Origin of the sequence: Ochrobactrum sp. MYb379 (genome assembly GCF_037479515.1) — a bacterium.
Classification (GTDB): domain Bacteria; phylum Pseudomonadota; class Alphaproteobacteria; order Rhizobiales; family Rhizobiaceae; genus Brucella.
This window is the reverse complement of the sequence record NZ_JBBGYW010000018.1, coordinates 1-56415: the sequence shown is the minus strand read 5'-3', so window position 1 is coordinate 56415 and position 56415 is coordinate 1. Positions and strand designations below refer to the sequence as shown.

Sequence of the window (56415 nt, the reverse complement as noted above, 5' to 3'; positions counted from 1 at the left end):
GCGTGCTCCCCAGATAACGCTGCATGCGAAGGCTTCTTTGGCAGGCTAAAAACAGAGTTCTTTTATCCCAGCGATTGGAAGAACACTCCACTCGAGCAGTTTATCAAGGAAGTTGATGGCTACATTCGGTGGCACAACGAGAAGCGAATCAAAATATCACTTGGCGCTCGAAGCCCAATCGAATATCGAAACAGTCTTAGCATTGTGACGTAGAGTCCAAGTTTTATCCGCTCATACCATTAATTATATAATTATTTTTTGTTTTTTAGCGTTTCTTTTTTCAATGTTGGAAAGTGACCAAGTGATGGATTTTGCTCCATTTCTTTAACAGCAGACTTATCTTTCTTCGGCTTGCGAATTTCACGATTACCGCGCATTTGGCCTTTAGCCATAATTTGAATCCATCTTGTAATCTGACGCTATTTTCAGATAAAAATTGGTGCTCTCGACACATAATAGGGTGCTGGTTCGAGTTACGCTATACCGTAAGCAGCTGCACTTTCCGGCGGGGGCGATTCATAGAGTTGTTTGGAATGCACGACACCCGTCATGAAGTGCTTTAATACTCTTTGTGACTGTTCCCAGAGAGGACCCGGCAATGGCCGCATCCGTAAGGTTTCATAGCCAGCATTTGAAAGCATTATTTTAAGTAAGCGGTTGTTTGCAGGACTAAAATTTACAGTATTAATGATGGAAAACATCTCGTCATCCTTTCAATTTAGGGGAAAGATATGTGTTTATAAAGCAAAAAATCTTATTTAATTATTCTCTACAATTTAATCATGCACTTTATTCGATACAATCACAATGAAGCAATTAAGGTCACTTGAAGGCAGGATCCTTGTTTAAAAGTAAGATTTCTATCCCATATCCTGTAGTTTTATTCGATAGGACGTCTGGTGAGACTGGTCATATAGCCTGCCTGCGACTGCAAAGATCATCTTACGCGATGCGTCGAATGTAGTCAGTAGCGACGCTTGGGTTGTCGCAATTGCGCCCATTCGTTCCGATGCGCTTTTCTCGATCAGAGATGGAACGGAGATCATACCATCATATCCAATGAAGCGCACGCAGGCCTCAAAATCATTAAAGCTCATGCTGGGGTTCGGAAAGTAAGAGTGTCATTGTAAGAATCCTTTTGCTGTAGCGCCACCTTCATCGTTCCAATTGTCGATGGCGCTGCTAGAGCACGTCCATTGAACGCGGAATCGCGTTGAGGATTCCCTTGGCTGCTGAATTCTGATTCTATCGCTTCGACTGGTGATTTGGTCGGAGGCAATATGACCCGAGCTTTCAGTGATGATTTGCGTAGCCGCGTTCTGGCTGCGTCACGCGTTGGCATGTCGGCGAGATCGGCGGCAGCCAGATTTGGAATTGGCATTTCAACGGCCATCGCCTGGATTGCCAGCGCACGGGCGGGCCAGTTTACGCCTGCTAAGCAGGGCCGACGCGGTGGTTCACGCCTTGGTGCTCACGAGGACTTCATCATCCGCATAATCGAAGAGGAAAAGGATATCACGCTCAACGAGATGGTTCTGCGATTGCGCGAGGACAGAGCCATATCGATCGGCCGTAGCGCGCTTGACGTCTGGCTACGAAAGCGCGGCTAAACTTTCAAAAAAAGGCCGCGCATGCACTGGAGCAGGAGCGTCCTGACCTGCTGAAACGTCGTCAGGATTGGTTCGACGACCAACTCGATCTCGATCCGGCGCGGCTCGTCTTCATCGATGAAACCGGCCTGAGCACGAAGATGTCCCGGCTTCGTGGACGTGCCCCTTGCGGAGATCGATGCCGTTCACCGGTCCCACACGGCCATTGGAAGACGACGACGTTTACCGGAGCCCTCAGGCTATCTGGAATCACGGCACCCATGGTTTTGGACGGCGCGATGAACGGGGTAGCATTCCAGGCCTATGTCCAGCAGGTTCTCATTCCAACCTTGGTGCCGGGCGACATCGTCATCATGGATAATCTGCCTGCACACAAAGCGGAAGGAGTACGTCACGCAATCGAAGACGCCGGATGCCGGTTGCTTTACCTTCCTCCATACAGTCCCGACTTCAACCCCATCGAGAAGGCATTTGCGAAGCTCAAGGCCGTCTTGCGCGCAAAAGCCGAGCGAACGGTCGACGGCTTATGGAATACCGTTGGCCAAATCCTTACGCTGTTCGAACCACAAGAATGCGCCAACTACTTCAAATCGTGCGGATATGACCCCGAGTAAAGCGGACACGCTCTAGTTGATTTTTCATAATAAACGTAACTTTTTAACGCAATACGCAAACGTCTTTCATCATATCTACCTTGCTCAAAACGGGGGAAGAGATAACGCGCAAACTGGCTTTTCAATTCACAAGTAGCACCAGGCTCGTGAACTTCTCTAAGAAGCCGTACAATCATGTTGATATTCGTGAAATCCAGAAAGGTGGAAGACATTATGCCATTCTCAGTTGGGGCCGACGCGTGGTGTTCATTCCCTGGTGCGCAAATACTTTTGGTGCAAATGCGGTGCCATTATCATATAGGATATTGATCCTTCTGCCGATCAATGACGAGGAAGGCGAGAGCGCGAAAATCCTCCGCAAGCGCGTCGCAGGATATTGGCCAGCGAGGTTCATTCTGTCGTTGTTGAGCGTTTTTGAGTTCATTTTGACTGGCAACATGCTCATCATCACGACTGGAGCAGAATTCGCGGCTTATGTTCTCTGCTCTGTCGATGGATTTGTTTTAAATGTTTATATCCTCACTCCCACTTGCCGCTTAGAGCGTCTTTACGAGTTCATCGCTACATGCGGTTGCAAGAGCGGGATCTGGCTGATCTGTTCCAAGCGGTGTCGCCCAGCCAGATTTTTCAATAAGCGACCTGCGCGAGTAAGTCGGCGCTGATTTAAATTCTGCGAGTATACTGGCCGCTGCCGGGTCCGCCTTCGATTTCTCGATGCAATAGGGGGTTAGAGCTAACGCCACCCCGTCTCTGAGAGAGGATGCTATTAGGTTTTGTGAGGTTCCCCCGGTGATCCATCCGCCAACAGTAAAACCGGTGATCATCGTCAAGGCAGCACCAGCTATTGCTCCGCCGACGGCGGGCTTAAGCCAATCCAACTTGTTCATTTGAGTATCCGATCTTTAATGATCGAGAGCGCTTAATTGCGCACTGAAAATCTACCTTATCACTCTTTAAGATAAAGCCTGCATCAATTCTCTCGATCTATATAAAAATTAAAATAAGTATTTAGATACACGTCTCGTGTAGAAAGTCATTTTCATAAATAAAAATCATTGATATTTATCGCTATTTTATTATTTAAAAGATATTTAACTGAATTAAGATGCAACAATAATCACTTTAATTGAAACTTAAAAAATAATAAATATAAATAATTTACGATATTTTCTTGCCGAGTTTTGCATATTACGCGTTTAGCACCGTGCCATGAACGAACCTTCCCGTTAAAAAATCGTCTTATCAATCCTCACTCTTCTGCGGGCGAGGGGTGACTGAAAGTCAGTCCCGATCATTTCGCGAGTGCTCTTTCAAACTCGGCCACAATCGCCTTGATCAGTTTTCCCGTGATCCTGCCCTTCTGCCAGAGCGCAGTCATCTCCACGCGTGACGGCTCCCAGTCCGGCAACACCCGCACGAGCCTGCCCGCAGTCATCTCTGCATCGATCATGAAGTTCGGCAGGTTGGCGATGCCGAGACCCGCAAGGACGGCATCAATCAGGAGCGACTGTCGGTTCGCTGCAAATCCAACCTTGGGATGTGCCGTCGCGGTCTGTCCCTCCGAGTTGCTCAACTCCCATTCCACCAGATCGCGGCGAATGGACACTGCGGGCACATTCGCGAGATCTTCAGGTCGTTTGATATTCGCATGGCCCGCTAGGAAGGCGGGACTCGCTACCAAGGTTCTCGGCAAACTAGCGATCTTTTTAGACATCAGACCGGAATCGGCGAGGGCGCCCATCCTGATAACTAGGTCATAGCTTTCCTCAATAAGCGATACACGGCGGTCTGCGAGGGTCATCTCGATGATAACTTCAGGAAACCTCGTCTTGAAGCTGATCAGGGCGGGAGCGAGGATCTCAGTCGCCAGGTCTGGTGGCAACGACATCTTCACAGTGCCAGACAGCGCAACCCTCTTGTCCTGAACGTCAGCCACGGCCTCTTCGGCGAGCATGAATACGTCGCGGCTTCGGTCGAAGAGTTGCTGACAGTGTTCGGCCAGAACGACACCCCTTCTTGGTCCTACGGATGAGGCGAACATTCAGTTTGTCTTCAAGTGCGGAGAGCCGTCGAGAGAGCGCCGCCTTGGAAATACCCGTAGAACGTTCCGCCGCCGCGAGTCCCCCCGCCTGAGCGACACGAACAAAAAGAGCAAGTCCGTCAAAGTCATCAAATGTTTTCATGTTTCATAAATGGAACATAAGGTTGACGTTTTTCAAGTCTGCCAGAGCCTGTGTTTCAGGAATATCTTCTGTTCAAGCGATCAAGCTTGATAACACATAGGAGATTATGCCATGTCCAAGCTGTTTACCGCCGAAAATTCAGCCCTCCTGCTCATCGACCATCAGGTCGGCACGATGCAGCTTATCAAGAACATCGATGTCGCACAGGCCAAGCGCATGTCGCTGGCACTGGCCAAGGCCGCAAGCATTCTCGGCATCCCTACCATCCTCACATCCAGCCAGGAAGATCGTCTGCAGGGACCTCTTCTGCCTGAACTCCAGGAAATCCTTCCAATCGAATTCGAGAACCGGGTTAAGCGCGAAGGCATCGTCAACGCCTGGACGGATACCAACTTCAAGGCCGCTGTCGAAGCCACTGGTCGCAAGAACCTGATCATGGCGGGTGTCACCACTGACGTGTGCCTCGTGTTCCCGGCGATTGATGCCCTCGGCGAAGGCTACAACGTGCAGGCCGTCATGGATGCTTCCGGTTCGCCCTATGAGCTGTCGGAAGACATATCCCGCCGCCGCATGCAGGACGCAGGTGTGATCCTGACCGCCACCAACACCATAATCGCGGAACTCTCGCGGAACCGGGGCTCCGAAAACGGTCAGAAGCTGATCCAGCTCCTGTCCACGGAAGTGCTCTCGCCAATTGGCGACTAACCAAAATGCGCCCGCTGCAGATAAGGAGAAACGAAATGAATATCAGGGTGCCTTCGATCACCGGAACAGGGGGCGTACCGCCTGAAACCCATCAGCAGCGGGCGCATGGTCCCTTCCAGCTCCGCCGCATCCGTCCAGGCATCACGCTCGGACAGCCGGGTGATCCCGGCTTTGGCGGACTCGGCACCATTGATCACGCCAAGTTGCAATCTGGCCTTGTGGTGCGGATGCACGAGCATCGCAACGACGAGATCATCAGCTACATGCGCGCCGGCCAGATGCGCCACACGGACTCCGGTGGGCACAGCGAAGGGCTGTGTCGCAAAATTTTGAGCCGATTAAATGCGGCCTTATCTCTCTGGACGCACTTATGCTGCGAGCTCCGCAAAGACCTCGAATGGCGAGCGATTGTCATTTGCAAATTGCTTCTTGCGGATCATATGCGCAACTTCGATGCCCGCGATTGTCGCTGATGCTGAATGCAACGCTGTGAAACCCATCATCGGCTTGGTGATCCGCTTGATGAACCGATGGTCTTGTTCAAGAATGTTGTTGAGATATCTGACCTGAAGAATTTTGATCAGTTCGCTTGCACCTGTGATCTTCAGGATGTTGTTGACAGCCTGCGCTCCCGCCAGATTGGCTCGACTTTTATCAATGACTATTTTGTTTGGAACACCATTGCTTGCTATGGTTTTCTTAAAGAAATGCCTTGCAGTACCGAGATTTCGCCGCTCGGAGAGCATGAAATCGAGCGTTTGCCCGTCACGAACAACGGCCCGATATAAATACGTCCATTTTCCTTTGACCTTGATATAGGTCTCGTCAACACGCCAGGATCCAAGCGTTGGGCGTTTACGTTTCTGGGCTTGCTCTGCAATCTGGGGGGCGTAACGTACTACCCAGCGGTTCAGGGTTGCATGGTCAACGTTGACACCCCGCTCAACCATGATCTCCTCGAGGTCACGATAGGAAACCGAATATCGGACGTCGAAGAAAACGGCATAGAGGATCACACTTTTGGGGAAATGAGCTCCTTGGAAATCAATCGCCACCCCCGTTCGCCTCACTAAACTATGTCGCTCAGAGTAACATAGCTCAGAAGAAATGAATTTTTTGCGACAAAGCCAGTCCTTCGGCTCATGCCGTCGTGATGAAAATAACGGGGCTGATCGGATGGGAGCGACGTCTCCCAGGATGACAGCCATGAGCCCGCTTCCCATTCCAAATTCTTGAGGGGAACGTATGGCGGTTGGCGCATCGGCAAGCTCAGCCATTCCTCGATGCTGTCCTCCAGTTTTCGGTTACTGGGGCCGCCAGGATCGCGGCCCGCTCGCCAATCGTGATCCGAATGTGCATCGCGACAAAGGGACTCAACGCATTTTGGCCAGTGACATGTCTGCCGGGTCGTGTTTCTTCAATAGCCACACAGAAGCATCTTGGGCTGATCGCAGAGATGCTGGAACTGTCGTATCCTTGGCGTCAGCAATCTCAAGGTGGGTGCCGATTCTGGCCAGATCCGTCGCCAGCCACGGATCTGCTTGTGCTATGTAGCGGTTTACGCGCAGGACATCAGGCATGCCACGCAAACCCTCTGCATCTGTCCACGCTGTCAATAGCACCTCTCTCAACGATTTAGGCTTATCGATCGCCGAGAACGTCAGCCAACGGATCGGCAACCCGGCGACTGTGACGCCATATAGTATAATAGGATCCAGCCCGCGTTGTTTTGCATCCGCCAGACTTATCGGATCGCGAACAGCCACAATGCCGTGTTGAGGATGGTGAAATAGTAATTTAGCGATCGAAACGTAGAAATGATGTTCCCGGTTTGGCTGTTGTCTCTCATTGCTCATGGCTGCTCTCATAATCATGAAATCAATGCCGGCATCCTACGATTTCGAGGCCCAACACAAAAGTATTTCCTAACTGCAAACGGGGATTGTTCGCGCCTCATAGGCTTATGTCGTCAAGGCGATTGACGATCGGGAGAGTGCTGGTCACCACTGAAAACGGCCGCCGTGGTTTGTGACCAGTAAATCGAGGGCTTTCAGTCATTTGAAGAATATAACAGATCACTCGACGGTTCGTATCCCATCAAGATATTTTATTTTTGTGGATCTATCTCCGTCCAATCAGGAAGGCCAGTGGGCTGTGATGTTAAGGGAGGAGATAGTCCAATGAATCATATTCTTTACGCAGGCAAATAGATTTCCCGTACGCGGCTATCACCAGCCAATCGTTCAGCCGGACCGGATACGTGAATTTGGCCATGCTCGAAAGCATAGACATAATCGGCAATCTCCAGTGAAAGGTCGACATTCTGTTCGACGAGAACAATCGATACACCTGCCTCAGCGAGTTTGATGATGATCTCAAAAATCTGATGAATGATTATAGGTGCCAAGCCCAGCGAAGGTTCATCCAAAAGCAACAGTTCTGGGCTGCCCATCAACGATCTTGCAATTGCTACCATTTGCTGTTGCCCGCCTGACAACCGCCCTGCTTGACTTTTCCTTCGCTCTGCCAGAACAGGGAACAGCGAGTACACATGGTCGAACAATTCAGCTTCTGTCTTACCACGCCCTTCTAAGTAACCAGCCATCAGATTTTCTTCGATGGTGAGGTGCTGGAAGACGGCGCGGCCTTCCGGACAGTGGCCAAGACCGCGCTTTGCGATCTGATAAGGCTTCATACGATCGATGCGTTCGCCCTTGAAGCTGATTTGTCCCGCTGAAATCGGGCAAACACCGCTTATGGAGCGCAAAAGTGTGCTTTTGCCCGCGCCGTTCGGGCCGATCAGAGAAACAATTTCGCCTGCATGCAGCTCAAGATTGATGCCATGCAAGACTTTCACCCGACCGTAACCGGACTCGATTTGCTCGATTGCGAGCAGCGGTTTCGATGTCACTGATTGCACCTGGCTGGCCAAGATAAGCCTCCTGAACTTGCTGATTATTGCGGATGTCGGAAGGCGTTCCATGCGCCAATACACTACCGCGGTTCATCACATAGATTTCGTCTGAGATGGACATAATGAGTTTCATGTCATGCTCAATGAGTACGACGGCGATATCGCCGGATTTTAGATCAACAATATGATGCTTGAGTTCTTCTGTTTCGCCGTGATTGAGACCAGCAGCGGGTTCGTCCAGAAGAATAGCATGGGGATCATTGACCATTGCGCGAGCAAGTTCGACCAACTTTTGCTGACCGTAGGCCAGCGATCCGGCGAGTCTTTGTGCATGATGCGCAATGCCCAACTTTTCCAGAATAGCGTGGCACTTATCCCGTCGATGGCGTTCTGCACTTCTGCCGGGCAGGGCGTCTGCGATAAGTGCTGAAATGGTTCGGGGAACCAGTGCTACTTCAAGATTTTGCATCACGGTCATGCCGTCGAACAGGCGAATATTCTGGTAAGTTCGGCCCAGACCAGCATGAGCCACAGCGTGCTTGGGAAGCCGTTGTAGTTCAACACCGTTAAGAACAATTCGTCCTGATGTCACCTGATAGGACCCAGCTGCCATATTAACGAGAGTGGATTTTCCCGCACCATTTGGACCGATAATTGAGGTGATTTTACCAGGCTTCATGGTGAGTGAAGCGTAATCGACTGCTTTATGTGCACCAAAGGCTTTGGTTACGTGTTCAAAGGTTAGCATCAGCGCCTCCCAAGTTTCGCAGCGAGCCATGAAGGGCCGTATTGGCGGCTGATAATACCCATTGGACGCATCAGAATGACGGAGACGAGCGCTATGCCAAAAACGAGTTGGCGATAGTCGGCGTAGTCACGCATTAATTCCGGGATAAGCACAAGAATGGCTGCACCAAGCATTGCCCCGAAGGGGTTTCCTAGCCCGCCGACAACCAACACCAGTACAATGGTGAGCGACTCCCAGAAGGTGAAGCTTTCCGGGCTGACGAAGCGTTGCATGGATGCAAACACAACACCACAGATACCTCCGATCACTGCACTAGTAGCAAAAGCTACGAGCTTGACCTTTGTTGTATTGATCCCGCAGCCACGAGCGGCATCCTGATCTTCACGTACTGCTGACAAAGCAATTCCAAGAGCGCTTTGTTGTAACTTCCAGACAAAGAGGAATGTGATGATCAGCAGGCCGGTCAGAAGGTAGAGGAAATCGAGGGGTGATGAGATTGTCCAGCCGAGGAGCCTCGGCTCGTCAATGCGCGCGATGCCCTGTGGTCCATTCGTCAACCAGTCCAGATTATTCATCAAAACACGGATGATTTCGCCGAAGCCAAGTGTAACAATTGCCAGATAGTCGCCGCGCAATCGCAGCACCGGAATGCCGAGCAGGATACCCGCAATGCCAGCCATTACAGCGCCAATCACAAGAATAACTGGAAAGGGCAGGTGCAACCCCAACTGGTCGGACGCCAACAGTGCATATGTATAGGCGCCGATTGCGTAAAAGGCGACATAGCCCAGATCGAGCAGTCCGGCATAACCAACGACGATATTCAGCCCCATTGCCAGAACTGCATAAAGCAGGATCGTATCGAGCACGCGCAATGGATAGGTCGGCAGAAATTGGCCGAGAATGATGAGCGCAAGCGGGAATATTGCAAGCAGCAACATGGTTCGCCCCAGGGCGCTGCGCGTTGGTGCTGGAGCGCTATCTGCGCTCGGGGGAGGAGCTTTAGAAGTCACTTTTGTACACCATCGTTTCTTCACTGACCTTGTCGCCCAGTAGGCCGGACGGACGGAACAGAAGGATGAGAACAAGAACGGAGAAAGCGAAGATATCGCGATATTCCGTGCCGATGACGCCACCGGTCAGACCCGGCAGGAGAGCAGTTGCAAAGGTTTCGATGAAGCCGAGCAAGATACCGCCCAGCATCGCACCGGGGATAGAGCCTATGCCGCCGAGAATAGCTGCGGTGAAGGCCTTCATGCCGATCACAAAACCCATCGTAAAAGTCGCAACACCATAATATGAGGCATAAAGCAGACCTGCGACTGCGCCGAGACCGGGTCCAATAAAGAAGATAACAGAGATTGGAATATTCGGATTAATGCCGATCAGCGATGCTGTATTGGCATTTTCTGCGACGGCACGAATACGGATACCCATGCGGCTGCGATTGACGAACAGTTCCAGCGCAACCATCAAAATAAGCGCGATTGCGAGGATCGTAATCTGCTTCCAAGTAATGATGATGCCGCCGATTTCGATTACGCCGCTTGGCAGCATTGATGGATAAATGATCGGACGGCGTCCGGCGATAAGCATGACGACATTCTGGATAATGATAGCCATTCCAAGTGCCGAAAGCATCGGGGCGAGGCGGGATTTATTGCGCAAAGGTCTGTATGCGGCGACTTCAATCGACATACCCAGAACGCCGATGATGACAAACGTGAGAATGCCGACAATGACGGCTGCACCCGGAAAACCGGCAATTCCCAGCGAACCACTGAGAAATACTGCCACGAATGCGCCTGACATGAACATTTCGCTATGCGCGAAATTGATCAAGCGTAAAACGCCGTAAACCATCGTATAGCCTAGCGCGATAAGGGCGTAGATTGAGCCGACTGTCAGTGCATTGACCGTCTGCTGGAGGAGGAAGGAAGACATCTGCGAAGCCTCGATTGCCGAGGCGCGCCTAGGAAAAAAGCAAAGCACAGCTATGCCCCGGGGATCCAAGCGCACCATTTTCAGGATTGGACAGAAAGCCTCCAGCTGTCACCAGAGGCTTGTCTGCGCCAGATCAGCGTTACTTCACGAGGGCGAACTTACCGCCATCAACCTTATAGAGGAAGATGAAAGGGTTGGTGAGTTCACCATCTGGCTTGAAGGATACTGTTCCAACCATGGATTTGAGGTTTGTCTTCGCAATTTCTTCCGCAATTGCCTTGCGTGTAAGTGGTGCTGGCAGCTTCTTCATAGCTTCCAGGATGACAGACGCTTCAACAAAGCCATATGCTGAATATGGTCCAGCATCTTCACCGAATGCATCCTTATACGACTTGGCAAAGGCTTCCAGTTCTGGCGAGGAGTCGTAAGGCGGAGCCTGAAACGAAACGATGGCACCTTCAGCATTTTCAGGGCCTGCACCATTGATGAAGTCAGATGAGAATGCGGAATCTGCACCGAAAATCGTCGACTTGATGCCAAATTCGCGTGCTTGTTTCACGAACAGGCCAACGGCAGGCATAACGCCGCCAAAATAGATGACATCTGGATTTTCAGATCGGATGCTGGTGAGTAGCGCCGAGAAATCGACGTCAGTCTGTGTAACACCTGAGAACGAGGTTACATTGCCACCGTCTTTTGTGAATGTATCGCGGAATACTTCAGCAACGCCCTGACCAAATGCCTGCTTATCATGAATGATCGCGGCCGATTTGGCCTTCAGTGTATTGATTGCATAGTCTGCAGGGGCCGAGCCTTGCGAAAGATCGTTGGCAATTGGGCGGAAAAGATTCTTGTAACCCGACTGCGTGACTTTCGGATTTGAGGCGTTTGTTACCTGTGGCAGGTCGCAGCGATTGTAGACATCTGAGGATGGGATGGTTACGCCGCTGTTGAAATTGGCAACCACGCCAAGCATCGCAGCATTGTCGCAATGTTTTTGCGCAATCAGTGTGCCTTGCTTTGGATCGCCATTGTCGTCGTCGCGCTGAAGCACGACTTTCTCGCCATTGATGCCGCCCGCATCATTGACCTGACGGATGGCGATTTCCATGCCATTCATCCATGTCACGCCGAAGATTGACTCAGCATTGGTCAGTGGGCCGGCTGCGCCGATGATGATATCTGCATGGGCAGCACTCGACAGGCCTGCAACAGCAATCGTCGCTGCAAGAAACTTTTTATAAGCTTTCATTGTAACCCTCTTTTGGTTTTTTCTAGCCTTCATGGGCCGGTATTATTTTTATTTTGCGGATTGACCGTCACCCGCCGACGCCTTTTTGCTTTCAGGCTGTTGCCTTAAGCTATTTCCTGTTCCCGCTGATCTGATCTGCTTTCGATCAAGGATTTCATGAGATTGTTTGCGACGCGCTGGATGTGCTTGCGCAGAGTTTCGACAGCGCGCTCAGTGTCTTTCAGCTTCGCATAAGCCAGAATGGCGCGGTGATCGGAGAGTTCGAGTTCTACATCCTGAGCGACCGCTATCTGCAGGTTAATGTAACGGTTGGCGTTATCATGCACGCTTTTGAGCAACTTCAGCGCGACTGTACGTCCGCTTGGTGCATAAAGCGTTTCGTGAAATTGCCAGTTCAAGTCACCCCAGTTTTCGACACTTCCTTCGACGAGGGTTTCGTCAGTCAACTGCTCAGCACGGTGCAAATCGGCATCGGAAAGGCGCGGTATCGCCATCTCAAAAAGCCATGTTTCGAGATGAATGCGAATATCAAAAAGCTCCTGAATTTCAGCCAACGAAAGCGCCCGGACCACAGTGCCCTTGTGCAATTCAGATTGGACAAATCCTTCAGCTTCGAGCTGACGAATGGCTTCTCGAATAGGAATACGCGAAACGCCCAGCTCGGTTGCCAACGCTTCCTGCCGTAGCGGGGTGCCTTCTGCCAGTTCGCCAGCAATAATTCTGCGGCGCAGTTCCACCACGATCTGGTCAGTAAGGGATTGTCTCCCGATCTTTTTTGTCATCAGGTGCTCCATTTTTAGATTGGATACAATATGCAAAATTCAGAGTCAACTATGAAATATAATGTCCTATAAAGCCAAATATAGAAAAATAATTTCGTTAATGGCGTTGACGACGGCATTATTTCCGTTACAGTTGGATATTGTATCCAATATTGACGGGCAAAGCTCGCATCGGGGAATTGAAATGACCAATAAAGACACGCGGGCCATCGCTGGAGAGGGCGCTTGCGGAGATGTACTTATCGTTCAGCCAGGTTCAAGTGAAAGCTACTGGCAACCCGTTCCAGCAAATGGTTCCATCGATGTCATTTTTGCACCGCATCGGGTTCCGATGGAGCACCCGATTGGCTTTGGAACGCAGACAGTTCCGCCGGGCGGTTATGTGCGTGAACATGCCCACGATCAAAATGAAGAAGTCATCTTTGTCGTGTCTGGTAAAGGGCGTGCGGTGATTGATGGCGAGAGCCATGAAATGAACCCGGGTTCCGCTTTTTTCATCGGTAAAAACCGTCGTCACATGTTTATCAATGAAGGCGAGACCGATATTCTCTGGACATGGCTGATTGTGCCAAATGGCTTGGAAGATTTCTTCCGCTTGATCGGGCGTGATCGCGTTGATGGAGAGCCTGCACCAGAGCCATTCCCACGACCTGAGAATGTGTTGCAGATAGAGCGTGACACCGTTTTTTCGGCTCCGCCATCTGATCCGTACAAAGTTTAAATACGAAATTCCCCCGCCAGCAACTGTTGCTGGCTTCTCCCAGAAGCTTGGAACGACCCGCAACCTTGTGGGACGGCTGGCTAGTTATGTTCGAGGAAAAAATGCGTCTGAAAGACAAAGTCGCCATCATCACCGGGGCCGGTGCGGGTATTGGCAAGGCTGCCGCTCATATTTTCGTTCGCGAAGGGGCTAAAGTGATTGTCGCTGATCGTGATGGAGAAAAGGCTGCTGCGGTCGCGGCTGAACTTGGTGACGCGGCATTTGCTTTTACCGTTGATGTTTCGCGCTCGGATGAAGTGAAGCAGATGATAGATACTGCTGTCAGCAAATTCGGACGTCTCGACATTCTGGCCAACAATGCAGGATACGGTATCCCCGGAACTGTCGTGAATACAGAGGAAGACGATTGGGATGCCCTGATGGCTGTCAATCTCAAGGGTGTTTATCTTTGCTGTAAACACGCGATTCCGGTTATGGCGGCACAAGGCGGCGGCACAATCGTCAACACTGCATCCAATGTCGCAACTGTCGGCATCTTTGATCGTGCAGCCTATGTTGCCTCTAAGGGTGGCGTTGCTGCCCTCACCAAGGCTATGGCTTTGGATCATGCGAAGGAGAAAATCCGCGTAAATTGTGTGGCTCCGGGCGTCACTTGGTCAAGCTATTTCGAGAAAATGGTGGAAACAACACCTGATCCCGATGGCTTCAAAAATGCGTTGAAAGCGCGTTCTCCGATCAATCGCTGGGCAGAACCGCAAGAAATCGCAAACTGCATTCTGTGGCTAGCTTCGGATGAAGCATCCTTTGCGACGGGGGCTATGTTCACCGTCGATGGCGGCATGTCAGCCTGGTAAGCGTGATGACAATCGAGACCGCTCCCGTTCCACATATAGCACTTCTTGGCTTCGGCGCCATCGGAAGAGATCTGTGCAGCAAGCTTCTGGCCTGCCGCTGTCAGATCACTGTGTTGTTGCGCGAAGGCGCATCAACACCGGACCAGCCACCCCGCGGGGTCCGGTTTGTCAACGACGTGAATGCGTTGTTGGCCTCAAAACTTTCTGTTGTCGTCGAGGCCGCCGGACAGGATGCCTTAAAAGCATTCTGTCCGGTTTTTTTAGAGGCCGGAATTGATGTGATCGCGGCCTCTGTTGGTGTCATTGGCGATGCAGGTTTTAAAGTTAGGGCGGCAGAAGCAAGTCGAAGAAGCGGTGCGAGGCTGATCTTTCCGACGGGTGCGGTAGGTGGTCTGGATTACCTTTATGTTGTGGTTCAGGCTGTCGATCTCAGCGTGACGTATACGTCTCGAAAGCCGGTCTCCGCTTGGGTGGCCGAACTAAAAGACCTAGGGTTGGACCCTGAGAACGTGCGCGAAGCGGTCGTGCTTTATGAAGGCGATGCCATTCGTGCAGCAGAGCTTTATCCGCGCAATTTGAATGCTGGTCTGACGATTGCACTGGCTGCCGGTGTTGAGCGCACGGCCGTCAGGGTCGTGGCCGATCCGACGGTTTCGCTCAATACCCATGAGATCGAAGCACGAAGTTCATTTGGCGAAGCTTTCATGCGGTTCGCCAACCTGCCTTCACCAGACAATCCCAAGACCTCAGCCATTACCGCCGCCAGCCTCTTAACCGAAGTCACACGTTATCTTGCCGGGCGATTAGTTTCGGCGCAGTGAATGGATGGAATGCCGAATGAGCAATGTTCTCATTGCAGGTGCAGGAATAATAGGACTAAGCGTAGCGCGTGCCTTGCTCGCTGAGGGACACAGCGTCACGATTGTTGATCGTGATCCAGCGGGCGACAAGGCGTCGTTTGGCAATGCGGGCGGGCTTGGTGTTACCGAGATCGTGCCTGCAAGTGTACCGGGCCTTGTTTGGAAAGTGCCCGGCTGGTTGTGCGATCCGCTCGGTCCTCTGTCCGTGCGTCCTGCACATTTCCCTAAACTTGTCCCATGGCTTGCGCGCTTTATGCGCAGCGGCTCACAGTCGGAAATGTTGCGTATTACCAAAGCCCTCGCGGCGCTGACAGCACCGGTTTATGATGATTACATGCCGTTGCTGGAGGAGTTGAAACTCACGCATGAGCTGCATCAGGTTGGTGCCTTATGGGTCTATGAAACTAAAGCGGCATTCAAAGCGGATTCAGCAGATCGTGACCTTCGTCGCAGTTACGGCATTATCTTTGATGAAATGGACGGTGATGAAGCGCGCAAGCTTGAACCAGCTCTTGGGAAGGCTGTCGTTCGAGCCGCAATGACACCGCAATGGTCGCACTTTGATGATCCAAAACGTGTCGTGGATCGTCTGCATGATCTTGTTGTTGAGCGCGGTGCAAAAACTGTAACCGGCGAGGCGGTTGCCATCGAGGGCGCGCAATTGCGTTTGGCGGGTGGCGAGGCAGTCGATTTTGATCAGTTGATCATTGCAACCGGCGCATGGTCAGCACGACTTGCAAAGACGATTGGTGATCGCGTGCTGCTCGAAAGCGAACGCGGCTATAATATCACAATCCCCAATTCTGGCGTTTCGCTAACGCGTGAAGTAATTTTTGCTGAACGTAAATTCGTGGCCACACCAATGGATATGGGATTGCGTATTGGTGGTGCTGCCGAGTTCGCTGGGCTTGAAACTGCGCCCAACTATGCGCGCAGCGATGCTCTTGCAAAACTTGCACGTATTTATCTGCCTGACCTTAAAACCGATGAAGGAACGCGTTGGATGGGGCATCGTCCCACAACGCCGGATAGCCTGCCGGTGATTGGGCGCTCGCCAAGCCGCGATGACGTTATTCATGCCTATGGTCATAGCCATGGGGGGCTAACACTCGGACCAACCACAGGTCGTCTTGTTGCTGATCTTGTTGCCCGACGACAGCCCCCCATTGATCTTTCACCTTTTTCCGTCAGCCGGTTTTCCTGATCTGGAGCATAATATGAACCCTCATACCTTTATCTGCGTCGATGCCCATACATGCGGCAACCCGGTCCGTGTTGTCTCTGGCGGTGCGCCTATTTTGCCAAACGTTAGCATGGCAGAAAAACGCCAGATTTTCCTGCGTGATCATGATTGGGTGCGTCAGGCGTTGATGTTCGAACCACGCGGTCATGATGTCATGTCTGGATCGGTTTTATATCCACCATCACGCGATGATTGCGATCTAGGGATATTGTTTATCGAAGTGTCAGGCTGTTTGCCGATGTGTGGGCACGGCACGATTGGCACTGTCACGGTTGCTCTGGAACAGGGATTTGTTGTTCCAAAGACGGAGGGCAAACTGGCGCTTGAAGTTCCCGCCGGTCGTGTTGAAGTTGAATACAAACGCAATGGTCGGTTCGTTGACGAAGTCCGCATTTACAATGTGCCTGCCTATCTTCATGCCAGTGAGGCGAAGATAGATGTTCCGGGTATGGGGGAACTCGTGGTCGATGTGGCATATGGCGGTAACTTTTATGCCATCATCGAACCACAGAAGAACTGGGCCGGTCTCGACACGATGAGCGCCGACGATATTCTCAAAATTAGTCCACTAGTACGCAGGCTGGTACAGGAAGCCGTTGCCCCCGTTCATCCCGAAGATGATCGTATTGCTGGTGTCAGCCATGTTATGTGGGCTGATAAGGGAAAACATCCTGAAGCCGATGCACGCAATGCGGTGTTTTATGGCGACAAGGCAATTGATCGCTCGCCTTGCGGAACTGGCACATCGGCACGAATGGCGCAGCGTGTTGCTAAAGGATTGCTGAAGGTCGGCGAAACCTTTGTTCATGAATCGATTATCGGCACATTGTTTCATGGTCGCGTGGAGAGTGCTGCCGAAGTTGCCGGTCGCCCGGCCATTCGTCCCAGCATTGGTGGTTGGGCGCGGGTCACGGGTTACAACACGATACTGGTCGATGAGCGTGATCCGCTTGCCTTTGGTTTTCAGGTAAAGTGAGCCGATTATGATCCTTGAAGAACGTGATTATCATATCGTTCCGGGCCGGATGGCAGAGTTCATTGCGACCTATGAAAAGCTGGGCCTTGCAATCCAGACAGAAATTCTCGGCGGCTTCGTTGGGCATTTTATCTGCGATATTGGCGAGTTGAACCACGTTGTTGCGCTCTGGCGATATGAAAATATCTCGGATCGTGAGGAACGACGTGCACGCATGCTCGCCCATCCGGGATGGCAAGCCTATCTCGAAGCGATCAAAGGCATGATCGAGCGCCAAACTATCCGCATCCTTAAGCCAACCGCAATTTCTCCGATGGTGTAGTCATGAAAGCTGTTCTGCCTGCTCTTGATGATCTCGTCCCTGAACGTATGAAGCCGGGAGCTGATCTTATCGCTGAAGGCAGAAAGCTTTCCCGCGACTGGCAGGTTGGCAGAAATGCCTTTCTCGACGAAAATAGCGTAACTTGCGAGGCGGAATATAAACGCCGCAAGGCCGCTGAAGGCCGCATGATGCAACATGCACATATCGGTTTTCGCAGCGTTGAACGCACGGTTGAAGCGATTGGTGAGGTGCATGGCACTTGTGCCAGTCGCGGTGTGACTGTCGATCGTTTCGGTATCACGCTGGATTGGTCGATGGGTTATCCGGTCGCTTTGCGCAAAGACAGACCGAAAGGCACCGGCATTGTTTTGAACGGGCCCGAGGACTTTGCGCGAATTACCAATGCCGCACCAGCGGCTGCGCATTTTGGCGACTTTATGCTTGGCTTGCCAGGTGCTATTGAAAATACCAAGGGTGCGCTTGCTGCCGGGGCGACTGCCATCGGCAATCTCGGGCAATATTTCACTTTCCGCTTGCCTTATTGGGATGATGATGTTGCGACGACGGAAGCTGCGGTTACAGCGCTTGGTTTAATTGCGGCTCAGGATGAAGAAGTTCTCGTCCACTCCAATCTGGATGACGGGTTTGCAGGGCTGTTCGCTGACATGAGTTCGGCGCTTGGTATGGTGCTTATTGAACGTCATATCGTCGAGAACCTGATCGGCGGGCGTATGTCGCACTGCTTTGGCCACCATTATACAGCGCCTCTCGTACGCATGGCTTTCCACAAGGCTTTAGCAACATTCAGTGATGCGCCGGGCACCATGCTTTTCGGGAATACTGTGAGCTATAAGTCAAGCCCTGCGGGCAATTTCGCAAGTCTTGCGAGCTATTTGCAGGCCGATATCTGGGCCTTGGCGCGCATCCATACAGGACATGCCATCAATCCAGTTCCTGTGACTGAAAATCAGCGCATACCGGATATTGATGAAATCATCGATGCACAGAATTTTGCGACACGCATGGCTGAACATGCAATCCCAACAGCCAGCCTCATTGACTTGGCACAGGTGGATAAAGCTGCTGATGGTCTGATCGAAGCCGGCCAGCGCTTCAGTCAGAATGTCCTCTCGGGTCTTGAAGAAGCGGGCGTCAACATTAATGATGCTGCAGCGCTTATGCTCGCCTTGCGGCGTATTGGGCCGAAGCGGTTGGAAAGCCTTTATGGTGCGGGTAACGAAGATGCGACAGCCTGGGGCGGTCGTCGTTCGGTGATGTTAGCCGAATGGGTCGAAGAGCTTGAAGAAAGTGCGCATGAATGGGTCGAACGTGTCCCCGAAGCGGCGCGCGTCACCATTGCTGAAAGTGGTTTACGTGGATGCGTTGCGTCATCTGATGTGCACGAGCATGGAAAAAACCTGATCGAGCGCATTCTCGGCATGAGTTCGGTCGGTATTATCGATGGAGGCACCTCTGCCGACCCGGAAGCAGTTGTCGCGACTGCTCTCGCTGAGAAGGCCGATTTCATCGCCATTTCGACTTATAACGGTATCGCATTGCGCTATGCGCGTGATGTGCTGGCAGCAATCAAAGAGGCCGGTTCCGATATGCCGGTTCTGATTGGCGGAAAGCTCAACGAGATACCAGAGGACTCCAATTCGGGCCTCCCGGTGGATGTCAAAGCCGACATCGAAGCGCTGGGTGCTTTGCCTTGCGAAACACCCGAAGCGATGACCACATTTATCGAAAATTTCATAAGAACCACAAAGAAGGGAACGAGAGCATGACACGTTGGACAGGTGTATTTCCGGCCGTTACCACGAAGCTCAAGCAGGATGGCGCGCTTGATCTTGATGCGACTGCCGCTTCCATTGATCGGTTGATTACCAATGGGGTTTCTGGCGTTATTGTTTTGCCGATGTTGGGTGAAAACGCATCATTGAAGGCAGAGGAACGTGATCAGGTTATTCTGGCGGCCAAAGAAGTGGTCGCTGATCGTGTGCCGCTGTTATCTGGACTTGCACAGATTTCAACAGCCGATGCGGGAGTCGCTGCGCGACATTATGAAAAGCTTGGCGCTCAGGGCCTGATGGCGTTCCCGTCACTTGCCTATAAAACGGACCCGCGCGAGACAGTGGCCTGGTACAAATCGCTTGCCGCAAGCAGTGGCCTGCCGATCATGATCTATAACAATCCGATTGCTTATGGTGTGGATGTCACGCCAGAAATTCTTAAACAGTTGGAAGATACGCCGTCGATTGTCTGCATCAAGGAAGAGTGCGGCGATATCCGTCGTGTCACCGATCTTTACAATGCATGCGGCGACCGCTTTTCAGTGTTCTGCGGCGTAGACGATCTTATTGTCGAAAGCCTTGCACTGGGCGTCACAGGCTGGGTTTCGGGTATGACGAATGTCTGGCCTGCCGAATGCGTGAAACTGTTCAACCTCGCTTCTTCGGGCAATTTCGATGAAGCGCGCAAACTCTATCGTTTGCTGACGCCAGCGTTCCATCTCGATACGCATGTGAAATTGGTTCAGTACATTAAACTCGCAGAAAAGCTTGTCTATGGCGCACCGGAATGGGTGCGTGAACCGCGATTGCCTTTAGTCGGTGACGACCGCACGCATGTTGAAACTGTCGTAAATGACGCCATTGCTAAACTCGCTTCCTTGAAGGATTGAGCTATGCGCTTTTCAAAGATGATCAATGTTGTCGGCGTTCATGCTGCAGGCGAATTGAATGAAGTGATCACAGGCGGTGTCCTCGACGTGCCGGGCGCTTCTATGTTTGAAAAAATGCAGTATCTTCAAAACAAGTCTGACGATTTACGAAATTTTCTACTGAACGAACCGCGTGGTCGCGTAACGCAATGTGTCAATCTTGTTTTGCCAGCGACAAAGCCAGAAGCAGATGCTGGCTTCGTTATTATGGAGTCGGATTTTTACGTGCCAATGTCCGGCACCAATACAATCTGCACCGTGACGGCCCTGCTAGAAACCGGCATGATCCCGATGAAGGAGCCAGAGACAAAGCTTGTGCTGGAAGCTCCAGCTGGACTTGTTCCAGTGACAGCACAGTGTGAAAACGGCAAATGCGTGAACGTTACATTTGAGAATGTTCCATCCTTTGTTTTCGCGCTGGATGCAAAGGTCGATGTGCCAGGGCTTGGGACTATCACGGTTGATGTCGCCTATGGTGGGATGATCTATGTTCTTGTCAATGCAGCATCTATCGGTTTTAACGTCGACAAAACGGAGGCCGCAAAACTCGTTGAAGTTGGAGAGCAGATTAAGAAAGCCGCCGCTGAGCAACTTCCGGCTATCCATCCAGAGAACCCAGAAATTCACACGATTAATCAGACGCTTTTCGCGGGTCCGCTGGAAGAACGCGATGGTGTCAAGCGTTCACGCAATGCCGTGATTGTATCGCCGGGGCGTATTGATCGCTCGCCTTGCGGCACTGGCACCAGTGCGCGACTGGCTGTGATGCATGCGCGCGGTCAGATCGCGGTTGGCGAAACATTCATTCATGAATCGATCATTGGTACCGAGTTTATTGGGCGCGTGCTTGAGGAAACCTTATGTGGCGGTCAGTCCTCCATTCGCCCGGCGATAACCGGGCAGGCATGGATCACTGCTTTCCATAATTATGTGCTCGACCCGACAGACCCGTTCCCGACGGGGTTCCGCCTCGGCGACACTTGGCCGGGCAACTGATTGAGAAAGAACGCGAGATGTCGATAGCTTTGGCCGATGACGGTTGCCGTCTCTATTATGAAGTAAAGGGCGAGGGTGAGCCGCTTGTCCTCATCCCCGGTCTGGGCGGGGATGGCCGTTTCTGGGGAGGTGTCGAGAAAGCCCTTAAAGGGTTTAAAATTATCACGGTTGATCATCGCGGCGCGGGGCGAAGCGACCGTCCCGAAAAAGGCTATTCAATTAACCGGATAGCACATGATGTGCTGACTATTCTGGATGTAGAAAAGATTGATGCCGCACATTTGGTCGGTCATTCTACCGGCGGCACGGTCGTGCAAACCATTGCGCTTGATGGGCCTGCGCGGGCCAAGTCGCTCGTCATAAGCGGAAGCTGGGCACGTCCGGATGCACGCTTTAGAGCGGTGTTCTCGTCACGTCTGGAAATGATGCAGAAGGGGGAGGTGAGGGCATATCAGAACCTTACGCATGTCTTTGGATATACGCCCGAATGGATAGCCGCGCACGAGGCAGAACTTCTTGCAGCAGTTGCCAGCGCGGTTGATAATCTTGCGCCATACAATGTAACTGCGCAACGTATTGCAATGTTGTTGGACTTTGGTCGGTCACAAGAACTGGCCACAGTCAATCATCCGACACTTTTGCTCGGCGCACGCGACGATATCATGATCCCATTTCATCATATTGAAGAACTGCATCAGCTCATAGCGCATTCTCAAATGCAGGAAATGCAAGGTGGTCACTTCTTTCCGCGTGTCGCTCCGCAAAGGTTTGCTGATGTCATTGCTATCTTCTTCAAGTCGACCTGAGCGTAGCTTGGCTGTTCTGCAATTATCATATTCATGGTATCCACATGGTTATGTCGAGGCTTCTGGCGCAGATTTTTTGCTCAAGCATTTGGTACGGGGTTCGACGGTTTTGAATCCGAACCATCACGCTTGACTGGCAATCATAATTAATTGGCTTGCATACAATGCAAAGGAAGATTGGAGAATAAATTGACAAACTTTGCCAATCAGTGAATATGGCTTGCAGCGAAGGAGAATTTTATGGCAACGATGAATGTATCGCTCCCTCATCCTATGAAAGAATGGGTAGAGGCTCAGGCCAAAACAGGACGCTATTCGAACGTGAGCGACTATGTGCGCGACTTGATCCGTAAGGATCAGATGCGTGGGGATAAGATCGCAGCAATGCAGCGATTTGTTGACGATGGTCTTCAAAGTGGCAAGGGAACTCGTTCGCGGGATGATCTCTTTGCTATGGCAATTGCAAATGCCGAAAAATCTCTGAAACGCAACTAATGGCATTTATTCTCTCTGTTCAGGCGGAAGAAGACATCATCGCTATTGCGGAGCACGGCATAGCAATCTTCGGACCTATACAGGCCAAACGATATCATTCGGACCTGTTTAACACGTTGGACCTGATTGCCAAAAATCCACAAATGGCACGCGAACGAGGAGAAATCTCTCCACCTGTGCGTATTCACCCGTTTAAAGCTCATCTGATTATTTATCAAATTGAACAAAGTGGAACTGTATTTGTAATTCGGATACAGAATGCATTTGAAGACTGGATTAGCGACCCCTTCTAACGTTTATTCTAAACTCAGGAAACTTGGGAATAGCAGAAGCTATCGCTAACTAATCTTCCCGAAGATGCGGGCGTGTTCTTGCCTCTACGTCAAAATCTTCCGGAAAGCACACATGACGGATCGGTTCGTGCCACCAGTTCGGCCCCGGCTTCAAAACCGCCAGTTCATGCTCGCTTTAAAGGAACCAATATTTCTGACTAGCACTCTGGAAATATCGAACGCCCATGCGCGGGACTGGTACAGCGTCTTCTTATCTCGGTATCAGATGATAATTGCAATACTAAAACTACCTGACTGGTATTTGAATAGTGTGCATCCCTCGCGACCATGTAAACATGTGCTTTGAATTGAGCCTAAACTCTGGTATGAATTGTTCACACCGAAACAGATGCGATTACAAAGAAAAGAAGAATGGCCAACATCGAAAAACGCACGATAAGTTTGCCGAGGGAGCAGGCAGCCTTTATCGAGTCGAAAGTCAGGAATGGAGACTACGCCTCGGTCAGTGAGGTTGTACGTGCTGGCATCCGAGCATTGAGAGAACGAGATGACGTGATTGAACGCTGGCTAAACAATGAAGTTGTGGCATCCTACGATGCAATGAAATCGGACCCTTCCCGGGCAATAACTATTGATTCCGCCTTTGCTTCGGTTCGTCAACGACATGCTGAACGTATGAAAGATCGCAAGTGATCTGCAGATCAGTAGTCTTATCACCTGAAGCCGAGGCAGATCTTTTGGCTCTTTATGACTGGATCGCGGAAAGAGCTTCGCCGAATGTTGCCCTTGACTACCTGGATCGGCTTGAAAGTTATGTACTCGGTTTCGACCGCGCTTCCGAGCGCGGCACTTTACGTAACGATATCCGTGAAGGCCTACGGACGATTGGTTTTGAACGCAGAGTAACAATCGCATTCAATGTCACTGAGCAACAGGTTATTGTGTTAGGCTTCTTTTATGGTGGCCAAAATTGGCAAGAAGCTCTATCTGAACACTGAAACCCATCGATTTTCTTGACTCTGCGTCAAAATCCTCCGGAAAACGCGTACAACGCATCAGTTCATGCTCGCTTTTAGTGAACGAAGGTTTCGGACTTCGAATCAAAAATATAAGATCCGTCGGCAAATACACTCCGTTCACTCCAAAATCGAACGCCCCCGCTGTTGGCAAGAGCTTTTCTTCCCGGGCAGGCAGGCGTGTGCGCTGTCAGCAATACCATACGGGTAGGGCGATTAGTTTACGAGGATTAACAGCACTCACGCAATCTCGCTCGCTCGCGATAAGGCGGGTTTATTTGCGGCTGCCGTATATAATCTATGCCGCGTTAGGTCTCCTAACTTGCGCGCGCTCTAGAAACGCTAATGTACTTTCGAAGTCTACAATACCGGCTTGACTACCCAGACCAGATGCATTGAGAGCAGACGAAGCTTGGCCCAACTGGGTCATTTCTTCTGGATTAAGTCCCTTGATAATGCCGGCTGCGAACCCGGCATTGAAAGCATCACCGCAGCCACAGGTGCAAACAACGTCGACGTTGAATGCTGGCATGTGGAATCGAGTGCCGTCGACATGGTGATAATAGGCGCCGTGCTCGCCCATCGTCATCACAGTGCATTGAACACCAAGATCATTAAAATAGCGTCCAATATCTTCTTTCGTCGTGAGGCCTGAAAGCGCTTGTGCTTCCTCGATTGAAGGGATGAAATCTCGCACCTGTCGGTACAGGGGCTTCAGGTGACACCTGTTCACTACGTTTTCAAGCCGGATGAAGAAGCCACATTTGCACATTTCAAAGCACTCACTGAAGCGACTGACGTTCCCGTCATCATCTATAATGTCGTTCCATGGAACTATCTAAGCCCGGCACTGCTCATTCGTCTCATGAAAGAACTGCCCGGCGTTCAGGGCGTAAAGCAGAGTGCAGGCGATTTGAAGCTAATGGCTGATCTGATGCTTGGCATTCCTGCAGGCTGTAAAATTTATACAGCTGTTGATGCCTTGCTCTATCCTTCGTTTGCGCTTGGCTGCCATGGAACTATCGCAGCTAATCCAGCAGCTGTGCCAGGGGTTTGCATAGCATTGTGGAATGCAGTGCAGCGCGGTGATCATAAGCGCGCAAAGGAAATTCATGAAGCGCTGCTTCGCTTCTGGAACACGGTTTACGCGGACAACCTGCCGGCCAACATCAAGACAGTTATTGCACTGCAAGGCACTGAAGCTGGTCTTCCACGCATGCCGATGCCGCAAACATCGGCCGTGCAGTTGGAAAACATCAAACGCGAACTCAAGAATGTACTGAAATACGAAGAAGCTTAATGTCATACATGGGCGTTCATTCCGAACGCCCATTCACGCCTTGTTACGGTTGTGTGGGGGCAATGACGTGCGACCTGCCTACTGTTCTAATCTCGTTTACAAATTTCGTGATGGCTGACGTATCTGTCATTACAACCTGAATTCCGTGGGAGGAAAATTATGTTTAAACTGATTTCGTCAAAAGTATTGGCATCAGGTTTTGTAGCAACCGCTATATTGTCCAACCCAGTTTATTCACAAGAATGGCCAACCCGGCCAGTTCAACTCGTGGTAGTGGCAGGTGCCGGCGGCGGATCAGATTACACATTTCGCTTAATGGCTGCTGAGCTTGAGCGCACCCTGGGACAGCCCTTCACCGTTGTCAATCAAGCTCAAGCATCGGGTATCGTCGGCTATACAGCTTATAAAAATTCAGCGCCAGACGGTTATACACTAGGCCAACTTTCGCCAATCGCTCAATTTTCTATGCTAGGGCAAGCCGATTTCAAAGCAGATGACTTCACACCCATTGCTCAATTCAATGCGGACCGTTCAGCGATCCACGTTGCTGGCGACTCTCAATACCAGGATCTGCGCTCGCTCGTCGCTGCCATTAAAGAAAATCCTTCCTCCTTCAACATCTCGTGTGGTGGAACATGCAATGCAAGTTGGGATATTCCATTTGTCTCGATGCTGCTTGGAGAGGGTGTCGATGTTAGCCAGATTAAATTGATCCCTTCTCAGAGTTCAGGCGCAGCACTTCAGGAACTCGCTTCGGGTGGCATTGATATTGTCCTGTGTTCAGTGCCAGAAGTGACCTCGATGGCCGATGCCGGAATTGTAAAAACACTTGCCGTGATGAGTGCAGAGCGCTTGCCAATTAACGATAAAATTCCCACGGCCAAAGAGGCTATTGGTACGAGCTATGTGGGAGGAACTTGGCGCGGGATTGCTGGACCAGCTGGTCTTGATCCTTATGTCGTTGCCAAACTCGAGCAAGCGGTCGCTAAAGCTGTCGAATCCGAAACCTTCCTTAAAGGAATGCAAAACCGTGGATTTGGCGTCACTTATCTCAATAGCGCTGATTTTACGACATTTCTCGGTGATCATTACAAAGAAACTGAGGTCGTGCTGAAAGCCGTTGCTGGGAAGTAACAATCGGCTCCCTAACCAGATACAGCTGCCGGCGCGATGCCCGGCAATGGCGTGTGGTGTATAAGGATTCAAATATGACACAGAGATTGGTGGGTGCAGGGTTTGCGCTACTTGGGATATTAGTTGTTATCTTAGCAATGCAATTACCCCAGCCATTAGCGGCCACACGAATAGCCTATGGGCCAGGTTTTTTTCCGCTCTTGCTGGGCATGGTTATAGCGGCTGCAGGAACATGGCTTGCTCTGATTGGACCCGGGCAGGCGATTGATAAGTTAGAGGGTGAACGATACTCTTTAAGTAATTTTGCAAAACCGGCTGTGGTCTTTGGAGCTGCGCTAATTTACGTTTTTTACTCTCAGCAATTCGGTTTCCTGATCTTGGCTCCGCTCATTCTATTGACGCTTTTGCTCTTAGGGCGGGTGAGTTTTATTCCGGCACTGCTAATAGCTGTAACGACATCCATTATAGTTTATGTCGTCTTTGCTAAAATTCTTCTCGTTCCGCTCCCGCTCGGACTTCTTAGCCCGTGGGGGAGGTACCTGTAATGGAAAATGTTATTGCAGGCCTTGGTCTTCTGTTCAGTGTCGAAGTTTTGCTTGTTAAGCTCGCCGCCGGTATTTTTGGGCTTTTCATGGGCGCGCTGCCCGGACTCACTGCTACGATGGCGGTTGCGCTACTCGTACCCGTCACGTTTTATATGGACCCGGTGCCAGCGATCGCAGCTATGGTGACGGCCGCCGCTATGGCAATGTTTGCTGGAGACATTCCGGCGGTTCTCTTGCGAATGCCCGGAACTCCTGCATCCGCCGCATATACTGACGACGCTCATTCATTGACAAAAAAGGGGCAAACCCATGTCGCTATGGGTCTTTGCCTTCTGGCCTCAGCGATAGGTGGCCTTTTCGGTGCACTCATTCTGGCCACATTGGCACCGCCATTGGCAATGATCGCGTTGCGCTTTTCGTCTTACGAGTATTTCTGGCTTTGTCTTTTAGGCCTTACGACAACTGCCTTCATGATTTCGTCATCGCGGGTTAAAGGCGTCCTATCCCTGTCTCTTGGCCTTTTTACCGCTACCATTGGCATTGACCCAATTAGCGGCGTACCACGTTTTACATTTGGAAATCATAACCTCATCGGCGGTTTATCTCTTGTTCCAATCATGATTGGACTTTTTGCTATTGCCGAAGTCTTTCGATACTACGCTCGTAAAGAGCCTACGGTCCGTCTTGAACAGAAGGCGATTAAAGGTGTGTTCGAAGGTCAGGCCAGACTACTCTGGAAAGAGCGTCGGGCTGTTGCTCAGGGAAATATTCTAGGAACAATACTCGGAATATTGCCCGGCGCTGGCGCAGACATTGCGGCATGGATTTCATATTCTCTGGCTAAGCGTTTTGCACGTGAACCAGAAAAGTTCGGTAAAGGATCAACGGAGGGGTTAGCTGCCGCGGGTGCTGCCAACAACGCTGCTGTAAGCGGTGGTTTTATTCCGTCGCTTGTTTTCGGCATCCCCGGTGATGCCATCGCAGCCATCATCATCGGTGTCTTGTTTATGAAGGGTGTCAATCCTGGACCGACGATCTTTTTGAACAACCCCGCCATCGTATATGCAATCTTTGGCGCATTCTTTCTCGCTAATTTGTTACTTATTCCCCTTGGTTGGGTGGCGATACGGCTGAGCCGCGTGATGCTGATGGTACGTCTTAGCATATTGATGCCGATAATATTTATCTTCTGTCTGGTTGGTGCATTTGCAATGGAAAACACAGTGAGCGCCGTCGGTGTGGCATTGGCGTTTGGTGTTATCGGGTTTGCATTTGAGGCCTTTCGGATTCCGCTTGCGCCGTTTGTTCTCGGAGTTGTTTTAGGCCCCCTCCTGGAGCAAAATTTTTTGAGTTCAATGATGAAATCTGGTGGCAATTGGCTAACGTTTGTCGATCGTCCGATAGCAGGGGGACTTGCGCTATTAACGTTGCTCATATGGTGCTCGCCGCTAATCAAAGCTGGTCTTAGCCGTACAAGGTAATGTTCTACTACCATAATTTCGGCGTTGTGAAGGGAAGCACGCAGTAGAGTAGCCAGTCAGCAATATAGTAGCATACTTGACTGGCTCTTCCTGAACTCGGGTAATTTATATTGGATATAAGCGGTTGTTGTTACTGGACCAACGTCTGAAAATTACGCTGGCGTTGACCCCACCAAACCCGAAACCGTTGGATATTGCGTATTCAGTGTCAATCTGGCGCGATTGGTTTGATACAAAGGTGAAGCCACTGGCTTCTGGATCCGGGTTATCTAAGTTGAGTGTTGGTGGTGCGACCTGATCCTTTAGCGCCAGAATTGTGAAAATTGCCTCAAGCCCCCCAGCAGCGCCCAACAGATGACCTGTCGCGGATTTTGTTCCACTGATAGCAAGTGCGTTGTTAGGGCCAAAAACGCTCCTGATAGCTCTGATTTCTCCTAGGTCGCCAACCAACGTCGAGGTGGCATGCGCGTTCAGATGCCCGATGTCGCCTGGTTTTATTCCAGCTTGAGCAATAGCGATCTCCATAGCTCTACGTGCACCATTGCCATCCTCTGGGCCAGAGGTGATATGGTGTGCGTCGGCTGTTGTTCCATATCCGACGAGTTCGGCAATCGGTGTCGCACCGCGCGCCAACGCATGACTGAGCGCCTCAATAACCAGCAATCCCGCGCCTTCGCCCATAACAAAACCATCTCGAGAGGCATCAAAGGGCCTTGATGCTTTGTTCGGCGTGTCGTTGAAGCCGGTTGAAAGTGATCGTGCTGCGGCAAAGCCGCCAAGACTAACATTGCTTATGCAGGCTTCCGTCCCGCCGCAAAGTGCAATATCTGCTTCATTCGCCCCGATCATCCTGGCAGCATCGCCGATAGCCTGAACGCCTGCAGCGCATGCCGTGACAGGGGCACCGAGAGGACCTTTGAATCCATAACGGATTGAGACTTGCCCCGCTGCGAGGTTGACGAGAAACGATGGGATCGTGAAGGGCGAAAGACGGCGGACACCGCGTTGATCGACGGTGCGGACTGCCTCGGTTATTGCGGGAAACCCGCCTATGCCAGACGCGATAATTGTTGCAGTCCGCAGTTTGTCTTCATTTGAAGCTGGCTTCCACTTTGCTTGAGCAAGCGCTTCTTCAGCTGCGGCGAGTGCGAAGATGATAAATCGGTCGACTTTTCGTTGGTCTTTGGGAGAAAGGACTGTATCCGGGTCAAAGCCGCCTTCAGCATCATCCATGATTGAAGGGACCACTCCGCCGATCTTAGATGGAATATCAGCGGCGACATCATCTCCCAGTCGCCGTACACCACTCTGTCCTGTAAGTAGGCGCGACCAGGAAATACCAGCAGTCGCTCCAAGGGGGCTGACAGCTCCCATTCCTGTTACAACGATCCTACGCATAGGTTTCCACCTTTGTTTTTTGAAATTAGTATGTTCCGCATGGCCGGGCGAGAACCGGGCCGGGAGCAGTTCTTAGAACATGTAGTTTTTGTTCGGGCTTAAATAGCGCTACTGGTACCGTATCCGGCCTGCAGAGCCGCTTTGGCCCATCACTTGGACCAATTAATAAAACCTGCTCGCATCTATGGGCGCAATCTTCATATTATCCGTCATCTCCTTCACCATACGCAATGCGCCTCACTTCGTTAGCGGCCGTGTCGAGGACATTCTGCGACAAGTTTTCATCTTCGATGAGGCGTGAGATTGTGACGGCACCTACCATAAGGGACAAAATCGCAATTGCCTTGCCGCTTGGGTTTGACCTTTCGGTCTCGAGCATCAATTCGTCCAAAACCTCGAAATGAGCTCTGATTCCGTCCTCGAATGGTTGTCGGACATCTTTGCTTTGACGCGCAGCGTCCGCTCCCAGGGCAACCAAAGGACAACCGTCAGCTTTTTCGCCACGATGACCGGACGAAAGATAGAACTCAATAATAGCCTCCAGAGGGTCTGAATTTTCTGCCGCAGCTGCAGACCACCTGCGGGTTGCATCTTCCATAGCGCGCCGAGAGGCTAATGCGGCAAGGTTATCTTTAGACGTAAACTGCTTATAGAAGGCGCCTTGCGTTAAGCCCGCACCTTTCATGAGGTCCTTCAGGCCAATCCCGTCAAAACCCTTTTCTCGAAACAGCCGGCTGGCGACGTTGATCACTGTTTTACGATTTTCTTCGGCCTGTACGCGGCTCACTCTCATATTAGCCTCCTTTTAGATTTCGTTTGACATCTATAATATAAATAGAGTTAGATCGCAATCTAAATTGTTGGATTTCGGGTTATGAAGAGAAAACAGAAATGAAACGCAAACAAGTCTGGGCTACCACAGGTTTTACAGTGGCCGCCGCAACTGCTGCGGCTTTTTTTGTCGTTTTGGAAGCACCAAAGCGCGAAGCTGAGGCCGCTGATCCCAGGACGGCTTTTCCGATGGTTCTGGTTACTGAGGCAAAGGCCACTGGAATGGCCGAGCGCTCTTTCACAGGTACTGTTGCCCCCCGTGTCCAGAGCAATTTAGGTTTCCGCGTTCCTGGCAAGATCATTGAGCGGATGGTGGACGTGGGACAGCAAGTCCGACAGGGTCAGGCGCTGATGCGCATTGACGAAACCGATCTCCAGCTAGCACTAACCGCCAAACGCAACACGGTGTCTGCAGCGCACGCCGTTTTGATACAGGCGCAAGCTGACGAACAACGCTATGCCGCGCTGGTAAGAAATCGCTTGGCGGCAACCCCGCAGCGTTATGAGCAGGCGAAGATGGCTTTGGATACGGCAACTGCGCAGCTCGCAGCGGCTGAAGCTGACGCAAAGGTCGCGGAAAACGTAGCAGCTTACGCGGTCCTGTTCGCAGATTCTGATGGAACCATAATTCAGACATTAGGGGACCAGGGACAAGTTGTGGCAGCCGGACAGAGCGTCATTCAACTGGCGCAGTCTGGGCCACGCGAGGCTGTCGTCTGGCTTCCTGAGACCCAGCGACCCGTTCCGGGCTCGCAAGCTCAGGCGAGCATCTATGGCGGCGAAAGTCCCAGTGACAAATCCACGCTAAGGCAGATTTCCGATTCCGCTGATCCGCAAACCCGGACCTACGAGGCGCGCTATATTCTTGAGGGCGATGCGGCCTCAGCCCCACTTGGCTCGACCGTCACGATAAAAATTCTGGATGCTGGCCGCGAGCAGGAAGTCGCGGTACCTGTCGGCGCAATCCTGGATAACGGAAATCGAACAGGCGTGTGGGTAGTCAACGGCTCCACATCCACGGTAAAGTTCACACCGGTTGCGGTGCGCCAAGTTGGTGAGGAGGCGGCATTTGTCACTGGTATCGGCATCGGGCAAAAGATTGTCGCTCTGGGCGCCCAGCTGCTGGATGATGGCGCGAGCGTTAGAATTGCCTCGCAGTCCGAGGTGACAAAATAATGAGCTTTAATCTCTCCGCCATCGCGGTTCGTGAACGCGCCATAACCCTATTTTTCATTGTTCTTCTCGCTGCCGCAGGCGCCTACGCCTTCGTAAAGCTTGGCCGCGCCGAAGATCCGTCGTTCACCATCAAGACATTGACGGTTACGTCCGTTTGGCCAGGTGCCACTGCGCGTGAGTTGCAGGATCTTGTCGCTGAACCGCTCGAAAAGCGTCTTCAGGAACTCACATGGTATGACCGTGTCGAAACGACGACGAGATCCGGCTACGCGTTTCTGACAGTCACACTCAAGGATAATACGCCTGCAAGTGCCGTCGCAGAAGAGTTTTATCAGGCGCGCAAGAAGCTCGGTGACGAAGCGCGCAATCTGCCCCCAGGTGTCATGGGCCCATTCGTCAACGACGAGTATTCAGACGTGAGTTTTGGCCTTTACGCCCTGAAGGCAAAGGGCATGCCGATGCGCGATCTTGTCCGACACGCGGAAACCATACGCCAGGATCTTCTGCGCGTACCTGGCGTGAAGAAAATCAACATCGTCGGCGAGCGCCCCGAGCAGATTTTTGTAGAGCTTTCCTATTCGAAACTCGCAACTCTCGGCATATCTGCGCAGGATATTGCTTCTGCCTTGCAACGACAAAACACAGTCACGCCTGCTGGGTCCGTCGACACACGAGGCCCACAGATCTTTATACGTTTCGATGGAGCTTACAACAGCGTCCAGGCGATTGCCGATACGCCCATTGTTGCTGCTGGACGAACACTGAACCTTGCTGACATCGCAGAGATACGGCGCGGCTATCAGGACCCTGCAACCTACATTATTCGCCATGAGGGCGAACCAACAATCATGCTAAGCGCGGTGATGCAAGCAGGATGGAACGGTCTTGATCTGGGTAAAGCGCTGGAAGAGCGCTCTGCGGCAATCGCGCAGGAGTTGCCACTTGGCATGACGCTTACCAAGGTAAGTGATCAGGCCGTCAATATTGATGAAGCAGTCAGCGAGTTCATGCTCAAGTTCGCAATGGCGCTGGGCGTGGTTCTGTTCGTGAGCCTTGTTGCGCTGGGCTGGCGTGTCGGCATCGTGGTGGCGCTTGCTGTGCCGCTAACCCTCGCGGTTGTTTTCCTGATCATGTTGGAAACCGGACGTTTCTTCGACCGCATCACGCTCGGGGCACTGATCCTCGCGCTTGGCCTTCTAGTTGACGATGCCATCATTGCCATCGAAGTCATGGTGGTGAAAATGGAAGAGGGCATGGACCGCATCAGGGCAGCCGCTTATGCCTGGAGCCATACGGCAGCCCCCATGTTGTCGGGCACCCTTGTTACAATTATCGGATTGATGCCCGTCGGTTTCGCTAAATCAACGGCCGGTGAATACGCTGGAAACATATTCTGGGTCGTCGGTTTTGCGCTGATTGTATCCTGGATCGTTGCTGTTACCTTCACGCCGTATCTTGGCGTTAAAATGCTGCCGGACATCAAGCCTGTCGAGGGCGGTCATCACGCCATCTACGACACGCCGAATTTCCGGCGTCTGCGTTCCGTTATTGAACTCGCAGTCCGCCACAAGTTTGTGGTTTGTGCGATTGTAGGTATTTCCATGGCCGTTTCGATTGTGGGGATGGGTGGTGTAAAGCAGCAGTTCTTCCCGACATCGGATCGCCCGGAGGTGCTGGTTGAAGTGCGCATGCCAGAGGGCACGAGCATCGAAGCGACGACATCCGCGGTGAAGAAGGTCGAAGCATGGCTACAGACCCAGCCAGAAACAGATATCGTTACGAGTTATGTAGGGCAGGGTGCCCCTCGGTTCTTTTTCGCCATGGCTCCAGAATTGCCCGATCCTGCCTTCGCCAAGATCGTTGTACTTACACCTGACGCCAACGCCAGGGAAGCACTCAAGCACCGCTTGAGAGGTGCCATATCCGAGGGTCTTGTTCCTGAAGCATCCGTGCGTGTGACGCAGCTTGTGTTCGGCCCCTATACGCCGTTCCCGGTCGAGTTCCGCATCATGGGGCCTGATCAGGATGAACTTTACAAGATTTCCGAGCAAGCTCTGGCGATTATGAAGACTGTTCCAGATGTGCGCCAAGCCAATAGGGATTGGGGTAACCGCACGCCTGTGCTGCGCTTTCTACCCGATCAGGAAAGACTCAATCTGATCGGCCTTTCACCATCGGAGGCGGCGCAACAAATGCAGATGCTGCTGAGCGGCATTCCTGTCACGCAGGTGCGCGACAACATCCGCAACGTGCCTGTCGTTGCACGCAGTGCTGGCGAGAACCGCCTTGATCCTTCACGACTTGCCGACTTTTCGTTGATGAGCAGAGATGGTCGACAAGTGCCGCTTGATCAGATCGGGCATTCCGAGATCCGTTTCGAGGAGCCGATCTTAAAGCGTCGCGATCGTACCCCGGTGATAACCATCAGGTCCGATATCAACGAGGCAACGCAGCCACCAGAAGTTTCGCAACAGGTGATGAAGGCACTGCAGCCATTAATCGCATCGCTTCCCGTTGGATACCGTATCGAGATGGGTGGCAACATCGAGGAATCATTGAAAGCCAATGTGGCTCTCGCTCAGGTCTTCCCGCTGATGATTGCTGCAATGTTGATCGTCATCATCCTGCAGGTTCGCAGTCTGTCGACCATGACAATGGTTATGCTGACCGCACCGCTTGGTCTTGCCGGGGTGGTTCCGACATTGCTTCTGTTCAATCAACCCTTCGGCTTCAACGCCATTCTCGGATTGATCGGATTGGCTGGCATTCTGATGCGTAACACGTTGATCCTGACGGAGCAGATAAAGGAGAACCAGGCGGCAGGGCTCGATGACTACCACGCTGTCGTTGAGGCGACGGTTCAACGGACACGACCTGTAATACTTACTGCTCTTGCTGCAATTCTGGCGTTTATTCCGTTAACTCATTCGATTTTTTGGGGATCGATGGCCTACACGCTTATCGGGGGAACGGCAGCGGGCACAGTTATGATTCTCCTGTTCCTCCCCGCGTTGTATGCCGTCTGGTTCAGGATTAAGTCGCCGACGCTGGATAATCATAGGGAGGCAAGCGGGCAACACGGAAGGAATGCCGATTGTTTTGCTTCATGGCGGTTTGGGGAGCCGAAACGACTTCGTTCTCCTGGCAAAGGATCTGGCGACTGACTTTCGGCTTATCGCCATTGATAGCCGTGGGCATGGTCGTTCCCCGCTTGGAAATGCTTCTCTCACTTACCATCAGCTAGAGCAGGACATTGCTATTGTTCTGGCCGAGTTGGGCCTGACGGACGCTGGCATTATTGGCAACAGCGACGGCGGTATCGTGGCCTTGCGCCTTGGGGCGGCCGACGCCGTTCGCCCTCGTTTTATTGTCACTGCGCGCGCGCACTGGGAGATGCCGGCTGATGAGCCAACCCGTGAGATATACAAGGGTATCACCGTGGACAAATGGCGCGATATGTTCCACGATCAGGTCGAGAACTATGAGGCAGAAAATCCTGTGGCTGATTTTTCCGGGCTTTTCGAAGCGACTAAGGCAATGTGGCTCGGAAGTGGCGAACACGCCTATCCTGGCGCCTCCGTCAGCTCAATCGCATGTCCGCTTCTTGTAATACGCGGCGACGAGGATTTTCTGGTTTCCCGCCGTCAGGCTTTCGAAATGGCTGAACAAGTTGAAGGGGCGCGGCTGCTGAACCTGCCTTTCGCCTCGGATACTGTGCTGGAGGATTTACCCGAACAAGTTCTGCCGGCTTATGTTGAACCGCAGGTAAAACCAAACGGTGTGAGCAATGATTTGCGGTGCAAAACGGTGGCGCTTGAAATTGATAACTGATGTTTGCATCACCGAAATTTACAATCAACCCGGCAAAACAGGTGCGCTTAAAACACTGCTTACGTTCTTGGAAGCGAGGGCTTTCAAAGAGGATTTGAAGCCAAGGAGACCATGGAGATCGTCTCGGTATACGACGAGGTTGAGCGAGGTGCCTGTGGTATCGGTTTAGAATGCAAATTTGCATCATAGTGATGCAAAATTACAAAGCCGAGCGACTCTAATTGGCTTCATCTAACTGTCTAAGAATACGTTTCGCGCGCTTTTGGACTTCATATGAGACACGGCTTAAGAGATCATGACACCCGACTTGTGTCTCGGCTATTTCATTGGCGACCATCTCAGCATGCTCTAGTACACTCTCGGCCAAGGATTGCACTCTGCGCAGAGTTTTAGCCGGACTGAGGCTAACACTCGTCGCCAATTCTTTCCAATCGGCTGCGTGCAACTCGTTAGCATTCGTTTTGCCAGCAATCGACTGAGCCAAGGATTGATCTACATTTTTGTAGATGGAAGCGCACATCAGATCGTACAGCGGAGCCAATCTAGCTGATCCACCTTGACCAATCAGGATTGAGTAGTTTTTAGCGTGAGCATCAGTATTGCAGATCAAAACATTGAAGATAACGGCATCAAGGAACTTTTCGCGCTCACCAGCCGAAATGAACTCTTCAACGGCTTTAAACATGTCGACAAGCGTTGGGCCATTCCGACCACCGAACCTGGAGCGTTCATATTTTTGAGCAGGAAAATAACCCAGCACTTGGCAGAAATCTTCTTGATGGATACGGCGCACGAAGCCTTTGCCGTCTCGAATGCGGTCGTAGCGTTCGACGAGGAGATACGAGCGACTTCCTGCTACTCCCGTTGTCACGTTCGCAACATCAAGACCGCAATGCCTGGCGAGACGCATGCAGAAAGCTTCGTTCTGAACGCTTGCAGGAAGCCGGGTTTTCAGAGCATCAGGTTTCAAAATATGCGTTGATGGTGTCCCCTCAGTTGGTACCCCAAGCATTCCATCATCGAGCATGTAGACAGGCAGTTTGTCTTGAACTCCAGCCAAAGACATGGATACGCCCTCGGTGCCAATCAAAAACGGCTTCTCTGGCAGCTCATTGATTATCTTCTCCAGTGTTGCTTCATCTGGGATGGGTGTAACACTCGTACTCCCACTTTTGCGCGGCGCACCGACTGATATTGCGCCAGCGGTATCTCTTCCGAGGTGAGCTAGCACACCGACGATGTCTTGCGGTGACACCTTGAGCCGCTGACCAATCTCACTCAGATGGCTTTCCGGCATCAAGTTAGCAAGCCAGGGCTGAATCTTATCAGGGCCATATGATGACGTTTTTGTTGGCATGGTCACGGAGATAGGGAAGGCCGACTTTCGACTTGCCCATTTGTCCAGATAAGAGAAATTCAAGTTCTCTTCGGAGTGGAGCTCGCCAATTGCAAAATCTTCATAAAACAGCGTTGTCATTACAAATGGCCTCGGTGTTTAGTATTTTGGCAAGAATGACAATTCGTCGTCGTCTTCTGGTAACGTTTGCCGATTAACTGTAAGCGAATTTGCATCGATGAGATTAATGCCGACTTCACGGGCTACCAACAGAGCCTTCCCGAGTTGGCATGTCGCCTTACCGTTTTCCAGGTCGATGATAAAGCGATCTCCGGTACCGCATCTTCCTGCCAAGTCGGTTTGTGTCCAGCCGAGAGCTTTTCGCTTCTCGCGAACCAGTGCTCCCAAATCTGCAGCTGACTTTAACAATCGCCCTCTCCTTTTCATCTTACCGTACGGTAATATTTAGGCGAGTTCAAGTCAAAACATACCGAGCGGTAATATTTGAAGAATGAGGGACAACATTCTTACCGCTCGGGAAGCTTTCAAGCAAAACTACAGTTTTCTTACCGTTCGGTAAGACAGAAGGCTCTGTCGCAAATATTACATTTGGCGAGATGCGTGATTATCTCTGGACGTCACCGTTGCGTTAACCTGAGGGTAAATATCAGCGTCGAAATGTCGTTGTTGCGGGCGTATTTGTATCTTTACGGAGACATAGCTGCAACACGAAAGACAAATTTTAGATTTGCAACCCCACAGGAGCAGTTCTCAGCGGCAATCAACACCCTATGGCGGTAATATCGGCGCATCGCAGCTCGGTCCGCGTTCCGGGGTGGAGTTCGATGGAGCCCGCCGTCGCTGTGGGTAGCCGGAGCTTCCATCTGCCGGAAGGAAGCAGACGGGCTAAAAGGCTTGGCCGATAGGTGGTGGACCGATTGAAAATCACACGTGGGCCACCGCACGAACTGTCATCTCAGTTAATCGCAGAGAATTCTGACTTGCAATCAATACGTACGCCCTTGACGTGGGCCCGTGGTCTATATCCTTTCGGGACCATAACTCAGAATGGCTAATAGGTGCAAAACTAGTATGTGTGAAAAGAAACTCGTTATGCAGCTGGCTTACTAACTGAGAGTTTATATACTAACCCCTCGGGTTTGAAATCCAGAAGACTTTCGCCGCCGAAATAGCTCGCTGCCACCCGCTCGATTAAGAGGGAACCAAAGCTTTGCCGCGTCGGAATTGTCACCGCAGGCCCGCCACTTTCTACCCATTGAAACTCGAACTGCTTACCGGTCAGATACCAACTGATTACCACTTTACCCGACTGATTAGATAGTGCACCATATTTAACAGCATTTGTTGCGAGTTCATGGATCGAAAGCGAAGGCCTAGAGCTTGTTGTGGATTAAGGCTGTAACTTTCACCTACAATTTCAATGCGCGCATCTGGACCTTGATGAGCACCAAGAGCTGCTTTAACAATTTCGCCAACGTCTGCTTCGGTAAACTGCGTTGAAGTCAGGATATCCTGCGCACTCGCAAGCGCTTGAAGGCGGCTATTTATGATTTCCTTTGCTGTCTTGACCGAGTCCGACAGGCGCAAAGTCTGCGCAACAATCGCCTGAACGATAGCAAGCGTATTTTTCATTCGATGCGCCAACTCGGAATTGAGCAACCGCAGCGTTTCTTCCGACGATTTACGTACCGTGATGTCCGAGGCAGAGCCCATCCAACTGTCAATTTCGCCGTTATGGTCGAAGAGTGGCACAGCCCGCGATAACGCCCAACCACGTGATCCATCCACCTTCTTCACCATATGTTCGATGTTATAGATGTCCTTGGCGGCAATAGCTCGACTGATTTCGTCGCGCACAAGCTGCTGGTGCTCTTCCGGTATGTACGCTTCGATCCATTCTTTATTGGACTGCGTATTATCGCGGATGAACCCGCCACCTTGTAGCTGATCCAGCTCGGACCAGTCGGCATTGACTTTGTAACGCACCTCCGATGACGAACGGACAAGTGCATCGAGTTGAGCTGTCAGCTTCAGGAGGCTCTGACGCTCCATATCGCGTACCGATTTTAGCGTTTCCAATTCCGTTTGTAAGGTCGAATTCCGCGCCCCCAGGAACTCGATCTCTGCCTCACGGTTTGGAAATCCTGGCGTCTCATTCATGGTCACGAAGTGGTCACTTTCAACAGATTATTTCTCTGTCCCAGTAAATTCAATGATGACTGTTGAACACATAACATAAGCTATGAATGTTTGACTTAGAATTGACGCGGAGCTTGTCTGAAATTGAATGGAACTGTTTTCAGCCCATTGTAAGATATCTTCTCCAGAGCTTAACTCACCATATTTGGCCAATCAGCTAACAAAGTTGCTAGAGGTCAGTATTGTCGCGGTGTTCAGGCAAACCTTTTAAAGCCGACGAGCCAATTTGTTGCCAGCCGTCAAAGCTCTGCCGTTATCTCGGTGATCAGCGTCGGGTGTGTGGTACTTCGCTCAAATTTGAACCAACGTTTCATTTTGCAATAATCCGCCTACACCGTTGATTAAAGTTTGGAAGTAATAGATTAACTCTTCGATCTGGTACTTATGTGAATAGAAATTTGGTTCGATCACCCTAAAAAGTCAGCCTCAGTTCGTTAAATTTGTTTGAGTTAGTACGGCACTGAGTTGTTCCATCATAAACGGCTTTGACACCTGAAACGCATTAGCTAAACCTGAAATTGTTTTGGCATTATTATTGCCACTTGCGAAGATGATGCGCACATCGGGCCATTTTTCGTTTACCTTTTGTGCTAGTTCTATTCCTGACATTCCCGGCAGCCCAACATCAGTCAAAAGTACGTCCACCTTATCCACCTCTAAAACGGAAAGTGCGCTCTCAGCCGATCCTGCCTCAATCACCATATAACCCAATTCTTCGACCATATCGACTGTGGACATCAAGATAAGCGGTTCATCCTCAACAACAAGAACACGCGTTAATGCCTTGGCAATGGAATTCTTATTCTCGCCTTCAAATTTTTCCTGGTTTTCTAGTTGATGTAATGTGATCTGTTCTTGCTTCGTATTGCTGAGAACGTGACGCACTTTGCGAGCGAGGGCTTCTCGAGTATATGGCTTAGATAGAAGTTCGACACCCGCTTCTAATCTCCCACCATGCATAATTGAGTTTTCTGTATATCCTGAGGTGTAGAGAACAGCCATAGCAGGAAACAGCATCTTGGCTATTTTAGTAAGTTCCGTGCTGCGCATGCGACCAGGCATCACCACGTCGGTGAACAGTAAATCGATGTGCACTCCGCTGTTTACGATGGCGAATGCGGACTGCGCATCGTTTGCTTTGAGCACGCGGTATCCGAGGTCACTCAACAGCGCAACAGACGTCTCGCGAACGCCGTCATCGTCTTCGACAACAAGCACGGTTTCCGTACCACCTGTCGCGGGTAAATCGCTTACATCAGTCAGCGTATCTTCCATTTGTGCGGTACGCGGCAGGTAGAGCTTCATTGTGGTTCCGTGACCTACCTCGCTATATATTTTTAGATGTCCGCCGGATTGTTTGAGGAAACCGTAAACCATCGACAGGCCCAGACCCGTACCTCTGCCATCTGTCTTGGTGCTGAAAAATGGCTCTACAACTTGTTCGATTATATCAAGCGGAATGCCCGATCCAGTGTCGGTAACGGCGATCAGTACATACTGCCCCGGGCGAACATCCTCATGCTCTCTTGCATAATCATCATCGAGATACGAATTAGCCGTTTCTATTGTCAAATGTCCCCGACCGCCCATTGCATCTCTGGCATTAATAGCCAGGTTGAGAATGGCATTTTCCAGTTGGCTTGGATCAATCATTGTGTTCCAAAGACCACCAGAAACAATGGTCTCCAGTTCGATTTCTTCTCCGAGCGCTCTTGGAAGCATGTCGTCCATATTCTGGACAAGCTTACGGACGTTGATAACTTTTGGCTCAAGTGGTTGCCTGCGACCAAATGCGAGAAGCTGCGACGCCAACTTGGAACCCCGCTCGACGCCTGCCAATGCGTTTTCGAGCCTTTGCTCAGCCTGAATATTGCCATGAATGCTTTTGGATAGGAGCTGAAGGTTGCCGCTGACAACCTGAAGGAGATTATTAAAGTCGTGAGCAACGCCGCCGGTGAGATTGCCCAGTGCTTCCATTTTTTGTGCTTGCCTCAAAGCGGTCTGGGCGTTCTCGCGATCTACTGTCTCCTTTTCCAGGTCGAGTAGAGCTGTGCTCAATTCGCGAGTGCGCTGCTCAACCCTCTCCTCCAATGTTTGATTAAGACTTTGAAGCTCATTTTCGGCGCGCTTTTGATCTGTTACATCGAAGCCATCTACGAAAATCCCGGTGACCAACCCATCCACATCCAAAATAGGCTGGTAAATCAGATTTATAAATCGCTTGTCGGGAACGCAATCGTTGTTGTGTTGCAACGTGACTGGCAGGTAATTACCAATATATGGTTCTCCAGATTGATATACCTTGTCGAGAAGTTCGAAGAAGCCTTGCCCCGCAAGGTCTGGCAGCGCATCACGAACCCTTAAGCCAACAAGCTGCCTGTTACCCACGAGTTGTAGATACGCATCATTAACGAGCTCAAAGACATGATCCGGGCCGCTCAATATGCACATGAAGCTTGGGGCTTGTTGGAACAGGCCTCGCATGCGATCGCGCTCAGCCGTGCGAAGCTTAACTTCGGAGGAAAGCTGGCGGTTTACCTGTTCAATAGCAATAGCTGCCTGTTCGCGCATAGCGACGGCTTCGGCAAGGGCTGCTGCCCGGCGACGCTCCGTCTCGAACGCTTCCGCACTCGCTAATCGTGAGGTTATTTGGCCAGCGATGAGTTTGAGGAAATCAAGGTAGTCATCACCAGAAGGTTGATACGGATTAAGCCCGCTTATCAATATGCCTTTCGGTACCTCGTTACCCTGACCAATCAGTGGAAGAACTGCAGCTTGTAATGGTGCTTTGTGCCATGGGTCCGATGACGCATCGCTTATTGCCGGCAAATCAATCAGTTCAACGATTTGTTTCGTCCACACGTCATCGATGTTCCATAGCCTCGTCCCGAGAACGATTTCTGCGGGTAAGAACGTCGGATCGTTGTGCTCGCCGCAGAGCCATTGACGTGTTGCGTTTCCGTCTTTGTCAAAGAGGTAAAGAGCGCTAAAGGGAAGGTCGTGTAAATTTCCTCTGAGCGCTGTAAATGAGGCTTGAAGGACCTCATGTTTTGTGTCAGCCGCTGCCAGGCCAGAAGCAAGGGCTCTCATCGTAGACATACGACGCTCGCTTACGACCCGCTCTGTTTCCTCGGTGACCGCGCAGAAAACACCTTCCACGATGCCATTCTCACCAATAAGGGGACTGTATGAGAAAGTGTGATAACTCTCTTCCGTGTAGCCATTACGCTCTAACAGGAGGGGCAGATCTTTATCCCAAGTAGATTGGCCATGTTTGTAAACCGTTTCGAGACGACCTTCGATATCGTCCCAGATTTCTGACCAAAGTACCTTTGTCGGCACAGCGAGCGCATTCGGATGTTTTGCTCCAAGAGTAGGTTTATATGCGTCGTTGTAGAAAAACGCGATGTCTGGTCCCCAGCCGAGCCACATTTGAAACTTTGATGTGAGCAACAGCCGTATCGCAACCTTGAGAGCCTCTGGCCAAGCGCTTGGTATTCCAATAGGGCTGTGCTCCCAGTCGTGATTGCGCATCAACTGCGCCATTTCTCCGTCGCCGACGAAAATATCTTGAAATCGATCAGAGACTTGTAAAATCATTGACTTCCCATCGGTGACAGTTGACCTAATTAGGCTTCTAACAACGCCTATCTGAATGTATGGTTGCTTGGGGAATCAATTTTTGTTTGGGCGATTGAAACTGCGAGGTTGAAATTAATTTACCGAGTTGTCTGATACATTTACAGGTTCAAGCGAGTGGCAACTGGGTCTACCTGCGAAAGCGACCAGGCAATTGATTAATCATCCCCCTACTAATTTTCGGTTCTGATCTACTGGATTTGAATATAGGGTCCAAAGCTGGTTATGACGGCTTGGCAACCCGAATATCGCGATGTGGTTATTAAAACCGACAAATAGGATGCGTTCGAAGTTGAATCGGTGGAACTTATGGCCCCCCGCATCATTGTAAGTAGGAATATTATCACTGAATTCTAAAGGCTGTGGCATGCCGAGTGGGTTGTGAAAACTTCTTTACACTACCTAGTCTGTATAACTTGATTAAAATAATTCACGGTGCTTGCGTCTTATGATGTTATAAACGGGATATGGATTGACGATGACACAAAAAACGCTCGTAGAAGTATCGGTGAGACATGCTAGCGGAACTAATCTTCCGTACGGCATAATGAACTCCGATCAGGCAGCCGAGCTTTGTGACAAAATGTTTAAAAAAGATTTTTTGCAACAGCCGTCTTACGAACTTTGGCTGAAGAATTCTAAAGGTGCTTGACATTTCAAATTATGCACGAAGTAGGTGGCCTATTAATTTCTGGCTGTTGCATTACTTTCAATCGTCGCCTAGGACGGCTAACTTATTCTGCAACGCTAGATGATATGCTAATTCTGAATCATTCTTGATATTTTTTCCATAATTCTTGAATACTAAACTATAGATTTGCAAAAGAGTAATTCTACATTATGTCATATTTATAAATATTACTGAATAATTTTATCGAGATACCTGCGCGAATATTGCAACTGTCTTTTTCAATGTATCTTTATCATAACCATAAAGGTTTAGGTCACTAATTAGTGTATCCGTTGCAATCAAAAAGCCCAGCCGCAACGCTGGGCTTTTCGTTTAAAAATTTAGTCGCGATGTTCAGGCATATCCTTGAGCTGATCCTTGGTCCATGTCGTCACTGCATGAACATGACCATCTTCATCCCGCATGAAGTTTAGATCAGCGAGCTGTACCGCAACCGGCTTCGCACCGATACCCAGAAAACCACCAACATCGATAATGACCTGGTTCACGGCACCGCCGACGTGCACGTGATCGACCTTACCGATTTTGTGGTCATCGACACCGTATACGGTAGCGCCCTCTAAGGTTTCTGGGTTTAGCTCAACCGGAGTGAGGGGAATGTGCTTGCTGTGATCCATTGTGGTTTCCTTTTTTTCCAAATTACGTCAGGTAAACCCTGCGGGAAGGAAAGGGTTCCGTCCAACATTGCTTACAAGCATAGATGATTGATGACTTGTCGTTGTTAGCGATCTTCAGGTAAGTTAAATTCCGGCGCGTATTAATGCCGGCGGAATTCCTCAACCGATCAAATCCTTGATTCAGTTAACACTAAGCACTATTGAGGACGCTGATGTTACGAACACCATCAGTAATGACAACGACAAGGGACGTTGATCTTCCCTTCGATAGGCTTCTTGATCTCGTACAGCGGCACACAATCCGGTATTTTCTTGATGCATGCGATCCAACTTCAAAATTGTCGTACGATAGACTGAATAGAGATGGCACATCGCCGAACGCAATAATTTCCATTGGTGGCTGTGGCTTTGCTTTTATGGCAATTGTGGTCGCCGTTTTTCGCGGCTGGATGAACAGGAGTGATGCGGTCGAGCGAGTACTTCTCATTTTGAACGCTTTGTCACAGGTGGAGCGTTTCCACGGTGCGTTTCCTCATTTTATCCATGCCGGCTCGCTCAAAACTTGTACCTTTTCACGTTATGACGATGGTGGTGATCTTGTTGAGACCGCTCTGTTGCTGCAGGGATTACTATCGGCCCGTGTTTTTTTTGACAGAAATGATAGTTGGGAAACGAAGTTAAGAGCGTGCATATCCGATATCAATGATGCTGTAGAATGGAACTGGTACGCATCAAGACGGACCAGGCCATCGCTTTATTGGCACTGGAGCCCGACACATCGATGGAAAAAGAATGTTCCGATTACTGGATGGAATGAAGCACTTATTGCTTATGTCCTTGCCGCAGGTGCGAACGTTTTTCCGATTGATCCGCAGGCTTTTCATATCGGCTGGACAAATGAGCAACGCTTCCTCAATGGCGGGCATTTTTACGACCAATTTCTGCCCGCCGGGCAGGACTTTGGCGGACCTTTGTTTCTATCACAATACTCTTTTTGCGGCCTTGACCCCCGGGGAATGACGGATGACTACCTCGATTATGAACACCAGGTTCGTGCGCACGCGACGATTAATTATAGGCACTGTTTAGCAAACCCGCGCGGCTATGCCGGGTATGGGATTCATGCATGGGGATTAACCGCCTGTGACGGTCCCCGCGGCTACTCGGTGCATTGTCCAGTCAGCGATCGGGGTGTAGTCGCACCGACGGCAGCGCTTTCTAGTATGCCATTTTTGCTTGAAGAGGCAGAGACAGCTCTACGGGCTTTCATGCGTTTTAAGGGAGGCGCACTATTTTCCGATTTTGGTTTTGTGGATTCATTTCGGCCCGATGGAAAATGGATTGCATCGACACACTTGGCGATCAATCAGGGGCCGATCGTTGCGGCGATTGAGAACTATCGATCAGGCTTATTGTGGTCTCTATTCATGCAGGACGAACAGGTGCAAACAGGGTTGGCACGCCTCAACATCAAAACACCTTACCGCAGCAATTCTTTTTGATCAGTCTATAACTCAAACGATCACCAGAGCTAGTTTTAAAAAAGAATGGCTTAAGGATGGAGCGCTGTAGCTCGGAGTGTGTTCTTACGATGACTATTATTTTAAGGAATATGGATGACTGGTAACAACACTCCTCACGCTCTCGTTGCCGACGATGACGTGATCATTCGTATGGATGCGGTAGATATTCTTCAGAAAGCTCGGTTTCGCGTCAAAGAGGCCGGTAATGTCGAAGAAGCGTTGGAATTGCTGACTGGTTTTGATCTGGCACGCCATCGTTCAGAACACTGGCCTCACATCGGAATAATAATAGCTTCTGGAATGATGGCGCCCATTGGGGACGAGTTGCCGACAGGGCTGTATTTGTAAGAAAGCCATTCAGTGCGGAAGTCGTTTACAATCACCTTCAGCTAGTTCTGCCAGATGGTAAAAAACCGGAGCCGCTCAAAACGATGGCTATCTAATTTAGGCCTTTCAAATTCGCTTGCAGCGTGGATCTTAATCCATCCCGCTCGTACGCAATATCAACGCTGCCTTTTACGGCAGCTGCGAGTAAACGCTCTATCATTTTTGTTCCAAACCCTGTCCGTTCTGGTTTTTTGACTGGTGGACCTGAAAACTCTTTCCAGACCAGCTGAAATTTATCTCCGTTTACTATTGAATTGATCCCAACACGTCCTGACGTGTTCGACAGTGAACCATACTTAATAGCGTTTGTCGCGAGCTCATGGGCAGTCATGGTTATAGCAAGGGCCACTTCACCAGATACATCAAGATCGTCGCCCAAAAAAACGATCCGACTATCCTGATTGAAAAGGGAGAAGGCATTCTCAAATACCATTTTCAGCCCGGAAAATTCAAGTTAATTCCCAGTCAGTATTTCTTGCGATCGTGCAAGTGCTTATATGAGTTGATCAATGTCAACGCGAAGCTCGTTTAATCCTTTTTCCGCGCGCAGAGATTGGTTCACCACCGATTGCACATTCGCAAGAATATTTTTAATGCCGTGCCCCATCTCCTGTGTCATCAACTGAGGGCATTGGTCATTTTCTTTGCGTTGTGTAATATCGATAGAAACTCCACTCAATATAAGTGGGTTTCTTTGAGGGTCGAATTGCGTTCGCGCGCGAATTTCTACCCAATGCACTGACGCATCAGGCCAAATAGCACGATATTCGACGTTTAACTCACCATCGGTTGAGAGAGCTTCATGTACAGTGAACTTCCAGCGATCGTAGTCGGCAGGAGGTATTGACGCTCTGAGCTCTTCATATGTGAAGGTCTCTGCTGGTGCACGTCCAAAATTGGCTTTGCATAGAGTGGATGCAACCAATCTCTCCGGAGCCAGATCCAAGTACCGAGCCCACCAGCCTTTAAAGTAAATTGAAGTCTCTCTTCACTCCCAGTCAAATCGGCTATGCGTTGCTGCAGAGTATCTCCAACGTGATCTCTGTTCGTGAAGTGCCCAGTTGTTCTTTCTCGGGTCACATCTAATTGAGAAGCAACAAAATATGTCAATATTTCATTGCTGAATACTGGTGAAACGAGCAGCCGGTTCCAAAAGACCGAGCCGTCTTTTCGATAATTTAAGAGATCAATTTCTATTGGCTCGAGTGATTGGATAGTATCGCGAACCCGATTGATGTCATCAGCATCGGTACCTGGACCTTGCAGAAAGCGACAGTTTTTACCGATATTTTCTTCGCGTGAGTTGCCGGTCAGTTTCAGAAATGCATCGTTAACAAAAATGATTGGATTATCCGGCTTGCGAGGATCTGTGATCAGCATGCGTGTTGAACGCTGCAGCGAATGGATCTGAACCCTAATTGAGATCATAAATTTCACGATGGATGCGGCGATCGTCGGAGCGTGTCGACATATTAGCCATAAAGTTCGCTCTAAGTGCGTAGTATAAAATGAATTTAAGGGTATGCTATACAAAATTCATGCTTTGTTTTAAGTTTTAATGTGAAGTATTAACCGAATAGAGCAAAATTATGTCAGATTCGACAAATGTATTAGAGAACAATTACGAACGCACACGCTCAGAACGAATGAGAGAGTTATAGTACACTTCTTCACGCGCTCAAATCAGCCAATTTTTTTATATTTGCATATAAAATCAAACGGAACTTGCTTTTCAGAGGGAGTAAGTTCAATCGAATAACCGTTACTTCGCACGGATTTACTCAAGTTTATAGAGTTCTCCACCTCAAAACCTTTATCCCGATGCGGTTGCGCCCAGTGTTTTACTTCTGCCAAGGCCCTTTTCTTAGCTGAACTAAGGTCGGGCATAACCAGGAGCAGATTTTCATGAAGCTCACCGAACTGTGTGGAGTTGTAACCGCCAAGGTTTAGAAAAAACAATTTGTTAATGTGATTGCTTCTGGTTTTGGGAACAATATTTACGTTATGCCCGTCAACCTGGCGTATCTCTCCCCAGCAATCGAGATGAAGGCTTTTTGGAATCCCCCACCATTGCTCGCGCAAATCATCGTAACAATCCTCAATTTTGTTACCTAGCGAAAAGCGTATGTCATGCAACTCGACGTTTGACCCACCGCAATTGCCACCAATTTGTATCATGAATAGCTTCAAGTGCTTGCTCGATTGATTGCGTTACCGTTAGGCGCGGTATCTATATCTCGCTAAGCGATGACTACCGACAAAATACGTTATGATTTTGGACGACTTATCGCTGAGCTTTTTCCCGCTAAATTTATCTGAATCGCGAAGACTCTCACTAAAGTAAAAAGCGGCTTTAAGACCGCTTTTATCAGTTCTGGTATTACTTGTCCCAACGACCTTCATATTTGAATTCTGGAGCTTTTTCCAGATCTTCCTTCGAAGTCTCCATCTTCGCGGACCACTTCTTGTCGTTTTCCGAATAGAGAATTTCTACCGATTGTGGAGCGACGATTACATATTTTTCGCCGATTCCCAGGAACCCGCCGACGGAAACGATATATCCTGTCAAAGATCCATCAGCCATGATTAGATCCTGGATTTTGCCAATGCTCTCATCCTTGGAGTTGACAATATCGAGATTTAAAATGTTGCTGGAGATTACGTCGGTTGGCTTGGCTGTCACAAAAACTTCAGTCGAAGTAGTAGTGGCGGTCTGTGCGAAAGCAAATGATCCAAGGGCAGCTGTTGCAACGGTTGCTAGAATTAGTCGACGCATATTCTTTTCTCCAATTTTCGAGCTCACGATTTCGCTCGCCCTTAAAAATGTAATACGACAGAGTTGGTTCCTTCTGACGTGATCTGAAAGCTCAAATTGTTGCATCCCCAAGTTAGGCTATTTCACATGTGGATGTCGAAAAGAACGTTTTTGGTGTTCTTAAGTGCTTGAATCTCCTTCCAAACGGGCCTTATTGACTGCTCGATGGATAAAATCCAATTTATCTACAACCGGAGTGGGGAGTACAAAAGGATAAATACCAGCTTGTCCCATTGAACGTTGAAACGTGTTGAGAGCTAAACTGATTGGCACCCAAGCCTCGACAATTTGGGTCGCGTTCTCTGCCCTGTAAGGATCAAAAGCGACCTCAGTTCCAAGCTCGCGATGCTTTAAAGGTTCTATCGTTAAACCAAATGCACGCGCAGATTCCAAAGTATCGACAATATGAAAATAATGAGCCCAACATTCTGCAAAATCCTCTGATGGGTGACAGCTCGCATATGTGGAAACAAAATTTTCATCCCAGTCTTTTGGAGGCCCTTGCTCGTAATTCCTCTTCAAGGCGGCTGCATAATCTTCACGTTCGTCGCCGAATAATATTCGGGCTTCATTAATCATTTCGCTTCCATCAATAAGTTGCTGGAAATAAAAATGACCGATTTCGTGGCGAAAATGACCTAGAAGCGTTCTATACGGTTCGCCCATTGAGACGCGAACGCTTTCCCTCACATCATCGTCAGCTTCTGCAGCGCGAAGACTGATTAAGCCGTCCTCGTGGCCGGTCATGGCAGGGATGACATTGCCCTCGTCATCAAATGTGTCTTCCAAAAAATCGAATACGAGACCTCCCTGTGGGTCAACGTCACGGCCAGGGCATGCCAAACCAAAGCGTAGTATCGAGTAGAAAAGATGGCGTTGGGCCGCCCCAATTTTACGAAACCGCTCGAGACCATCGGGTGTTTGGATGTTAGGAATTATTCTATTATAGCGAGCGGGCAGCGCTAACGTTTGTGGATCATCCGCTTTGATGAGCCAGTTACTACCGTCAACTTCGGCATTCTGACAAAAACGCCATAATCCGCCTTCGCGCGATGGAACCGACCAAAGCTGATCATCTACCTGCTTGAGAGTATGAAGAGTGAGTGTGTCTGAGACAAAGCCCACGCGCGCATTGCCGGCTCTTAAACTGGTTGTATTTTCAAAATAGATTGGCGTCCCGCTTATGTCGCATCGATAAAGCTGCATTTTCTCGCCCTCAATTGATTTTGCCATAACGCGCCAACCGCAATAAGGACGCATCTCAGAAATAAGTTTTTGAAAATTTCAAAATTGTTGGGAGCCGAGCGGAACCACAAGACCATTTGTCAGTTTTAGCCACTGAATTGCCAGGGAGATGACGATGCTTATTCGAGTGGGTTATGAAATTGCCGTGGAAGTGACATCTCCGACAGCTGTATACACATATCTAAACGTTCACCCTGAGCAACAAACCAAGATTGTTTGGTCAAATGCACAGCAGAGCTTTGGTACGCGTCACGTAGACGTTCACGGAAATGAATTGCATCGCCACACTTTAGCGCTTGGTGAAACGGTTCTCACTTATGACGCAATTGTCGAAAACGATGGTCGTCCCGATGTTTTTAAGAATAATGCCGAACAGGTAGATCCGGCCAATTTGCCTTCTGAATGCCTCCCGTATCTGCTTGGCAGCAGATATTGTGAAACGGATCGCATGTCGCAAATCGCATGGACCCGTTTCGGGCATTACAATTCGGGAGCTGACAGGGTTCGCGCGATTTGCGATTTCGTTAATTCGCATTTGAATTTCTCTTACGGATATGCTCGATCAACCCGAACCGCACTTGAAGCTTATAATGAGCGGGTTGGTGTGTGCAGGGATTTCGCGCATCTAGCCATTACATTTTGTCGGGCGCTCAACATCCCGGCGCGTTATGCAAACGGCTTTATGGGCGATATTGGCGTACCTGCTGATCCCTCGCCAATGGATTATAATGCGTGGGTCGAAGTTTATCTCGACGGACAGTGGTTTACGGTTGATGCGCGACATAACCAGCCAAGGATCGGTCGAATTCTCGTAGCGCGTGGCAGAGACGCCAGCGATATTCCGCTATTTTCAACTTTTGGACCCCACCAGCTCAACAGATTCGAAGTCTGGACTGAAGAATACAAAGGTCTGCAGTCAAATATCAGTAACTACACTCGTCCTTTGCGTTTAACGTCCGCACGATATGGACCAGCTGGGCGATCCCCTCATGACCTGGGCGTCAGTCACTTCAGCACTGCTCTTATTTGAAAGTAAGACTTTTAATGCCATTTGATGAGATGCTTAAGCAGGGCGAGGGTGTGCGCCAACCATATGAATTTCTCAAACAATGGCTCGACGAACAGGATCAGCATAAACTTCTGCAAAAGACGCAGGATGCCGAGAGCGTTTTCCGCAAAACCGGCATTACCTTTGCAGTCTATGGCGACCAGGATGCGGCTGAGCGGTTAATCCCGTTTGATATTATTCCGCGTATTATTTCCGGTCAGGAATGGCGCAAGCTTTCGCAAGGCATCGAGCAGCGTGTTATGGCGCTCAACGCATTTCTTGATGATATTTATCACCGTCAGGAGATCGTGCGGGCAGGGCGTATTCCGAAAGAGCTGATTGTCAACAATGAGGCTTTTCTGCCTGAAATGATCGGCTTTCGCCCACCGGGCAATGTCTACACGCACATTATTGGCGTCGATATTGTGCGCACGGCTGAAAACCAGTTTTATGTGCTGGAAGACAATGCGCGCACGCCGTCCGGTGTTTCCTACATGTTGGAAAACCGCGAAACGATGATGCAGCTCTTTCCAGAGCTGTTTCAGAATGTCAAAGTGCGTCCGGTTGAGAACTATCCGCAATTGCTACGCCAATCTTTGGCGAGTGTTGCACCACCGGGAACGCAAGGTGTACCAACAGTCGCTGTTCTGACACCGGGTATTTATAATTCAGCCTATTTTGAACATGCATTTTTGGCTGATCAGATGGGCGTTGAACTGGTTGAGGGCAGCGATCTGCGTGTTGTCGATGGTCGTGTCGCCATGCGCACGACAAAAGGCTATCGCACGATTGATGTTCTTTATCGCCGCGTTGACGATGATTATCTCGACCCACTGACATTCAGACCGGATTCAACGCTTGGCGTTCCGGGTATTATGGATGTTTATCGGGCTGGCAACATCACGATCGCGAATGCACCGGGAACAGGCATTGCTGATGACAAGGCGATCTATTCCTATATGCCTGAGATCATCGAGTTCTATACCGGGCGCAAAGCAATTCTAGAAAATGTGCCGACATGGCGCTGCTCAGAACCGGATAGCCTCGCTTATGTGCTCGACAATCTGGCCGATCTTGTCGTTAAGGAAGTGCACGGATCGGGAGGCTATGGCATGCTGGTCGGTCCTGCGGCAACCAAAGCAGAACGCGATGCGTTTGCGTTGAAGCTGAAAGCGCGTCCACGTAATTACATAGCGCAGCCGACACTCGCACTTTCAACCACGCCGATCTTCACTGAAAGCGGCCTCGCACCACGCCATGTCGATCTCAGGCCATTTGTGCTGGTCTCTGATCGTATTCGGATTACCCCCGCCGGCTTGACACGTGTGGCACTGAAAGATGGTTCGCTTGTCGTGAATTCCAGTCAGGGTGGCGGCACCAAGGACACCTGGGTACTCGACGACTAAAGCATGTCGCGGAAAAGTGGAAACTGCCTTCGCGGGCAAATCAGTTCACTGGACTGATTTCTTATCCCGCTTCGATCCGATAACGATATGCTCTAAATTATATCACACGCAGCAACTGACGCAAAGATCAGAGCGTGCAAAGGGGAATGAACTTATGCTTCTTGGCCGTACGGCAAACGGGCTTTACTGGATGTTTCGCTACATTGAACGTGCTGAAAACATGGCGCGTCTGGTCGATGCGGGACTGCGCATGGCACTGACAAAAACGTCTGATGCACCGGAGGAATGGTCTTCCGTCGTGGTTTCGGCTGGCGCAAGCCAGTCATTTTCAGCAAAACATCAGGCTTATAATGCTGCTAATGTCGCTGACTTCCTGCTGCGCGATATGGATAATCCTTCCAGCGTGATGTCTTGCATGGAAACAGCACGCTCCAATGGGCGTATGGTGCGAACTGCACTCACGCGCGAGGCATGGGAAAGCATCAACGAAGCGTGGATGGTCCTTAAAAAATCATTATGCAAGCCACTCAAAGAAGCAGACCTGCCGCCACTGCTTGATCAGATCAAGCGTGAGACAGCACTGATCCGCGGCGCGTTTCACGGAACGATGTTGCGCAATGAGATTTTCGATTTTGCGGGTCTCGGTACATTTATTGAACGTGCCGATAACACGGCACGCATTCTTGACGTAAAATATTATGTGCTGCTGCCTGCGGTGTCCTATGTTGGAACAACGCTTGACAACTATCAGTGGGAGTCAATCCTGCGATCCGTGTCTGCACATCGATCTTATCGTTGGGTCTATGATGGCGATTATCGTCCGGCGCACGTTGCGGATTATCTTATTTTGAATGGTCGTATGCCGCGCTCGCTCAATCATTGCTACCAGAGTATCAACGGGCATTTGAATTTCCTCGCCAAGGACTATGGTGATAGCGATGTATGCCATCAGACGGCTGACAAGATTTACGCAACACTACAAAATCAGGACATCAGCGCTATTTTTGACATAGGCCTGCATGAATTTCTGACAGAGTTCATTGCGCGTAACAACCGGCTCGGCAACGAGATCGCGGAAACCTATAACTTCTATTGAGGTGATTGCTTGTTGCTCAATATTCGGCACGTTTCCCATTATCGCTACGAAAATCCGGTTCCTTATGCGGTGCAGCGCCTGCGCCTGCGCCCGCCGACACTTCCCGGTCAGCTCGTTAAACATTGGGAATTGAAGATAGAAGGCGGAGAGCCGGAAGTCTCCTATATCGATGGTTTCGGCAACAAAACCGACCTTGTTCAGCACGTGCGCAATATCACTGAAATCATCATCACTGCCAGCGGTAGCGTTGATGTGGAAGACCGCGTTGGCGTTCTTGGACCAGTTTATGGATACGCTCCTCTGTGGTTGTTTGAGCGCGAAACGCAATTGACACTTCCGGGAGAACGCATCCGAGCGCTGGCGGCAGATTTAAGCGTCAATCAGGAACGTTTGGCCTTGCTGCACGATTTGATGGGAAAGGTTCACACGGCCGTGGAGTATGTGCCCGGTACGACGAGCGTTGCGACCAATGCCGAAAGCGCACTGGAAGCAGGGAAGGGCGTTTGTCAGGATCACAGCCAAATCTTCTTGTCTGCCGCGCGGCTGCTGAAAATTCCGGCGCGCTATGTTTCGGGCTATCTGCTGATGGAAGGCACCGATGAGCAGACGGCCAGCCATGCTTGGGCCGAGGCACATGTCGATGGTCTGGGCTGGGTGGGATTTGATGCGGCGAACAATGTCTGTCCCAATGATCGCTATGTGCGTCTTGCGACGGGTTTAGATTATCGCGATGCAGCACCAATTTCCGGTGTAAGGCTTGGAGGAGCGGTTGAAAGTCTTGCAGTCCACATCAATGTAGGGCAGTGATTTTGGGCTTTGTGCCAGCTCTGGATCCTCGTCGTTGGAAAGGTCGAATTCCGCGTTTTCGACGCCGGTCGAGCCCTCGCGGATCAGGACGTTACTCCTGGTCTTCACATCGGCGTCCGTCCGCAGCTTCGATAGCCATGTCGGGATATCGGAGCCGTAGAGATAGAGCACAAATTCGCTGCCGAACGAGAGGTAATGCGTATGTCCCCGCAAGTTGAGGGAGCTCGCCCCGCCGACATGGAACTCATGCCGCATGAGCCAGACGGCTGAGAGGAGAGGTATCTTGCGGCCTCTGACAGCTTCTGGATTGGTATCTGAGGAGAATGGGTGACGGTAAACGCCTGCCGTGACCGGTTCGAGCCAGCCCTGCTTGAGATAGCCTGACACGGATTGTCGCGAGATAGCATGGCGGGCCATCCACCTCGAGTCCACCAGGAAGCCGGGAGGATGAAACTTTATGATGCGTCAAGCTTCGCGCTCCGCCAACTACTACTATTGTTGATGGATATTGCTGTTGGACACTTACCAACACTATGCTGATCTCGTGCGATTGCTCGGCATTTGGCATTCCTAGAGCTTAACGATACTAAAGATTTCTATGTCGGGGGTGCGGATAAAAACTTGGACTGGTTTTACGTCACAATGCCAAGACTGTTTCGATATTCGATTGGGCTTCGAGCGCCAGGTGATATCTTGATCCGCGTCTCGCTGTACCATCGACTCTAGCTATCAACTTCTTTGATAAAATGCTCGATCGTGCTTGACCTCCAATCACGCAGGTAAAAGAGCTCCGTTTTCAGTCTGTCGAAGAGCCCTCGCATGCAGCGTTATCTGGGGAGCGCGCCCTGCGGGACATTAAGCGCACCAGCTTCGCATCACTGATCATCGTTACCTGAGTGACGGCATCACTGCCATGCCAGACCCTAATTTCAAAGTCTCGTTCAGCCGGAAATTCTGACAACAAAGAGGACTGAAACCAATGGTTTCAGTCCTCTTATTTTTTTAGCGCCGAGAGAATTTAACTGGTGCCGTAATTGTCTTGTTGGCATCCGGCGGAGGTGCTGGAACAGGCGAAGCGCGTTGAACCAGTGACAAAACTTCGCTGTCTAGCTCCGGCCATCCCGAAGACCTGGCGAGTGATGCCGACAATACCCTTCCGCTATCATCAATGCGGAAACGAACGTAAACGACGCCTTCTTCCCCGCGTGATTTCGCAGCGGAAGGATATTTTTTGCGACGTTCGAGATGAGCCATCAGGCGTGATTGCCAGCGCGCTGGTGTCATCGAAGATGCGAATAAGCCGGATGCCGATTGACGGGCTGCATTGCGGTTTGTCTGTGCCACCTGCGCCTGTGCCTTGACCGACTGCTTTGACGACGCCTGCTCTTGCTGGCGCTGTTTGACGGGCGTCTTCTTAGGCTCTTCCTTCTTTACGACTTCCTTTTTAACGGGGGGCTTCTTCTCAATCTCTTTTTTGGTCTCCGGAGGCTTCGGCTTGGCTCTCGGCAGAGGAACTTCAACATTTTCGAGTTGCGTCAGTTCTTCTTCTGGCTGCATTTCTTCCGGCTCAACCGGCGTTGGCTCTTTTTGAACAATTTCTTCTTCTTGAACTTCCGGCTCTTCTACGGGGTCTTCGACTTTCTCCGCAGGTGCACTTGCATCAGCCGTTTCCTGATCAGGAGAAATTTCGTTTTCCTCCGTGGTCGTGGCTTCCGGTGTTTCGGCCAGTTTGGACTTCCCCTTCAAAAGTGGAGGGCTTCTGTTAGACAAAACTGACAGGAGACTTAGAATTGAAGCAGCGAGAATTTACAGAAGAGTTCAAACGCGAAGCCG

59 protein-coding genes and 5 pseudogenes (1 of these 64 only partly in view) are annotated in these 56415 nt (G+C 50.5%); 31 read left to right on the top strand and 33 right to left on the bottom strand.

The window, feature by feature from the left end:
* Window positions 1-213: pseudogene (locus WH356_RS21250) on the top strand (IS3 family transposase); its annotated part reaches 426 nt to the left of the window's first position; the annotation flags it as partial.
* A gap of 38 nt (window positions 214-251) precedes the next feature.
* Here WH356_RS21250 and WH356_RS21245 read toward each other — a convergent pair.
* The 3 genes and pseudogenes from WH356_RS21245 to WH356_RS21235 all read right to left on the bottom strand — a co-directional run.
* A complete protein-coding gene (locus tag WH356_RS21245) occupies window positions 252-392 on the bottom strand; it encodes a hypothetical protein (protein ID WP_339514410.1) in 141 nt (46 codons plus the stop codon).
* An 81-nt stretch (window positions 393-473) separates the two neighbouring features.
* Window positions 474-701 carry a hypothetical protein gene (locus WH356_RS21240; RefSeq protein WP_339514408.1) on the bottom strand — a complete coding sequence of 76 codons (228 nt, stop codon included), beginning with the start codon at window positions 699-701 and terminating at the stop codon, window positions 474-476.
* Between the two features lie 159 nt (window positions 702-860).
* Window positions 861-1100, bottom strand: a pseudogene (locus tag WH356_RS21235) (DUF1488 family protein); the annotation flags it as partial.
* Between the two features lie 180 nt (window positions 1101-1280).
* Here WH356_RS21235 and WH356_RS21230 point away from each other — a divergent pair.
* A protein-coding gene (locus WH356_RS21230; RefSeq protein WP_339514406.1) for an IS630 family transposase occupies window positions 1281-2224 on the top strand; the annotation gives its coding sequence in 2 pieces (ribosomal slippage) (window positions 1281-1605 and window positions 1605-2224; 945 coding nt in all).
* 536 nt (window positions 2225-2760) lie between these two features.
* Here WH356_RS21230 and WH356_RS21225 read toward each other — a convergent pair.
* The 3 genes from WH356_RS21225 to WH356_RS21215 form a co-directional block, all read right to left on the bottom strand.
* Window positions 2761-3111, bottom strand: coding sequence for a hypothetical protein (locus tag WH356_RS21225; protein ID WP_339514404.1), 351 nt, complete (start codon window positions 3109-3111; stop codon window positions 2761-2763).
* 404 nt (window positions 3112-3515) lie between these two features.
* Entirely contained in the window at window positions 3516-4265 is a 750-nt protein-coding gene (locus WH356_RS21220; RefSeq protein WP_339514402.1) for a substrate binding domain-containing protein, read from the bottom strand.
* A complete protein-coding gene (locus WH356_RS21215) occupies window positions 4153-4407 on the bottom strand; it encodes a LysR family transcriptional regulator (RefSeq protein ID WP_339514400.1) in 255 nt (84 codons plus the stop codon). Before WH356_RS21215 ends, WH356_RS21220 begins: the two co-directional genes overlap by 113 nt.
* 111 nt (window positions 4408-4518) lie before the next feature.
* Between WH356_RS21215 and WH356_RS21210 the strand changes: the two genes are divergently transcribed.
* Window positions 4519-5112: an isochorismatase family protein gene (locus WH356_RS21210; RefSeq protein ID WP_339514398.1), complete on the top strand. Its 594-nt coding sequence runs from the start codon at window positions 4519-4521 to the stop codon at window positions 5110-5112.
* Here the strand turns inward: WH356_RS21210 and WH356_RS21205 are convergent.
* The 9 genes from WH356_RS21205 to WH356_RS21165 form a co-directional block, all read right to left on the bottom strand.
* The gene (locus WH356_RS21205; protein ID WP_339514396.1) at window positions 5109-5399 is read right to left on the bottom strand and encodes a hypothetical protein; all 291 of its coding nucleotides are present in this window, start codon (window positions 5397-5399) and stop codon (window positions 5109-5111) included. The genes WH356_RS21210 and WH356_RS21205 overlap by 4 nt on opposite strands.
* Window positions 5400-5480: 81 nt before the next feature.
* Entirely contained in the window at window positions 5481-6167 is a 687-nt protein-coding gene (locus tag WH356_RS21200) for an IS6 family transposase (protein ID WP_339514470.1), read from the bottom strand.
* Between the two features lie 318 nt (window positions 6168-6485).
* Complete coding sequence (locus tag WH356_RS21195) at window positions 6486-6968, bottom strand: hypothetical protein (RefSeq protein WP_339514394.1); 483 nt, start codon at window positions 6966-6968, stop codon at window positions 6486-6488.
* A gap of 338 nt (window positions 6969-7306) precedes the next feature.
* A complete protein-coding gene (locus tag WH356_RS21190) occupies window positions 7307-8008 on the bottom strand; it encodes an ABC transporter ATP-binding protein (RefSeq protein WP_339514468.1) in 702 nt (233 codons plus the stop codon).
* Window positions 7941-8774 (bottom strand): ABC transporter ATP-binding protein, encoded by an 834-nt coding sequence (locus WH356_RS21185; protein ID WP_339514392.1) that lies wholly within the window; start codon window positions 8772-8774, stop codon window positions 7941-7943. Before WH356_RS21185 ends, WH356_RS21190 begins: the two co-directional genes overlap by 68 nt.
* A complete protein-coding gene (locus WH356_RS21180; protein ID WP_339514390.1) occupies window positions 8774-9715 on the bottom strand; it encodes a branched-chain amino acid ABC transporter permease in 942 nt (313 codons plus the stop codon). The genes WH356_RS21185 and WH356_RS21180 overlap by 1 nt, the downstream gene beginning before the upstream one ends.
* A gap of 61 nt (window positions 9716-9776) precedes the next feature.
* On the bottom strand, window positions 9777-10718 hold the full coding sequence (locus WH356_RS21175; RefSeq protein WP_339514388.1) for a branched-chain amino acid ABC transporter permease: 942 nt from the start codon (window positions 10716-10718) through the stop codon (window positions 9777-9779).
* Between the two features lie 139 nt (window positions 10719-10857).
* Window positions 10858-11970: a branched-chain amino acid ABC transporter substrate-binding protein gene (locus WH356_RS21170; protein WP_105707459.1), complete on the bottom strand. Its 1113-nt coding sequence runs from the start codon at window positions 11968-11970 to the stop codon at window positions 10858-10860.
* Between the two features lie 104 nt (window positions 11971-12074).
* Window positions 12075-12752 (bottom strand): GntR family transcriptional regulator, encoded by a 678-nt coding sequence (locus tag WH356_RS21165; RefSeq protein WP_339514382.1) that lies wholly within the window; start codon window positions 12750-12752, stop codon window positions 12075-12077.
* A gap of 184 nt (window positions 12753-12936) precedes the next feature.
* Here WH356_RS21165 and WH356_RS21160 point away from each other — a divergent pair, with 184 nt between their 5' ends.
* The 14 genes from WH356_RS21160 to WH356_RS21095 all read left to right on the top strand — a co-directional run bounded on the left by WH356_RS21160 (window position 12937) and on the right by WH356_RS21095 (window position 24038).
* Window positions 12937-13473 (top strand): cupin domain-containing protein, encoded by a 537-nt coding sequence (locus WH356_RS21160; RefSeq protein WP_339514380.1) that lies wholly within the window; start codon window positions 12937-12939, stop codon window positions 13471-13473.
* Window positions 13474-13574: 101 nt separating this feature from the next.
* Complete coding sequence (locus tag WH356_RS21155) at window positions 13575-14327, top strand: SDR family oxidoreductase (RefSeq protein WP_339514378.1); 753 nt, start codon at window positions 13575-13577, stop codon at window positions 14325-14327.
* A gap of 5 nt (window positions 14328-14332) precedes the next feature.
* The gene (locus WH356_RS21150; protein ID WP_339514376.1) at window positions 14333-15148 is read left to right on the top strand and encodes an aspartate dehydrogenase; all 816 of its coding nucleotides are present in this window, start codon (window positions 14333-14335) and stop codon (window positions 15146-15148) included.
* A gap of 16 nt (window positions 15149-15164) precedes the next feature.
* Window positions 15165-16391, top strand: coding sequence for an NAD(P)/FAD-dependent oxidoreductase (locus tag WH356_RS21145; RefSeq protein WP_339514374.1), 1227 nt, complete (start codon window positions 15165-15167; stop codon window positions 16389-16391).
* A 13-nt stretch (window positions 16392-16404) separates the two neighbouring features.
* Window positions 16405-17406: a 4-hydroxyproline epimerase gene (locus tag WH356_RS21140; protein ID WP_339514372.1), complete on the top strand. Its 1002-nt coding sequence runs from the start codon at window positions 16405-16407 to the stop codon at window positions 17404-17406.
* Between the two features lie 7 nt (window positions 17407-17413).
* Complete coding sequence (locus tag WH356_RS21135) at window positions 17414-17728, top strand: NIPSNAP family protein (protein ID WP_339514370.1); 315 nt, start codon at window positions 17414-17416, stop codon at window positions 17726-17728.
* Window positions 17729-17730: 2 nt separating this feature from the next.
* The gene (locus WH356_RS21130) at window positions 17731-19515 is read left to right on the top strand and encodes a cobalamin-dependent protein (protein ID WP_339514368.1); all 1785 of its coding nucleotides are present in this window, start codon (window positions 17731-17733) and stop codon (window positions 19513-19515) included.
* Entirely contained in the window at window positions 19512-20411 is a 900-nt protein-coding gene (locus WH356_RS21125) for a dihydrodipicolinate synthase family protein (protein ID WP_339514366.1), read from the top strand. The genes WH356_RS21130 and WH356_RS21125 overlap by 4 nt, the downstream gene beginning before the upstream one ends.
* Before the next feature lie 3 nt (window positions 20412-20414).
* Complete coding sequence (locus WH356_RS21120; protein WP_339514364.1) at window positions 20415-21446, top strand: proline racemase family protein; 1032 nt, start codon at window positions 20415-20417, stop codon at window positions 21444-21446.
* Window positions 21447-21463: 17 nt separating this feature from the next.
* On the top strand, window positions 21464-22252 hold the full coding sequence (locus tag WH356_RS21115) for an alpha/beta fold hydrolase (protein WP_339514362.1): 789 nt from the start codon (window positions 21464-21466) through the stop codon (window positions 22250-22252).
* A gap of 240 nt (window positions 22253-22492) precedes the next feature.
* Window positions 22493-22747, top strand: coding sequence for a type II toxin-antitoxin system ParD family antitoxin (locus tag WH356_RS21110; protein ID WP_151093985.1), 255 nt, complete (start codon window positions 22493-22495; stop codon window positions 22745-22747).
* A complete protein-coding gene (locus WH356_RS21105; RefSeq protein WP_339514357.1) occupies window positions 22747-23040 on the top strand; it encodes a type II toxin-antitoxin system RelE/ParE family toxin in 294 nt (97 codons plus the stop codon). The genes WH356_RS21110 and WH356_RS21105 overlap by 1 nt, the downstream gene beginning before the upstream one ends.
* A gap of 411 nt (window positions 23041-23451) precedes the next feature.
* Complete coding sequence (locus WH356_RS21100; protein ID WP_339514355.1) at window positions 23452-23733, top strand: type II toxin-antitoxin system ParD family antitoxin; 282 nt, start codon at window positions 23452-23454, stop codon at window positions 23731-23733.
* The gene (locus tag WH356_RS21095; protein WP_339514353.1) at window positions 23730-24038 is read left to right on the top strand and encodes a type II toxin-antitoxin system RelE/ParE family toxin; all 309 of its coding nucleotides are present in this window, start codon (window positions 23730-23732) and stop codon (window positions 24036-24038) included. Before WH356_RS21100 ends, WH356_RS21095 begins: the two co-directional genes overlap by 4 nt.
* A gap of 316 nt (window positions 24039-24354) precedes the next feature.
* Here the strand turns inward: WH356_RS21095 and WH356_RS21090 are convergent, their stop codons facing one another.
* The gene (locus tag WH356_RS21090) at window positions 24355-24828 is read right to left on the bottom strand and encodes a carbohydrate kinase family protein (RefSeq protein WP_339514351.1); all 474 of its coding nucleotides are present in this window, start codon (window positions 24826-24828) and stop codon (window positions 24355-24357) included.
* Between WH356_RS21090 and WH356_RS21085 the strand changes: the two genes are divergently transcribed.
* From WH356_RS21085 to WH356_RS21070, 4 genes are all read left to right on the top strand, one after another.
* Window positions 24775-25356 carry a dihydrodipicolinate synthase family protein gene (locus WH356_RS21085; RefSeq protein ID WP_339514349.1) on the top strand — a complete coding sequence of 194 codons (582 nt, stop codon included), beginning with the start codon at window positions 24775-24777 and terminating at the stop codon, window positions 25354-25356. The two genes, WH356_RS21090 and WH356_RS21085, sit on opposite strands and share 54 nt — an antisense overlap.
* Window positions 25357-25515: 159 nt before the next feature.
* Window positions 25516-26490 (top strand): tripartite tricarboxylate transporter substrate binding protein, encoded by a 975-nt coding sequence (locus WH356_RS21080; RefSeq protein WP_339514347.1) that lies wholly within the window; start codon window positions 25516-25518, stop codon window positions 26488-26490.
* A 74-nt stretch (window positions 26491-26564) separates the two neighbouring features.
* Window positions 26565-27035: a tripartite tricarboxylate transporter TctB family protein gene (locus WH356_RS21075; RefSeq protein ID WP_339514345.1), complete on the top strand. Its 471-nt coding sequence runs from the start codon at window positions 26565-26567 to the stop codon at window positions 27033-27035.
* Window positions 27035-28516: a tripartite tricarboxylate transporter permease gene (locus tag WH356_RS21070; RefSeq protein ID WP_339514343.1), complete on the top strand. Its 1482-nt coding sequence runs from the start codon at window positions 27035-27037 to the stop codon at window positions 28514-28516. The genes WH356_RS21075 and WH356_RS21070 overlap by 1 nt, the downstream gene beginning before the upstream one ends.
* Window positions 28517-28621: 105 nt before the next feature.
* On the opposite strand, the gene fabF is transcribed toward WH356_RS21070, so the two are convergent.
* Both fabF and WH356_RS21060 read right to left on the bottom strand, forming a co-directional pair.
* Complete coding sequence (fabF, locus tag WH356_RS21065) at window positions 28622-29914, bottom strand: beta-ketoacyl-ACP synthase II (protein ID WP_339514341.1); 1293 nt, start codon at window positions 29912-29914, stop codon at window positions 28622-28624.
* Between the two features lie 202 nt (window positions 29915-30116).
* Window positions 30117-30707, bottom strand: a complete 591-nt coding sequence (locus WH356_RS21060; protein WP_339514339.1) for a TetR/AcrR family transcriptional regulator — start codon at window positions 30705-30707, stop codon at window positions 30117-30119.
* Window positions 30708-30805: 98 nt separating this feature from the next.
* Here WH356_RS21060 and WH356_RS21055 point away from each other — a divergent pair, with 98 nt between their 5' ends.
* The 3 genes and pseudogenes from WH356_RS21055 to WH356_RS21045 all read left to right on the top strand — a co-directional run.
* Window positions 30806-31921, top strand: coding sequence for an efflux RND transporter periplasmic adaptor subunit (locus WH356_RS21055; protein ID WP_339514337.1), 1116 nt, complete (start codon window positions 30806-30808; stop codon window positions 31919-31921).
* Window positions 31921-35085, top strand: coding sequence for an efflux RND transporter permease subunit (locus WH356_RS21050; protein WP_339514335.1), 3165 nt, complete (start codon window positions 31921-31923; stop codon window positions 35083-35085). The genes WH356_RS21055 and WH356_RS21050 overlap by 1 nt, the downstream gene beginning before the upstream one ends.
* Window positions 35009-35602 (top strand): annotated as a pseudogene (locus tag WH356_RS21045) (alpha/beta fold hydrolase); the annotation flags it as partial. The gene WH356_RS21050 and the pseudogene WH356_RS21045, both read left to right, overlap by 77 nt.
* 66 nt (window positions 35603-35668) lie before the next feature.
* On the opposite strand, the pseudogene WH356_RS24145 reads toward WH356_RS21045, so the two are convergent.
* Window positions 35669-35761: pseudogene (locus WH356_RS24145) on the bottom strand (IS6 family transposase); the annotation flags it as partial.
* On the opposite strand from WH356_RS24145, the gene WH356_RS24140 reads away from it, so the two are divergent.
* On the top strand, window positions 35736-35921 hold the full coding sequence (locus tag WH356_RS24140) for a DUF4113 domain-containing protein (RefSeq protein ID WP_445253714.1): 186 nt from the start codon (window positions 35736-35738) through the stop codon (window positions 35919-35921). The pseudogene WH356_RS24145 and the gene WH356_RS24140 sit on opposite strands and share 26 nt — an antisense overlap.
* A gap of 48 nt (window positions 35922-35969) precedes the next feature.
* Here the strand turns inward: WH356_RS24140 and WH356_RS21040 are convergent, their stop codons facing one another.
* The 5 genes from WH356_RS21040 to WH356_RS21020 all read right to left on the bottom strand — a co-directional run bounded on the left by WH356_RS21040 (window position 35970) and on the right by WH356_RS21020 (window position 44255).
* Window positions 35970-37229, bottom strand: coding sequence for a type II toxin-antitoxin system HipA family toxin (locus WH356_RS21040; RefSeq protein WP_339514331.1), 1260 nt, complete (start codon window positions 37227-37229; stop codon window positions 35970-35972).
* An 18-nt stretch (window positions 37230-37247) separates the two neighbouring features.
* Window positions 37248-37517, bottom strand: a complete 270-nt coding sequence (locus tag WH356_RS21035; RefSeq protein ID WP_339514329.1) for a helix-turn-helix domain-containing protein — start codon at window positions 37515-37517, stop codon at window positions 37248-37250.
* Between the two features lie 885 nt (window positions 37518-38402).
* Window positions 38403-39269 carry an HWE histidine kinase domain-containing protein gene (locus tag WH356_RS21030; RefSeq protein ID WP_339514466.1) on the bottom strand — a complete coding sequence of 289 codons (867 nt, stop codon included), beginning with the start codon at window positions 39267-39269 and terminating at the stop codon, window positions 38403-38405.
* A gap of 465 nt (window positions 39270-39734) precedes the next feature.
* Entirely contained in the window at window positions 39735-42854 is a 3120-nt protein-coding gene (locus WH356_RS21025) for a hybrid sensor histidine kinase/response regulator (RefSeq protein ID WP_339514464.1), read from the bottom strand.
* Window positions 42855-43958: 1104 nt separating this feature from the next.
* Entirely contained in the window at window positions 43959-44255 is a 297-nt protein-coding gene (locus WH356_RS21020; RefSeq protein WP_339514327.1) for a PRC-barrel domain-containing protein, read from the bottom strand.
* Between the two features lie 416 nt (window positions 44256-44671).
* Here WH356_RS21020 and WH356_RS21015 point away from each other — a divergent pair, with 416 nt between their 5' ends.
* Window positions 44672-45757 (top strand): glucoamylase family protein, encoded by a 1086-nt coding sequence (locus WH356_RS21015; RefSeq protein ID WP_339514325.1) that lies wholly within the window; start codon window positions 44672-44674, stop codon window positions 45755-45757.
* Window positions 45758-45871: 114 nt separating this feature from the next.
* Window positions 45872-46126 carry a response regulator gene (locus WH356_RS21010; protein ID WP_339514323.1) on the top strand — a complete coding sequence of 85 codons (255 nt, stop codon included), beginning with the start codon at window positions 45872-45874 and terminating at the stop codon, window positions 46124-46126.
* 91 nt (window positions 46127-46217) lie between these two features.
* On the opposite strand, the gene WH356_RS21005 is transcribed toward WH356_RS21010, so the two are convergent.
* The 6 genes from WH356_RS21005 to WH356_RS20985 all read right to left on the bottom strand — a co-directional run bounded on the left by WH356_RS21005 (window position 46218) and on the right by WH356_RS20985 (window position 50213).
* Window positions 46218-46598: a hypothetical protein gene (locus WH356_RS21005; protein WP_339514321.1), complete on the bottom strand. Its 381-nt coding sequence runs from the start codon at window positions 46596-46598 to the stop codon at window positions 46218-46220.
* Between the two features lie 60 nt (window positions 46599-46658).
* The gene (locus tag WH356_RS24135) at window positions 46659-47009 is read right to left on the bottom strand and encodes a PAS domain-containing protein (protein ID WP_421566290.1); all 351 of its coding nucleotides are present in this window, start codon (window positions 47007-47009) and stop codon (window positions 46659-46661) included.
* The gene (locus tag WH356_RS21000; RefSeq protein WP_339514319.1) at window positions 46940-47545 is read right to left on the bottom strand and encodes a PAS domain-containing protein; all 606 of its coding nucleotides are present in this window, start codon (window positions 47543-47545) and stop codon (window positions 46940-46942) included. The genes WH356_RS24135 and WH356_RS21000 overlap by 70 nt, the downstream gene beginning before the upstream one ends.
* A gap of 303 nt (window positions 47546-47848) precedes the next feature.
* Entirely contained in the window at window positions 47849-48343 is a 495-nt protein-coding gene (locus WH356_RS20995; RefSeq protein ID WP_339514317.1) for a DUF1543 domain-containing protein, read from the bottom strand.
* Window positions 48344-48545: 202 nt separating this feature from the next.
* Window positions 48546-48941 (bottom strand): PRC-barrel domain-containing protein, encoded by a 396-nt coding sequence (locus WH356_RS20990; RefSeq protein WP_339514315.1) that lies wholly within the window; start codon window positions 48939-48941, stop codon window positions 48546-48548.
* 159 nt (window positions 48942-49100) lie between these two features.
* On the bottom strand, window positions 49101-50213 hold the full coding sequence (locus WH356_RS20985; protein WP_445253713.1) for a zinc-binding metallopeptidase family protein: 1113 nt from the start codon (window positions 50211-50213) through the stop codon (window positions 49101-49103).
* Between the two features lie 127 nt (window positions 50214-50340).
* Between WH356_RS20985 and WH356_RS20980 the strand changes: the two genes are divergently transcribed.
* The 4 genes from WH356_RS20980 to WH356_RS20965 all read left to right on the top strand — a co-directional run bounded on the left by WH356_RS20980 (window position 50341) and on the right by WH356_RS20965 (window position 54582).
* Entirely contained in the window at window positions 50341-51255 is a 915-nt protein-coding gene (locus WH356_RS20980) for a transglutaminase-like domain-containing protein (protein WP_339514313.1), read from the top strand.
* A gap of 14 nt (window positions 51256-51269) precedes the next feature.
* Window positions 51270-52679, top strand: a complete 1410-nt coding sequence (locus tag WH356_RS20975; protein ID WP_339514311.1) for a circularly permuted type 2 ATP-grasp protein — start codon at window positions 51270-51272, stop codon at window positions 52677-52679.
* A 154-nt stretch (window positions 52680-52833) separates the two neighbouring features.
* Window positions 52834-53775: an alpha-E domain-containing protein gene (locus WH356_RS20970; protein WP_339514309.1), complete on the top strand. Its 942-nt coding sequence runs from the start codon at window positions 52834-52836 to the stop codon at window positions 53773-53775.
* A 9-nt stretch (window positions 53776-53784) separates the two neighbouring features.
* Window positions 53785-54582 carry a transglutaminase family protein gene (locus WH356_RS20965; protein WP_339514308.1) on the top strand — a complete coding sequence of 266 codons (798 nt, stop codon included), beginning with the start codon at window positions 53785-53787 and terminating at the stop codon, window positions 54580-54582.
* Here WH356_RS20965 and WH356_RS20960 read toward each other — a convergent pair.
* The 3 genes and pseudogenes from WH356_RS20960 to WH356_RS20950 form a co-directional block, all read right to left on the bottom strand.
* Window positions 54493-55041, bottom strand: coding sequence for an AbiEi antitoxin N-terminal domain-containing protein (locus WH356_RS20960; RefSeq protein ID WP_339514460.1), 549 nt, complete (start codon window positions 55039-55041; stop codon window positions 54493-54495). The two genes, WH356_RS20965 and WH356_RS20960, sit on opposite strands and share 90 nt — an antisense overlap.
* Window positions 55042-55214: 173 nt before the next feature.
* Window positions 55215-55474: pseudogene (locus WH356_RS20955) on the bottom strand (IS3 family transposase); the annotation flags it as partial.
* 110 nt (window positions 55475-55584) lie between these two features.
* Complete coding sequence (locus tag WH356_RS20950; RefSeq protein WP_339514306.1) at window positions 55585-56328, bottom strand: energy transducer TonB family protein; 744 nt, start codon at window positions 56326-56328, stop codon at window positions 55585-55587.
* Window positions 56329-56415: the final 87 nt, after the last annotated feature.

Excerpts from the sequence above, each read along its gene's own strand:
- WH356_RS21245 (WP_339514410.1), bottom strand. The coding sequence starts at position 392 with ATGGCTAAAGGCCAAATGCGCGGTAATCGTGAAATTCGCAAGCCGAAG.
- WH356_RS21240 (WP_339514408.1), bottom strand. The coding sequence starts at position 701 with ATGTTTTCCATCATTAATACTGTAAATTTTAGTCCTGCAAACAACCGC.
- WH356_RS21225 (WP_339514404.1), bottom strand. The coding sequence starts at position 3,111 with ATGAACAAGTTGGATTGGCTTAAGCCCGCCGTCGGCGGAGCAATAGCT.
- WH356_RS21220 (WP_339514402.1), bottom strand. The coding sequence starts at position 4,265 with ATGTTCGCCTCATCCGTAGGACCAAGAAGGGGTGTCGTTCTGGCCGAA.
- WH356_RS21215 (WP_339514400.1), bottom strand. The coding sequence starts at position 4,407 with ATGAAAACATTTGATGACTTTGACGGACTTGCTCTTTTTGTTCGTGTC.
- WH356_RS21210 (WP_339514398.1), top strand. The coding sequence starts at position 4,519 with ATGTCCAAGCTGTTTACCGCCGAAAATTCAGCCCTCCTGCTCATCGAC.
- WH356_RS21195 (WP_339514394.1), bottom strand. The coding sequence starts at position 6,968 with ATGAGCAATGAGAGACAACAGCCAAACCGGGAACATCATTTCTACGTT.
- WH356_RS21185 (WP_339514392.1), bottom strand. The coding sequence starts at position 8,774 with ATGCTAACCTTTGAACACGTAACCAAAGCCTTTGGTGCACATAAAGCA.
- WH356_RS21180 (WP_339514390.1), bottom strand. The coding sequence starts at position 9,715 with ATGTTGCTGCTTGCAATATTCCCGCTTGCGCTCATCATTCTCGGCCAA.
- WH356_RS21175 (WP_339514388.1), bottom strand. The coding sequence starts at position 10,718 with ATGTCTTCCTTCCTCCTCCAGCAGACGGTCAATGCACTGACAGTCGGC.
- WH356_RS21170 (WP_105707459.1), bottom strand. The coding sequence starts at position 11,970 with ATGAAAGCTTATAAAAAGTTTCTTGCAGCGACGATTGCTGTTGCAGGC.
- WH356_RS21165 (WP_339514382.1), bottom strand. The coding sequence starts at position 12,752 with ATGACAAAAAAGATCGGGAGACAATCCCTTACTGACCAGATCGTGGTG.
- WH356_RS21160 (WP_339514380.1), top strand. The coding sequence starts at position 12,937 with ATGACCAATAAAGACACGCGGGCCATCGCTGGAGAGGGCGCTTGCGGA.
- WH356_RS21155 (WP_339514378.1), top strand. The coding sequence starts at position 13,575 with ATGCGTCTGAAAGACAAAGTCGCCATCATCACCGGGGCCGGTGCGGGT.
- WH356_RS21150 (WP_339514376.1), top strand. The coding sequence starts at position 14,333 with ATGACAATCGAGACCGCTCCCGTTCCACATATAGCACTTCTTGGCTTC.
- WH356_RS21145 (WP_339514374.1), top strand. The coding sequence starts at position 15,165 with ATGAGCAATGTTCTCATTGCAGGTGCAGGAATAATAGGACTAAGCGTA.
- WH356_RS21140 (WP_339514372.1), top strand. The coding sequence starts at position 16,405 with ATGAACCCTCATACCTTTATCTGCGTCGATGCCCATACATGCGGCAAC.
- WH356_RS21135 (WP_339514370.1), top strand. The coding sequence starts at position 17,414 with ATGATCCTTGAAGAACGTGATTATCATATCGTTCCGGGCCGGATGGCA.
- WH356_RS21130 (WP_339514368.1), top strand. The coding sequence starts at position 17,731 with ATGAAAGCTGTTCTGCCTGCTCTTGATGATCTCGTCCCTGAACGTATG.
- WH356_RS21125 (WP_339514366.1), top strand. The coding sequence starts at position 19,512 with ATGACACGTTGGACAGGTGTATTTCCGGCCGTTACCACGAAGCTCAAG.
- WH356_RS21120 (WP_339514364.1), top strand. The coding sequence starts at position 20,415 with ATGCGCTTTTCAAAGATGATCAATGTTGTCGGCGTTCATGCTGCAGGC.
- WH356_RS21115 (WP_339514362.1), top strand. The coding sequence starts at position 21,464 with ATGTCGATAGCTTTGGCCGATGACGGTTGCCGTCTCTATTATGAAGTA.
- WH356_RS21110 (WP_151093985.1), top strand. The coding sequence starts at position 22,493 with ATGGCAACGATGAATGTATCGCTCCCTCATCCTATGAAAGAATGGGTA.
- WH356_RS21105 (WP_339514357.1), top strand. The coding sequence starts at position 22,747 with ATGGCATTTATTCTCTCTGTTCAGGCGGAAGAAGACATCATCGCTATT.
- WH356_RS21100 (WP_339514355.1), top strand. The coding sequence starts at position 23,452 with ATGGCCAACATCGAAAAACGCACGATAAGTTTGCCGAGGGAGCAGGCA.
- WH356_RS21090 (WP_339514351.1), bottom strand. The coding sequence starts at position 24,828 with ATGTGCAAATGTGGCTTCTTCATCCGGCTTGAAAACGTAGTGAACAGG.
- WH356_RS21080 (WP_339514347.1), top strand. The coding sequence starts at position 25,516 with ATGTTTAAACTGATTTCGTCAAAAGTATTGGCATCAGGTTTTGTAGCA.
- WH356_RS21075 (WP_339514345.1), top strand. The coding sequence starts at position 26,565 with ATGACACAGAGATTGGTGGGTGCAGGGTTTGCGCTACTTGGGATATTA.
- WH356_RS21070 (WP_339514343.1), top strand. The coding sequence starts at position 27,035 with ATGGAAAATGTTATTGCAGGCCTTGGTCTTCTGTTCAGTGTCGAAGTT.
- fabF (WP_339514341.1), bottom strand. The coding sequence starts at position 29,914 with ATGCGTAGGATCGTTGTAACAGGAATGGGAGCTGTCAGCCCCCTTGGA.
- WH356_RS21060 (WP_339514339.1), bottom strand. The coding sequence starts at position 30,707 with ATGAGAGTGAGCCGCGTACAGGCCGAAGAAAATCGTAAAACAGTGATC.
- WH356_RS21055 (WP_339514337.1), top strand. The coding sequence starts at position 30,806 with ATGAAACGCAAACAAGTCTGGGCTACCACAGGTTTTACAGTGGCCGCC.
- WH356_RS21050 (WP_339514335.1), top strand. The coding sequence starts at position 31,921 with ATGAGCTTTAATCTCTCCGCCATCGCGGTTCGTGAACGCGCCATAACC.
- WH356_RS21040 (WP_339514331.1), bottom strand. The coding sequence starts at position 37,229 with ATGACAACGCTGTTTTATGAAGATTTTGCAATTGGCGAGCTCCACTCC.
- WH356_RS21030 (WP_339514466.1), bottom strand. The coding sequence starts at position 39,269 with ATGAATGAGACGCCAGGATTTCCAAACCGTGAGGCAGAGATCGAGTTC.
- WH356_RS21025 (WP_339514464.1), bottom strand. The coding sequence starts at position 42,854 with ATGGCGCAGTTGATGCGCAATCACGACTGGGAGCACAGCCCTATTGGA.
- WH356_RS21020 (WP_339514327.1), bottom strand. The coding sequence starts at position 44,255 with ATGGATCACAGCAAGCACATTCCCCTCACTCCGGTTGAGCTAAACCCA.
- WH356_RS21015 (WP_339514325.1), top strand. The coding sequence starts at position 44,672 with ATGGCAATTGTGGTCGCCGTTTTTCGCGGCTGGATGAACAGGAGTGAT.
- WH356_RS21010 (WP_339514323.1), top strand. The coding sequence starts at position 45,872 with ATGACTGGTAACAACACTCCTCACGCTCTCGTTGCCGACGATGACGTG.
- WH356_RS21005 (WP_339514321.1), bottom strand. The coding sequence starts at position 46,598 with ATGGTATTTGAGAATGCCTTCTCCCTTTTCAATCAGGATAGTCGGATC.
- WH356_RS21000 (WP_339514319.1), bottom strand. The coding sequence starts at position 47,545 with ATGCTGATCACAGATCCTCGCAAGCCGGATAATCCAATCATTTTTGTT.
- WH356_RS20995 (WP_339514317.1), bottom strand. The coding sequence starts at position 48,343 with ATGATACAAATTGGTGGCAATTGCGGTGGGTCAAACGTCGAGTTGCAT.
- WH356_RS20990 (WP_339514315.1), bottom strand. The coding sequence starts at position 48,941 with ATGCGTCGACTAATTCTAGCAACCGTTGCAACAGCTGCCCTTGGATCA.
- WH356_RS20985 (WP_445253713.1), bottom strand. The coding sequence starts at position 50,213 with ATGGCAAAATCAATTGAGGGCGAGAAAATGCAGCTTTATCGATGCGAC.
- WH356_RS20980 (WP_339514313.1), top strand. The coding sequence starts at position 50,341 with ATGCTTATTCGAGTGGGTTATGAAATTGCCGTGGAAGTGACATCTCCG.
- WH356_RS20975 (WP_339514311.1), top strand. The coding sequence starts at position 51,270 with ATGCCATTTGATGAGATGCTTAAGCAGGGCGAGGGTGTGCGCCAACCA.
- WH356_RS20970 (WP_339514309.1), top strand. The coding sequence starts at position 52,834 with ATGCTTCTTGGCCGTACGGCAAACGGGCTTTACTGGATGTTTCGCTAC.